Annotated in this window: 45 protein-coding genes and 1 tRNA gene (1 of these 46 only partly in view); 28 read left to right on the top strand and 18 right to left on the bottom strand. The window is 40.9% G+C overall.

The genetic code is table 11. The features are described from left to right. Positions 1 to 352, bottom strand: partial view of an MFS transporter gene (locus tag H6G76_RS14610; protein ID WP_190701563.1) — the 5' end (the start) only. It extends 1046 nt beyond the left edge of the window; only the first 352 of its 1398 coding nucleotides appear in the window; the start codon lies at positions 350 to 352; its stop codon lies off the left edge, out of view. A 217-nt stretch (positions 353 to 569) separates the two neighbouring features. Here H6G76_RS14610 and H6G76_RS14605 point away from each other — a divergent pair, with 217 nt between their 5' ends. Beyond that, positions 570 to 1790 (top strand): ABC transporter substrate-binding protein, encoded by a 1221-nt coding sequence (locus tag H6G76_RS14605; RefSeq protein ID WP_397333640.1) that lies wholly within the window; start codon positions 570 to 572, stop codon positions 1788 to 1790. Positions 1791 to 1931: 141 nt separating this feature from the next. On the opposite strand, the gene H6G76_RS14600 is transcribed toward H6G76_RS14605, so the two are convergent. Beyond that, positions 1932 to 4364 (bottom strand): 26S protease regulatory subunit, encoded by a 2433-nt coding sequence (locus tag H6G76_RS14600; protein ID WP_190701560.1) that lies wholly within the window; start codon positions 4362 to 4364, stop codon positions 1932 to 1934. A gap of 161 nt (positions 4365 to 4525) precedes the next feature. Here H6G76_RS14600 and H6G76_RS14595 point away from each other — a divergent pair, with 161 nt between their 5' ends. The 7 genes from H6G76_RS14595 (at position 4526) to H6G76_RS14565 (ending at position 9349) form a co-directional block, all read left to right on the top strand. Continuing rightward, positions 4526 to 5434: an ABC transporter permease subunit gene (locus tag H6G76_RS14595; RefSeq protein WP_190701558.1), complete on the top strand. Its 909-nt coding sequence runs from the start codon at positions 4526 to 4528 to the stop codon at positions 5432 to 5434. Then, the gene (locus tag H6G76_RS14590) at positions 5431 to 6267 is read left to right on the top strand and encodes a carbohydrate ABC transporter permease (protein ID WP_190701555.1); all 837 of its coding nucleotides are present in this window, start codon (positions 5431 to 5433) and stop codon (positions 6265 to 6267) included. The genes H6G76_RS14595 and H6G76_RS14590 overlap by 4 nt, the downstream gene beginning before the upstream one ends. A 164-nt stretch (positions 6268 to 6431) precedes the next feature. After that, positions 6432 to 6698 (top strand): hypothetical protein, encoded by a 267-nt coding sequence (locus tag H6G76_RS14585; RefSeq protein WP_190701552.1) that lies wholly within the window; start codon positions 6432 to 6434, stop codon positions 6696 to 6698. A gap of 64 nt (positions 6699 to 6762) precedes the next feature. Then, the gene (gene psbV, locus H6G76_RS14580) at positions 6763 to 7254 is read left to right on the top strand and encodes a photosystem II cytochrome c-550 (RefSeq protein WP_190701551.1); all 492 of its coding nucleotides are present in this window, start codon (positions 6763 to 6765) and stop codon (positions 7252 to 7254) included. Between the two features lie 371 nt (positions 7255 to 7625). Beyond that, on the top strand, positions 7626 to 8045 hold the full coding sequence (gene petE, locus H6G76_RS14575; protein WP_190701548.1) for a plastocyanin: 420 nt from the start codon (positions 7626 to 7628) through the stop codon (positions 8043 to 8045). A gap of 474 nt (positions 8046 to 8519) precedes the next feature. After that, positions 8520 to 8864, top strand: a complete 345-nt coding sequence (gene petJ / locus H6G76_RS14570; RefSeq protein WP_190701545.1) for a cytochrome c6 PetJ — start codon at positions 8520 to 8522, stop codon at positions 8862 to 8864. A 53-nt stretch (positions 8865 to 8917) separates the two neighbouring features. Then, entirely contained in the window at positions 8918 to 9349 is a 432-nt protein-coding gene (locus tag H6G76_RS14565; RefSeq protein WP_190701543.1) for an EamA family transporter, read from the top strand. Positions 9350 to 9552: 203 nt separating this feature from the next. On the opposite strand, the gene H6G76_RS37670 is transcribed toward H6G76_RS14565, so the two are convergent. Further along, positions 9553 to 10656, bottom strand: coding sequence for a calcium-binding protein (locus H6G76_RS37670; RefSeq protein ID WP_190701540.1), 1104 nt, complete (start codon positions 10654 to 10656; stop codon positions 9553 to 9555). Positions 10657 to 12249: 1593 nt separating this feature from the next. On the opposite strand from H6G76_RS37670, the gene H6G76_RS37005 reads away from it, so the two are divergent. Continuing rightward, complete coding sequence (locus H6G76_RS37005; protein WP_242056395.1) at positions 12250 to 17988, top strand: S-layer family protein; 5739 nt, start codon at positions 12250 to 12252, stop codon at positions 17986 to 17988. Between the two features lie 202 nt (positions 17989 to 18190). Here H6G76_RS37005 and H6G76_RS14515 read toward each other — a convergent pair whose 3' ends face one another. Then, positions 18191 to 19699 (bottom strand): UbiD family decarboxylase, encoded by a 1509-nt coding sequence (locus tag H6G76_RS14515; protein ID WP_190701537.1) that lies wholly within the window; start codon positions 19697 to 19699, stop codon positions 18191 to 18193. Positions 19700 to 20193: 494 nt separating this feature from the next. Here H6G76_RS14515 and clpS point away from each other — a divergent pair, with 494 nt between their 5' ends. After that, positions 20194 to 20520: an ATP-dependent Clp protease adapter ClpS gene (clpS, locus tag H6G76_RS14510; RefSeq protein WP_190701535.1), complete on the top strand. Its 327-nt coding sequence runs from the start codon at positions 20194 to 20196 to the stop codon at positions 20518 to 20520. A 4-nt stretch (positions 20521 to 20524) separates the two neighbouring features. Continuing rightward, positions 20525 to 20854 (top strand): DUF2103 domain-containing protein, encoded by a 330-nt coding sequence (locus tag H6G76_RS14505; protein ID WP_190701532.1) that lies wholly within the window; start codon positions 20525 to 20527, stop codon positions 20852 to 20854. Between the two features lie 220 nt (positions 20855 to 21074). On the opposite strand, the gene H6G76_RS14500 is transcribed toward H6G76_RS14505, so the two are convergent. Then, positions 21075 to 21386 carry a hypothetical protein gene (locus tag H6G76_RS14500; RefSeq protein WP_242056394.1) on the bottom strand — a complete coding sequence of 104 codons (312 nt, stop codon included), beginning with the start codon at positions 21384 to 21386 and terminating at the stop codon, positions 21075 to 21077. Positions 21387 to 22068: 682 nt separating this feature from the next. Here H6G76_RS14500 and H6G76_RS14495 point away from each other — a divergent pair. Both H6G76_RS14495 and H6G76_RS14490 read left to right on the top strand, forming a co-directional pair. After that, positions 22069 to 24264, top strand: coding sequence for an ATP-binding protein (locus H6G76_RS14495; RefSeq protein WP_190701526.1), 2196 nt, complete (start codon positions 22069 to 22071; stop codon positions 24262 to 24264). Between the two features lie 43 nt (positions 24265 to 24307). Continuing rightward, a complete protein-coding gene (locus H6G76_RS14490; protein WP_190701523.1) occupies positions 24308 to 25597 on the top strand; it encodes a sensor histidine kinase in 1290 nt (429 codons plus the stop codon). 118 nt (positions 25598 to 25715) lie between these two features. Here H6G76_RS14490 and H6G76_RS14485 read toward each other — a convergent pair whose 3' ends face one another. Beyond that, entirely contained in the window at positions 25716 to 28052 is a 2337-nt protein-coding gene (locus H6G76_RS14485; RefSeq protein WP_190701520.1) for an IMS domain-containing protein, read from the bottom strand. 993 nt (positions 28053 to 29045) lie between these two features. Here H6G76_RS14485 and pdhA point away from each other — a divergent pair. The 5 genes from pdhA to fba all read left to right on the top strand — a co-directional run bounded on the left by pdhA (position 29046) and on the right by fba (position 34812). Beyond that, positions 29046 to 30080 carry a pyruvate dehydrogenase (acetyl-transferring) E1 component subunit alpha gene (gene pdhA, locus H6G76_RS14480; protein ID WP_190701517.1) on the top strand — a complete coding sequence of 345 codons (1035 nt, stop codon included), beginning with the start codon at positions 29046 to 29048 and terminating at the stop codon, positions 30078 to 30080. A 149-nt stretch (positions 30081 to 30229) separates the two neighbouring features. Further along, entirely contained in the window at positions 30230 to 31099 is an 870-nt protein-coding gene (locus H6G76_RS14475; RefSeq protein ID WP_190701515.1) for an aldose epimerase, read from the top strand. A gap of 62 nt (positions 31100 to 31161) precedes the next feature. After that, positions 31162 to 31233, top strand: a tRNA-Lys gene (locus tag H6G76_RS14470). 1035 nt (positions 31234 to 32268) lie between these two features. Continuing rightward, positions 32269 to 32988, top strand: a complete 720-nt coding sequence (locus tag H6G76_RS14465) for a hypothetical protein (RefSeq protein WP_190701512.1) — start codon at positions 32269 to 32271, stop codon at positions 32986 to 32988. A gap of 744 nt (positions 32989 to 33732) precedes the next feature. Beyond that, a complete protein-coding gene (gene fba / locus H6G76_RS14460; RefSeq protein WP_190476624.1) occupies positions 33733 to 34812 on the top strand; it encodes a class II fructose-bisphosphate aldolase in 1080 nt (359 codons plus the stop codon). 225 nt (positions 34813 to 35037) lie between these two features. Here fba and H6G76_RS37000 read toward each other — a convergent pair whose 3' ends face one another. Next, positions 35038 to 35433, bottom strand: coding sequence for a hypothetical protein (locus H6G76_RS37000; RefSeq protein ID WP_242056393.1), 396 nt, complete (start codon positions 35431 to 35433; stop codon positions 35038 to 35040). Positions 35434 to 35446: 13 nt separating this feature from the next. On the opposite strand from H6G76_RS37000, the gene H6G76_RS14450 reads away from it, so the two are divergent. After that, positions 35447 to 35653 carry a helix-turn-helix transcriptional regulator gene (locus H6G76_RS14450; protein WP_313934779.1) on the top strand — a complete coding sequence of 69 codons (207 nt, stop codon included), beginning with the start codon at positions 35447 to 35449 and terminating at the stop codon, positions 35651 to 35653. A 52-nt stretch (positions 35654 to 35705) separates the two neighbouring features. Here the strand turns inward: H6G76_RS14450 and H6G76_RS14445 are convergent, their stop codons facing one another. Then, positions 35706 to 36335, bottom strand: a complete 630-nt coding sequence (locus H6G76_RS14445) for a hypothetical protein (protein WP_190701509.1) — start codon at positions 36333 to 36335, stop codon at positions 35706 to 35708. A 72-nt stretch (positions 36336 to 36407) separates the two neighbouring features. After that, on the bottom strand, positions 36408 to 36716 hold the full coding sequence (locus H6G76_RS14440; RefSeq protein ID WP_190701506.1) for a DUF433 domain-containing protein: 309 nt from the start codon (positions 36714 to 36716) through the stop codon (positions 36408 to 36410). A 265-nt stretch (positions 36717 to 36981) separates the two neighbouring features. Here H6G76_RS14440 and ptsP point away from each other — a divergent pair, with 265 nt between their 5' ends. After that, complete coding sequence (ptsP, locus tag H6G76_RS14435; protein ID WP_190701503.1) at positions 36982 to 39477, top strand: phosphoenolpyruvate--protein phosphotransferase; 2496 nt, start codon at positions 36982 to 36984, stop codon at positions 39475 to 39477. A 74-nt stretch (positions 39478 to 39551) separates the two neighbouring features. On the opposite strand, the gene H6G76_RS14430 is transcribed toward ptsP, so the two are convergent. After that, entirely contained in the window at positions 39552 to 40388 is an 837-nt protein-coding gene (locus H6G76_RS14430) for a DUF4351 domain-containing protein (protein ID WP_190701499.1), read from the bottom strand. Positions 40389 to 40391: 3 nt separating this feature from the next. Continuing rightward, entirely contained in the window at positions 40392 to 41633 is a 1242-nt protein-coding gene (gene glp / locus H6G76_RS14425) for a gephyrin-like molybdotransferase Glp (RefSeq protein ID WP_190701496.1), read from the bottom strand. 99 nt (positions 41634 to 41732) lie between these two features. On the opposite strand from glp, the gene H6G76_RS14420 reads away from it, so the two are divergent. The 4 genes from H6G76_RS14420 (at position 41733) to H6G76_RS14405 (ending at position 45182) form a co-directional block, all read left to right on the top strand. Beyond that, positions 41733 to 42290: an RDD family protein gene (locus H6G76_RS14420; RefSeq protein WP_190701493.1), complete on the top strand. Its 558-nt coding sequence runs from the start codon at positions 41733 to 41735 to the stop codon at positions 42288 to 42290. Between the two features lie 44 nt (positions 42291 to 42334). Beyond that, positions 42335 to 42529, top strand: a complete 195-nt coding sequence (gene rpmG / locus H6G76_RS14415; protein WP_083468823.1) for a 50S ribosomal protein L33 — start codon at positions 42335 to 42337, stop codon at positions 42527 to 42529. A 2-nt stretch (positions 42530 to 42531) separates the two neighbouring features. Beyond that, complete coding sequence (rpsR, locus tag H6G76_RS14410; RefSeq protein WP_062296148.1) at positions 42532 to 42747, top strand: 30S ribosomal protein S18; 216 nt, start codon at positions 42532 to 42534, stop codon at positions 42745 to 42747. A gap of 374 nt (positions 42748 to 43121) precedes the next feature. Next, complete coding sequence (locus H6G76_RS14405) at positions 43122 to 45182, top strand: ribonuclease catalytic domain-containing protein (protein WP_190701490.1); 2061 nt, start codon at positions 43122 to 43124, stop codon at positions 45180 to 45182. A gap of 464 nt (positions 45183 to 45646) precedes the next feature. Here the strand turns inward: H6G76_RS14405 and H6G76_RS14400 are convergent, their stop codons facing one another. Beyond that, a complete protein-coding gene (locus H6G76_RS14400) occupies positions 45647 to 46834 on the bottom strand; it encodes an NADH:flavin oxidoreductase/NADH oxidase (protein ID WP_190701487.1) in 1188 nt (395 codons plus the stop codon). A 570-nt stretch (positions 46835 to 47404) separates the two neighbouring features. On the opposite strand from H6G76_RS14400, the gene H6G76_RS14395 reads away from it, so the two are divergent. Beyond that, complete coding sequence (locus H6G76_RS14395) at positions 47405 to 47950, top strand: pentapeptide repeat-containing protein (protein WP_190701485.1); 546 nt, start codon at positions 47405 to 47407, stop codon at positions 47948 to 47950. 273 nt (positions 47951 to 48223) lie between these two features. Then, entirely contained in the window at positions 48224 to 48673 is a 450-nt protein-coding gene (locus tag H6G76_RS14390; RefSeq protein WP_190701482.1) for a DUF4332 domain-containing protein, read from the top strand. A 38-nt stretch (positions 48674 to 48711) separates the two neighbouring features. Here the strand turns inward: H6G76_RS14390 and H6G76_RS14385 are convergent, their stop codons facing one another. Continuing rightward, positions 48712 to 49326, bottom strand: coding sequence for a TetR/AcrR family transcriptional regulator (locus tag H6G76_RS14385; protein WP_190701479.1), 615 nt, complete (start codon positions 49324 to 49326; stop codon positions 48712 to 48714). Between the two features lie 225 nt (positions 49327 to 49551). Here H6G76_RS14385 and H6G76_RS14380 point away from each other — a divergent pair, with 225 nt between their 5' ends. After that, a complete protein-coding gene (locus H6G76_RS14380; protein WP_242056397.1) occupies positions 49552 to 51117 on the top strand; it encodes a pitrilysin family protein in 1566 nt (521 codons plus the stop codon). 49 nt (positions 51118 to 51166) lie between these two features. Beyond that, entirely contained in the window at positions 51167 to 52651 is a 1485-nt protein-coding gene (locus H6G76_RS14375) for a M16 family metallopeptidase (RefSeq protein WP_397333638.1), read from the top strand. Between the two features lie 364 nt (positions 52652 to 53015). Here the strand turns inward: H6G76_RS14375 and H6G76_RS14370 are convergent, their stop codons facing one another. From H6G76_RS14370 to H6G76_RS14350, 5 genes are all read right to left on the bottom strand, one after another. After that, complete coding sequence (locus H6G76_RS14370; RefSeq protein WP_190701470.1) at positions 53016 to 53156, bottom strand: hypothetical protein; 141 nt, start codon at positions 53154 to 53156, stop codon at positions 53016 to 53018. A 21-nt stretch (positions 53157 to 53177) separates the two neighbouring features. Further along, complete coding sequence (locus H6G76_RS14365) at positions 53178 to 53729, bottom strand: ISAs1 family transposase (RefSeq protein WP_190701467.1); 552 nt, start codon at positions 53727 to 53729, stop codon at positions 53178 to 53180. 306 nt (positions 53730 to 54035) lie between these two features. Further along, a complete protein-coding gene (gene speY, locus H6G76_RS14360) occupies positions 54036 to 55211 on the bottom strand; it encodes a homospermidine biosynthesis protein (protein WP_190701465.1) in 1176 nt (391 codons plus the stop codon). Between the two features lie 110 nt (positions 55212 to 55321). After that, on the bottom strand, positions 55322 to 55846 hold the full coding sequence (locus H6G76_RS14355; RefSeq protein ID WP_190701464.1) for an O-acetyl-ADP-ribose deacetylase: 525 nt from the start codon (positions 55844 to 55846) through the stop codon (positions 55322 to 55324). A gap of 210 nt (positions 55847 to 56056) precedes the next feature. Further along, entirely contained in the window at positions 56057 to 57436 is a 1380-nt protein-coding gene (locus H6G76_RS14350) for a serine/threonine-protein kinase (RefSeq protein ID WP_190701462.1), read from the bottom strand. Between the last annotated feature and the right edge of the window lie 235 nt (positions 57437 to 57671).

The following is a 57671-nucleotide window of genomic DNA, read 5'->3' as shown; positions in this document are numbered from 1 at the left end:
TTCCATATACCCCCATCGCATACCGAAAACGGCTAGTAGTGCGTTCTGACAAATAAGCACCCAAAGGCTGAATCAGATTCACCAGCATGGGTATAGAACATAACAACCCAAACACTACTGGGCTAGCCTTTAATTCCACCAGGAAATTACTGAGTAAAATACCGCTAGTTGTAATTGTAAAAACCGTTGCTAAAACAGCATCCATTGTGGAGGCTTGTAAACTAGTCCGAATACCATCCTTAGGAATGCTTAACTTGGGTTTTTCGCTACGAACTAGTGTGCTTGGCGGTGTAACAACCTGGGGTATTTCCAGAGTTAGAGAAGCAGCTGTTTCAACCTGAACAGAATCCATAGTGATTTTTGAAGTCATGCACCTGGGCGCAGTTGTAGTTACATTTGAGGAATAGAAATTTCCTCATCAGCTTTCGTTATAATTTTTAGTTATTTTATCTTGCGAATTCTCAACAAAAATTCAGATTAGTTAAACTTCTGTCTTTAGCTACAGACGATATAAGTGAAGAGAAAGCTATTGTCATCTTTCTGTGAAAAGAATCAGTTTGGGGAGATTTGTGGGTGTAATAATAGCGATCGCGATCGTTATTATTAGCTGTCATAGTTTACAACTACCAAAAGCAAACGCAGTCACCATCAAACTGAGTGGCTGGGCTGGTTCCCAGGTAGAACAAAAGCTTTTAAGACAAGTTCTACAAGACTTTGAAGCCCAACATTCCAACATCAAAGTTAAATACGAAGTCATCTCTGATCAATATATGGACGTAATCAAAACCCGTTTGGTTGGAGATGCAGCCCCTGATGTATTCTATCTGGATGCGTTGGAAGCACCTTTTTTGATGAGTCAAAATGTTTTGGAACCTTTAGATAACTATATTCAGCCAGAATTCAATATAGATGACTTTGAAGTTACCCTATTAGACAGTTTTAAATACCAAAACCATATTTATGGGCTTCCTAAAGACTATTCTACATTAGCTCTCTTTTATAACAAAGAATCTTTTGCTACCGCAAGCTTAAATAGTCCCCCCACTACTTGGTCAGAACTACTCACTTACTCCCAAAAATTAACAAGCAAGCTCAACAAATATGGATTTGGAGAAATCACAGAACTAGCAAGACAAGCATATAAAATTAAAGCCTTTGGCGGAAGAGTTATTGATGAGAACGGTTATGCTACTTTTGCTAGTGAACCAAGTTTAAAAGGATTGCAATTAGTTATCGACCAGTATCAAAAAGCTAAATCATCTGCCCAAAAATCTGATGTAGGTACAAACTCAGGTAGCGAAATGTTTGGACAAGGTAAAGTAGCGATGGTTATTGAAGGTAACTGGGCAATTCCTTACCTGCAAGAAACCTTTCCACAACTGCAATTTGCCACAGCAGAAGTACCCACAATTAATAATCAAAAAGGCACGATGGTGTTTACTGTAGCCTATGTAATGAACAAGCAATCTCAACATAAAGCAGCAGCTTGGGAATTAATTTCTTACCTTACAGGTAAAGCCGGAATGCAAAAATGGACAGCCACAGGATTTGCTTTACCAACAAGAAAATCAGTAGCCCAAAAATTAGGTTTTGACCAAGACCCCCTCAGAAAACCATTAGTTGCAGGCGTAAATTATGCAACACCTTGGCAAGTTGGTAAATATCCCGCAGCAATTATCAATAATTTTGATAATCAGTTTGTCAGTGCTTTGTTAGGACAACAACCATTAAATCAGGCAATATTAAGGGCGGAAAATGCAGCCAATCAACAAATTAAAATGATGGAGTAAAGTTAAATGTGGAACAGCTTATTAATCGAGTAGGGTGTGTTATGCGAACGCCATAACACACCATATTATGTGGAAGTAAGTTAGGCACTTTTTTGTAACAAACGCCTAAAACACTAAAGGAATTTATATTTTTGACTACGCCTAGTCAATACCCCACTCAACTCCCAATGTTTCCAGTTTAGAATTTTTTACACTCAGTCTCTTACACTCATCCAAAAATTCTTTCACCTGTTCTTGAGTCAGACTCAAACCGCCATCTTGGAGGTTATGAATATAGGTAATCACATCTGAAGTTGTCAAAGATGAACTTATCTCTTCAAGTAAAACAGCATTATTGACTTCTCTAGACACCAACTCAATATCAGAGGAGGTAAATCTGATACTCTGCTCTGCTAAAATTTCAAAATTAACTAACTGATTCATATTAATTTGTGATAAATAGTGCTTAAATATTTCCGCTCGTTCTTCTTGGTTTGGAGGGAAAATTGGGACTTTCCAATCTAATCTGCCAGAACGTTTCAATGCACTATCAATTCCACTCAAATAATTAGTAGCAGCGATAACTATAACATCACTATCTTTGATATTATTTAGTTCAATCAATAACTGATTGATTGTCGCTTTTTGGTCAGTATGGGCGTTATCTTCATTCCGATTAAATCCAATGCTATCTAACTCATCTATGAATAAAACAGAAGGTGCTTTTTTCTTAGCTTGAGCAAAAATATCTCGAATATTTTTCTGACTTTGCCCTATCCAAACACTAACAATATCAGCAGGCGAAAACTTAAAGAAATATCGCCCTGATTCATTAGCGAAAGCATTGGCGAGTAAGGTTTTACCACAGCCAGGTAAACCATAGAAAAGAATCCCGCCTATTGAACCTTTGTATCCTTTAGTTTGTAATTTTAGCAGTTTAGTTAATTTTTCTTTTTCTTCATGTAGACCTTTGACTTGGTTAAAGTCAAGTTTTACTTGCTTGATAATTGGACTGATTTGGATTTTTCCTCTTTTTTTAACTCTATATTCAAAAGTAGGGTAATTAATTTTTTCAAATGATACAGGAATTAATTGATGCTTTTCATAATCCGGAGTCATGACTATGATTTTGAAATTATCACCATAGTACTCTGCTAGCTTATATTCTAAAATTTCCTTAGTTTTTTTCAGTTGATAGTAGTTACGAGCAATTTCAAATCCAGGTACTACTAACCAAACACTTTCTAATTTATTTGGCCATACCTGAGATTTGCGTAAAATTCTCTTAATCATGTCAAAGAAGAGATTTTTATCGGAATGCTCTTGATATTTAAGGGTTTCTATTTCGACAACAATTTTATTTTTTACGTATACTTCAATTTTTTCATTTTGATATTCTTCATATTCATCATCATCTGTAGTTTCTTCATCTTGGGAAGTTAACTCTACCTCACAGCCTATATGAGATAATTCATATCCTAAACTTTCCAAGGTTTTGATAGCAAAATATTTTAGATAGATGTATTCGCTGCTTTCTTCTTGCCACTTTAGATGATAAAGATGTTCAGGTTTCATCCTCAGTAATAATTGTGATTCAGCCTGAATTTGGGCTTTTTGCAGTTCTAAAAAATAATTTAGTAAAGATACGTCATCTTCATCCGTTTCATAATAAGGTAGTTCTAATAATAGCCGAAAGTGAGCTAATATCTCGTCTTTTTGCTCAATCGCCGCTTCATGAGAATATTTACATCTAAGAGTAAATGTAAAAGGAATTTTACTAGCAACTCTGTCTACTAAATGTCCTAATGTATCTTCTTTTTGCTGGGCTTGGATTTCTGAGATTGGAGGACAATGAAATAAAATAAAGGATTGTGTAGAATTATATTTATTTAGAGCCAAAGATATCTGTTCAAATTGCTCATCAAATTTTTCAGAGTCTAGTAATTCTAAGCCAGTATTACCTAAGATAACACTAGTCATTGTTGAGCAATAAAAATGAAATATATTAGCTCCCTGAATTGGATTTTCTTTCTCATTTTCATTATCATCATCTGAGTCAATGATCTTAGTGGCAAATTGCCGTACAGAAGAACTGGTAACTTCACTAGTACCTTGATATTGAAATTTTCTGATTAATTCATAATTTAAAACTTTGACAACAATATCAGAAAAGAAATCTACGGTTTGGGGAATGAGAAAAATTCCCATAGGTTGATTTGAATCTAAACAAGATTGGAAGCGTTCATATTCTTCCTCAGATCCAAAGTCAAATAAATAGTAAAAGAAATCATGTTTGACTTGAATCGGTTCACTAAGTTTTTGCAAAATTGTTTTAGATGCACATATTTCCTCAGGAGGTTCTACGCCTTTGAGAGAAATATCTATTTTGGTATCTAAGGGAATATATAAATCAAAAACTGGCTCGGCACACAGCCCAAGATTATCTAAAGTAGTATTAAACTCATCAATGAATGCCTGACTTCTACGTTGATAGCCAAAATATTCCATAATGCTTTTAACGCGCAAGCTTTTTTTGGCTTTACCAGTTCTTTGGAGTTCATTTTTAATAGAGTTTAAGTAGGCTGTATATGACATTTTGTATCCTCATAGAAACTAAACTTATATTTCCCTAAACGAGATATGCAGCTAACTTAGATAAGCGATCGCTCTACTCTCCTCATCAAGCGATACCATAAATAATCATGCACTCCCTATCGCTTCAACTAGCTTATGCTGAATTAGGCGGAGGTTAAATTGTGTTACAAAATAGCAGACGACCCAGAAGCAGCAGGTGGAATATAACAGAAAATCTGGCTGGATATCTGTTTTTAGCACCGACTATCCTGGTTTTAGGAACTTTTGTCGTATTACCAATTCTCTACGCCGTCTTTCTTTCGCTACACAAAGTTCAACTTCTCGGCGGAATTAACTATCAGTTCATCGGCTTTCGCAATTTCAGTCGCTTAGTTGAAGATGAACGCGTCTGGATTGCTTTGAAAAATACGGCAGAATATGTTGCCATTGTAGTACCGTCTCAAACTATTTTGGCTTTAGTTTTGGCGGTAACTTTGAATTCAGGAATTCGCGGAAAAAATTGGTGGCGCATCCTCTACTTTTTGCCTACAGTAACTTCTTCCGCAGTGCTGACGCTCATTTTTATGTGGATTTATAACACTAATGGGCTACTAAATGATGTTCTGGCTTTCCTGGGTTTACCTACTTACAACTGGTTAGGAGATCCGGCTGTAGCACTTAAAGCCATCATGATTATGAATATTTGGTCAACTGCGCCATTTTATATGGTGATTTATCTCGCAGCATTGCAAGATATTCCACAAAAATTATATGAGGCGGCAGAACTTGATGGTGCAAATGCTTGGCAGCAGTTTATTTATATTACTATTCCGTTGCTGAAACCTGTCACTTTTTTTGTAGTAGCTATCGGCATAATTGGGACTTTTCAATTATTTGACCAGTCTTATATTTTCTCGGCTGGAACTGGCGGGCCAAATAACGCGACCTTGACCTTAGTTTTGTTAATTTACCAAGCCGTATTTCGTAATTTACAGATGGGTTATGCTGCTGCGATCGCATTTTTATTAGCAGTAGTCATCATCACCATGACTTTAATTCAGAGGCGTTTATTTGGAGGCGAAAATATTTGACTAAAATTTCTCGCATTTCTTGGCTGAAAGTATTGTTATATCTGGTGCTGACGGTTTATGCAGTTATTACCTTAGTACCATTTTTATGGGCATTGTCAGCATCATTCAAACCATTACCAGAAATAGTCAATGGCGGCAGTAATTTCATCCCCAAAAATTTTACCTTAGATAATTACAAGCAAATCTTTTTACAAGAACCTTTATTTTGGCGTTGGCTATTCAATAGTATATTTATTGCTGTCAGCGTGACGCTATTAAACTTAATATTTAACTCAATGGCGGGTTATGCCCTAGCTAGACTGCGCTTTGTGGGGAAAAACTTTTGGTTCTTTTTGATTTTGGCAGTGTTGGCAGTACCAGCACAAATTACCTTGATTCCCACATTTTTAATTTTAAAGGCGATCGGTTGGCTGAATTCTTATCAGGGCATGATTGTGCCTAGCATGGTTAATGCTACTTTTATCTTTATGATGCGGCAGTTTTTTGTTAATTTCCCCAGAGAATTAGAAGAAGCCGCGCAATTAGATGGTTTAAATACCTTAGGAATTTTTAGATATATCGTTTTACCTTTAGCAAAACCAGCACTAGCAGCCCAAGCCATTTTTGTCTTCATGGGTAGCTGGAATAATTTTTTATTACCTGTGGTTATCTTATTTGACCCGGAAATGTTCACCCTGCCCTTAGGCTTAAACACATTCAAAGGTCTATACATCAGCTATTGGAACTACATAATGGCAGCTTCTATGGTATTTACCTTACCTGCTTTAGGTATATATGCTTTCTTCAACCGCTACTTTATTCAAAGTGCCACCTTTACAGGCGGGAAAGGGTAGTCATTTGTCAATAGTTATTTGTTCTTTGTAACTCCCCCTGCACCCCTGCACCCCTGCTGCCCAACTTCCCCAGCCCCTGCTCGAAATTTGGGCGACAAATTGCACTCCTAACGTGATATTGGTATTACAGCGACTCAATCTCTATTTGTTAGTTAACAAACATTATGAATTTTGCAGGTCTACCGATCGCAGAGATAGCAACGGACTACAGTATGACTGTGGAGAAAGTTTTGTCTCTGTATCACCAATTGGGAATTGCTTATAAATACCAAAAAACTCATTGGGCGTTAGAAAATGCAAAAGCAATTATGGCGCAAATATCGTCTGAAATTTCCTATAAAGGTACCAGCGACTCGGTAAGTGACACCAGCGTCACCTTATGGGCGATTTCGGGCTTGAGCGAATCTTTAATAACATACAACCACCGTTAACGACACAGAGATTGAGCATCGCATTATTTAGCTGTGTTGAGCGTCAAAATTTTTAAGGGGAAATATGTTAAGAAGATTAATTGGCGTTGTTGTGGTTACTGTTTTGCTGGCATTTCAGTTGATGGTCGGTAGTGCTACAGCTGTGGAGCTAGACGCAGCTACCAGAACAGTGCCATTAAATGACAAGGGTGACAATATCACACTCAGCCTGAAGCAAGTGAAAGAAGGCAAACGTTTATTTCAATATGCTTGCGCTCAATGTCATGTTGGTGGCGTTACCAAAACAAACCAAAACGTTGGCCTTGAACCAGAAGCTCTAGCACTAGCTACACCAAACCGCAACAACATTGAAGGTTTGGTAGATTACATGAAAAATCCCACTACTTATGATGGCGAAGAGGAAATCTCTGAATTACACCCTAGCCTCAAGAGTGCAGATATTTTCACAGAAATGCGTAATCTCACAGAAGATGATTTAGTAGCGATCGCTGGTCATATCCTACTACAACCCAAAGTTGTCGGTAGCAAGTGGGGCGGTGGCAAAATCTATTACTAAACTTCAGTACTGATTGCTGAGTAGTGGGGAATTAGATACTGGGAAGAAATAAGTATGAAGTAAGAAGTATGAAAGTTGACTTTTCTCATCCTTCAGACTTCAGCCTTCTGTCTTAATACTTCTCAGTTCCTAGTTCCCAATCTTTAATATTTTTTTAGTAATTGAAATTTAGTGTTGAGCTTGCCGTAATTTTACCCATAAATTTTTAAGTGCAATGCAGTGTAGTAACTATTGCTGATTGCCAAATTTTTGGTTATTGATTTATAGCTGCAAAATAAAAAAAAATATATCTACGACATATTGTCATACTTTGGCGTTGATTTTATTTAAAATGAGATAGGGAAATAAAAACCATCTGTTAGGAGAAAATCATGAAATTGATTATGGCAAGCCTGCGGCGCTTGAGCCTAGCTGTTTTAACAGTTATTTTAGTTGTAAGTAGCTTTGCTGTTTTTGCACCTTCCGCATCTGCTGAAACCTATCAAGTCAAGCTGGGTAGCGATAAAGGACTGCTGGAATTCCAACCCAAAAAGTTAACAGTTAAGCCCGGCGATACAATTGAATGGGTAAACAACAAAGTTCCTCCCCATAACGTTGTATTTGATGCGGCTAACAACCCTGCTAAGAGTGCAGATTTGGCTAAATCTCTGTCTCACAAACAGTTGTTAATGAGTCCTGGTCAAAAACAAACAACTACCATTCCAGCAGATGCACCTGCGGGTGAATACACCTTCTACTGCGAACCTCACCGTGGTGCTGGCATGGTTGGTAAAATCACTGTTGAAGGCTAAAAAATTACTGTAGATACTAGAGATTTTTCTAGACTCTTCAGTAAAATTCACAAGCTAACAAATGCCATCTGGCACATACAAAAAAATCAAAAAATGGCGGTGACGAGTTTTATTTCCGCCCAGAATGCTCAACAGCTTATAGCTATGGAAGAGATGAACTCGTCACCGCTAATTTTATTCATAGTTTAAAGATGATAAAATAAACATCCTATCTGTCCTCAGAAATTATTTGTCAATCATTACCACAAATCTTAAATTGCAACAAAAACTACAATATATATAAATAAATTTTGAAAGTGAGATTTATTCTATAGGATTCATATTTGATTTTTTTCAAAAATCAGTACATTGTTATCAGCCTTAGAAACTGTTGCCTATTGCCTATTGCCTCCCTACACAAGTATATTCAGTAATCAAACCGGATTTCTATATAAGGTTATGTAATCGCTGGAACCTGTTTACAAGGAGAATAACTTGAGACGAATTTTATTAATATTATTTCTAGCGATCGCTCTGTTTAATTTTACATTTACTTATCCAGTACTAGCGGCTGAAACATCCAACGGTGCAAAAATCTTCAGTGACAATTGTGCTTCTTGCCACATAGGTGGTGGTAACATCTTAATTCCTGAGAAAACTTTACACAAAGAAGCTTTATCACAATATCTTGCAGATTATAATACCGACGCAATTCAAGCAATTATTCATCAGGTGCAGAATGGCAAAAATGCTATGCCTCCCTTCAAAAGTAAGTTAACGCCCCAAGAAATTTTGGAGGTAGCTGCATACGTTTTTCAAAAATCAGAACAGGGTTGGTAGTAAACTCATGTAAATGGTAGTGCGATCGCAACCCTGATTGCTTGGATACAACGATGAACAACAGCACAAATATATGGTGGATATATGGTTTACTCTCGGCTGGTTTTGCTGCCTTAACCACCATATTTGGCAAAATTGGCGTAGAAAATGTGAACTCTAATTTAGCAACCGCCATCCGCACAGTTGTAATTTTGGTAGTCGCTTGGGGAATTGTCTTTTATCAAGGTAATGCCGCTAGAGTTTTAGAAATTTCTCCCAAAACTTTGTTGTTCTTAATATTATCTGGTGTGGCTACTGGCTTGTCTTGGATTTTTTATTTTAGAGCTTTGCAAACAGGAAAAGCATCATTAGTTGCACCTATCGATAAATTTAGTTTGGTATTAGTTCTGTTATTTTCTGTAATGTTTCTTGGCGAGTCCTTAAGCTGGAAAGTTATATTAGGAAATTTATTAGTAGTTATCGGCACTTTAGTTTTAATACTTTGATAATTACAGCATTTTTCATCTGGATGAGATAAATTTTCTAGCCTCTAGCCTCTCTACCCTTGAAAGGTGTACTGCATAAAACTGGAAACGTTTTAATTAAGATTGGTGCAGTATCGAAATAAATCGAAATAAGGATGTGGTAGCTAGACTATTTCTGAGTCCAACCACCACACTCACTCTTAATTTAATTGCATAATTGCAACTTAGCCAAAGACGAGATCACCCGCACCTAATGTTGCGCCGCCTGCCAATTGGATTTCAAAGTCTGGGTTTGCATTGCCAGAGAGATTGGCTTGCACCAAACCACCGAGGAAGCGCACTTGACCAATTCCATTAAAAGCACTAGCACCGATAAATACGAGCGAACCGCCATAGATTTCTTTCAAATCGATTGTATCCACACCACTGGTAAAGTCTGTAATTGTATCACGCAAACTTGAACCAACTTGTGACTGAGCAGCAGTATTGTAGACAAAACTATCCGCCCCAGCACCACCCGTCAGAGTATCTTGGCCTAGTCCACCTACCAGCACATCAGCACCAGCCCCACCATTGAGCGTGTCAGCACCAGCCCCACCATTGAGCGTGTCAGCACCAGCCCCACCATCGAGACTGTCATCGCCAGACCCACCATTGAGGCTGTCAGCACCCTGATTACCAAAGGCAGTCAATGGTGTAGTTGTACCACTACCATCAAGCGTGTCACTTCCTGCACCGCCGGTAAAAGTAACCGCAGTTACGTCAGTATCTTCTAAGTTGCCAACTTCGAGACTATCATTGCCTCCAAGTCCATTGATCTCAAAACTTTCTACACCATTGACAGTTAGGGTAAATGGGACAAGGTTCAATCTGTCGAATATGGCGTTATCACTATCGTTACCCTCCAAGAGGAATTCATCGCCAGCAGGTGCGCCATTCACCTCAACCACGTCGCTACCACCATTGCCATTAATGAGGTCGCTGCCGTCACCGTTATTCCAAATTAGTCGGTCGTTACCGTTACCACCATTGAAAGTGTCATTCCCCGTATTTCCCGATATAACATCGTCGCCATTACCACCATTGAGAATGTCAGTGCCAGCACCACCATTAAGTGTATCAGCGCCATTACCGCCATTAATAATGTCATTCCCATCATCGCCATTGAGGATGTCAGCACCACCAGCACCGTTGAGAATGTCATTTCCAGTGCCACCATTGAGCGTATCATTTCCACCAAAGCCATTTAAGATATCAGCCGCAGCATTACTAGTCCCGATATCTGGGCCATTAGTTGGGCCTGGGCCTGGAGTCCAAGTTATTGCCATGATAGTTTCTCCTGATTTACTATTTTGCAGAGAATATCAAGCTAGTAGAGCTTCATTTCTAGAAATGAAGTTACTACTACCTCAAAAACTTGAAATTTGTTAATAAATGTCCGGCTGAGACTACCTGCTTTACTGATTCAAAAAGCAGCCATCTCAAAAAACTTTGGATGCTTGGTATTGGTCTAAAGGACACTATCCGTGTCAACTTAAACTTATAATTAGACTTGGAAAGCTTTGTACAAATATCTCATTTCCAGTTTGTAACTGGAGACAAGACGTGAAAAAAGATAGGGCTGAAATTGACAGATTCTGCGAATCATTATTTATCCTTATATAAGGATAAATAATCTTGAGTTTTAACCTTTATTTATCATTTTGATAAACTGGCTAACTCGCATATAGAAGACCTACTTGTAAGTCTATACAAGATGATAAAAAATGCTCAATCTAAATTGTAAAGTTTTATAACAACAAGCAAACCCAGCAGTAAATAATAAGCTTTTAGCAAGAATATATGCGAATATTTGCTAAATTAGGTTTTTTAGTATTTGCAGGCACTAATTTCCATTTTTTTACTTTGTGTAGTGTCTTTTTATTCTTAAATTCATTATCCCTAAGCGTCCATACAATAGAGTTTCACTAATCAGAAATGGTGCTTTTTTGTTCTGAATCACTACCAACGTCAAATGATGTTGTATCCTTATTACCTTCGAGCAACTGTTTTAAAACGCTTATTTGCTTGATAGTGTTTTGACTTTGTTGGTGTGTTTTACCTATAAAATTTAAAGATAATTTTATTAATAATCAGTAAAGCTATTTAATGCATTTATGAAATTAAAAATTGCATAAATAATTTTGAAAAAATCAATTTAGCTTTTAGACAAATATTTAAAATACTGTATTGATGTTTAACATAATCTTATTCAACTCAACATACAGTATTTATATATATTTAATGAATACAAAACACTTGATATTTAGTACAATTTAAGTGATTAATCTGAGTTTAATCTCTACTTTTTGAAAGCAAAAAATAAAGATTCAGTATACTTATAAATATAAATTCAAATTTAAAAATATTTTTGCTAAATTAAATTTTAACCAGTATAAACACAGTAAAAATGTTGGAAAGTGAAGGTTTTAACTTCATAGCAAACCAATACTAACTTTAAAAGTTAGAAGCTACTAAAGCAGATAAAGGATGCTTACTCAAATTGAGTTTTAACTATCAAGTTAATTATAGTCATTTAGTAGAGCGATCGCCAGCCTTAAAGCATTTAAAAACTGGCAAAACTCCATAATGACATTACAGAAGTTGCTCAAAGAAAACAAGCTTTCTAGTAACTCAAGCAGCTAGAGCTACTATTTTTTCACCAATGCTAATTTCTGAAATTCATCTGTCTATAGCCTTATACCAACAATTTTAAATATTGGCTTGCAAGTCTTGCTTCAGAGCCTATTGCAGAGTTTTGACACAAGACTACCTGTGCCAATTTGGTATTACTCAGGCTATGGATAATGCTGCTATTGACAGTTATTTAACAACTTGTAGTCCTTTTTTTACAACGTACTTATACCAAGAATAAACAGAAAATGAATAATGCTTACATCCTCCATAATAATTTAGTTGTAGAGTCTCCCTTGAACATTGACTCAAATATTTTAAGAACATTAGAACAAGCTTTATTTCTTACACAAGAAAGATTGCAAACTTTTGCTAATGACTCAGACTTTACTCAAAAAATGGCAGTAGCTTTTGGAGGAGAAGCTAAGGTTGATTTTTTAGGCACAGCTTGGTTGGCAAAAGATTTTAGTATTTTCCCTAATATAGAGATTCGCAATGCAGCAGATATTAATGGTGCGAATGGAGCTTATGGGGCATCTACTAATAAGATTTATCTGTCTTGGGAGTTTTTGCTGACAAATCAGGCGAACCCAGAAAATTTTGTTGGATTGTTATTAGAGGAAATTGGGCATCGAATTGATACTGTCCTCAATAATACTGATAGTGCTGGGGATGAGGGAGCGATTTTCTCCGCGTTGGTGCAAGGTGAAAGTCTTAGTAATGCCGCATTGACACAGTTAAAGGCAGAAAATGATTCAGCAGTAATTAATATTAATGGACAAGCGATCGCAGTTGAACAGCAAAATTTCACAGGTACTAACGGAAATAACACAATAACCGGAACCTCTGGCGAAGACAACATCAACTCAGGACTAGGAATTGACAACGTAGATGGAGGTGCAGGTAATGACCTGTTAATCGTAGATTACTCCAGCAACAGCTACACTGGCACATCACCACAAGCAGGTATTAATAGCTCTGTTGGGAGCAACGGTACAGGTGGATTCAGCGGTTCTTACTTTGCTTATCGGGAGGCTAATAACTTCTCTAATTACGACCAAGTATCCTTCTCCAACATCGAGCGATTTCAAATCACTGGCACAGCCGCTAATGACAACATTCGCACTGGTGATGGCAATGACACCATTGTTGGTGGTGCAGGTAATGACACCATTATTGCTGGGGGTGGAAACGACAGTATCACCGGTGGTGCCGGAAACGATATCATCACAGGTGGAACAGGCATCAATATCATTGATGGCGGCGAAGGAACCGATACTCTCATTGATGCTGACTTCAGTTCTGCGACCAGTAGTTTAAATATTGACGACACTACCAGCAAAACTATCAACATAGCAGACGGCACAAGTGTCACCAACGTTGAACTATTTACCAACCTGACCACAGGTAGTGGCAACGATGTCATCAGCTTTACCCAGCGCAACAACAACACTATCAATACTGGCAGTGGCGAAGACAACATCAACTCAGGACTAGGTTCCGACAACGTAGATGGAGGTGCAGGTAATGACCTGTTAATCGTAGATTACTCCAGCAACAGCTACACTGGCACATCAGCAGGGATAAGTAGCTCTGCTGGTAGCAACGGTACAGGTGGATTCAACGGTTCTTACTTTGCTTACAGAAACACTAGCTTTAATTACGACCAAGTATCCTTCTCCAACATCGAGCGCTTTCAAATTACTGGCACAGCCGCTAATGACAACATTCGTACTGGTGATGGCAATGACACCATTGTTGGTGGTGCAGGTAATGACACTATTATTGCTGGGAATGGAAACAATAACATTACAGCAGGTGAGGGTAACGACAATATCACTAGTGGTAGCGGCAACGACAGCATCACAGGTGGTTTGGGGAATGACACGATTACCGCAGGCGCAGGCATCAACATTATTGATGGCGGCGAAGGTACCGATACTTTAGTTGATGGCAACTTTAGTACACTGACCACGGCGATTACTTTTGATGACACTGGCACAACTCACGCACCCATCACCTTAGCAGACGGCACAAGTGTCACCAACATTGAACTATTTACCAACCTGACCACAGGTAGCGGCAACGATGTCATCAGCTTTACCCAGCGCAACAACAACACTATCAATACTGGCAGTGGCGACGACACGATTAATGCTGGGTTAGGTTCCGATAACGTAGATGGCGGTGCAGGTAACGACCTGTTAATTGTCGATTACTCCAGCAACAGCTACACTGGCACATCAGCAGGGATAAGTAGCTCTGCTGGTAGCAACGGTGCAGGTGGATTCAACGGTTCTTACTTTGCTTACAGAAACACTAGCTTCAATTACGACCAAGTATCCTTCTCTAACATCGAGCGCTTTCAAATTACTGGCACAGCCGCTAATGACAATATTCGTACTGGTGATGGCAATGACACCATTGTTGGTGGTGCAGGTAATGACACTATTATTGCTGGAGGTGGAAGCGATCGCCTCATCGGTGTCGCTCAAAACGCCGTCAACCCTGGATTAGGAGAAATTGATACCCTCCAAGGTGGTGCAGGTGGAGACATTTACATCATCGGTAATGCAGCTACTACCTTTTATGATGATGGCAACGCCACTACCTCTGGTACAGCAGATTACGCCCGGATTGTTGGCTTTAACGCCAGTGAAGATCTCATCCAACTGACAGGCCCAAAAACTAACTACATCCTGGGTACATCTCCAATCAATGGCATCACTGGCACAGCAATTTACATTAACAAACCCAATAGTGAACCAGATGAACTGATCGCCATCATTGAAGGAGTCACAGGATTAAACCTCAATTCCAACGTTTTTATCGAAGCACAAAACGAATCTGGTCTATTCTCCTTCAGCCAAGCTACCTTTAGTACTCCTGAAAGTAACAACGCCACCATTACAATTACCCGTGAACAGGGAACTATTGGTGCAGCTAATGTTACCTTGGCTTTAACTAACGGTACTGCCACTGCTTCTGGTGATTATGATAACAGTAGTATGACCGTTAACTTTGCTGATGGCGAAACTAGCAAAACCATTACTATTACCATTGTTAACGACAACATCTATGAATCTAATGAGACTGTCAATCTAACCCTGATTAACCCTACCAATGGCGCAGCTTTAGGAACTCAGAAGACAGCTACTTTAACCATTGTCGATAACGATGCTCTTCCTGGCGCGATCGCCTTTAGTGCAGCTAACTATAGCGTCAACGAAGATGGTACACCTGTTACAGTTGTCACCCTCACCCGTACTGGTGGTAGTGATGGGGCAGTCAGTGTGATTGTGACTCCTACCAACGGTACAGCAACAGCATCTAGTGACTTTATTAGTAACCCGATTACAGTTAACTTCGCTAACGGAGAAACTAGTAAAACAGTCGCAATCTCTGTCATTAATGACACAGTTTATGAAGGTAATGAAACCGTTAATTTAACCCTCAGCAATCCTACCGGTGGAGCAAGCATTGGTACACAAAATACCGCCATCTTAACCATTGTTGATAATGATGCGCTCCCTGGTACTCTGGCGTTTAGTAGTGCCAACTACAGTATCAATGAAGATGGTACAGCCAATACTGTAGTTACTATTACTCGCACAGGTGGTACTAACGGTGAAGTCAGCGTTACCTTAACACCTAGTAATGGTACAGCAACAGCACCCGATGACTATTCCAACACCCCTATCACTGTTACTTTTGCCAATGGCGAGACTTCTAAAACAGTTAGTATACCGATTGTCAATGACACAGTTTATGAACAGACAGAAACTATTAATTTAACGCTGTCTAACCCTACTAACGGTGCAGCATTAGGCACACAAACAACAGCAGCTATCAGTATTATTGACAATGATGCTGTTCCCGGTACTATAGCTTTCTCCCAAGCTACCTACAGTGTCAATGAAGACGGAACCCCCATTAGCCAAGTTACTCTAACTCGTACTGGTGGAAGTAATGGTGAAATTAGCGTTGTTGTAACGCCGAGTAATGGTACAGCAACAGCATCCGATGACTATAGCAATACCCCGATTACCGTTACCTTTGCCAATGGGGAAACTTCTAAAACTATCAGCATTCCTATTGTCAGTGACAGCCAATTTGAAGCCAATGAAACCATTAATTTAAGCCTCAGCAGTGCGACTGGTGGCGCAACTATTGGCAGTCAAAACACAGCAATTCTAACGATAGTTAATGACGATTCTTTCTTACCAGGAGCGATCGCGTTTAGTGGGGCTAACTATAGTGTCAATGAAAATGGAACACCTATCAATCAAATTACCCTGACTCGCACTGGTGGAAGTGATGGAGAAGTCAGTGTTACTCTTAATTTCAGTGATGGAACAGCAACAGCAGCCAGCGACTACAGCAATACACCGATTACAGTTACCTTTGCCAATGGAGATACAACATCTAAAACTGTTACCATCCCCATCAATAACGATACCCTAGCAGAAAGTACAGAAACCTTTAACCTCACCCTGACTAATGCCACTGGTGGTGCAACCATTGGTAGTCAAAACACAGCCGTTGTCAGTATCATCGATGATGACAATGAAGTAAATATTGTAGGAACTGCTGGCAATGACACCCTCATAGGCAATATTGCCAATAATGACAACATCCAAGCCTTAGAAGGCAATGATATCCTATCTGGTTTAGCTGGTAACGATACTCTAAATGGTGGTACTGGCAAAGACACCATGACTGGAGGATTGGGCAATGACATCTACATCGTTGATAACACTGCTGATAAGGTAGTTGAAAACCTCAATGAAGGAACAGATACAGTTCGCTCATCGATTAACTACACCTTGGGTGACAATGTAGAAAACCTGATTTTGACTGGCACAAGCAATCTCTTGGGAACAGGTAACTCACTCAACAACTCCATTACAGGTAATAGTGGCAATAATACCCTCAATGGCAAAGCTGGTGATGACACCTTAGATGGTGGTGCAGGAAACGACATCTTAGACGGCGGTGTTGGTAATGACGTAATGATTGGTGGTCTTGGTAACGATACCTACTACGTTGATAGCAGCAGCGACCAAATTATCGAAGCATTCAATGAGGGGACTGATACTGTTCGTGTCAGTGTTTCCTGGGTGCTAAGTAGTACCTTAGAAAACCTGATTCTGACTGGCACTAATGCCATTGATGGTACTGGTAATGCCTTGAACAACAGCATCACAGGAAACATTGCCAATAACAACCTATCGGGTAACGACGGCAATGACAACCTCAAAGGGAACGCTGGTAACGATACTCTGAATGGCGGTCTGGGCAATGACATCTTAGATGGTGGTCTTGGTGATGATGTAATGATTGGCGGTGCTGGTAACGATACCTATTACGTTGATAGCAACAGCGACCAAATTACCGAAGCGTTCAATGAGGGAACTGATACTGTCCGGGCTGCTGTTACCTTCACACTGGGAGATCATCTGGAAAATCTCATCCTGACTGGCACTAATGCCATTGATGGTACTGGTAATGCCTTGAAAAATACTATTACTGGTAACTCTGCAAACAATAACTTGTTTGGTGGTGGCGACAATGACACCCTCAACGGTGGTGATGGAAATGATAATCTCGAAGGCGGCAATGGCAATGACATTCTGACTGGTGGTACTGGTAACGATACACTATTTGGCGGTGTTGGTAGCGACAAGCTAACTGGTGGCACTGGTAATGATAGATTTGTCTTTAACAGCCTGGGTGAAGGTATTGATACAATTACCGACTTCAGCAGCACAGATGATGTTCTGGTAGTACAGACTCTCTTTACTAACTTAAATTACACAGGCACAAATCCAATTGCTGACGCTTACATCCGAGGTATCCAGTCGGGGTCAAATACTTTGATTCAAATTGATACTGATGGCGTTAGTAGCAACGCAAGTTTTAGCACTTTAGTCACGCTCAATAACTTTAATGCTAGTAACTTCAGCCAAAATAACTTGATTTTCTAACCCAATAACTTTGCTCAGAGATTGGGGTTGTAGCAATACAACCCTTTTTCTTTGATCACAGCTTGAAGCTAAGTATGTTCCAAAACACTGTATATCATGTCCGGCTAATCACTTGTAATTTGATACATCTGTGCAGAAACTGTAAAACCCTCTCCCCTGCCCCCCTGCGGCCTTAATGATAAGTCTTTCACCGGACACGATATTATTTCATGTCGTAGCCAAATAAGTTAGGGTTAACTTCTCCTAACTGTAAATCTGCTAAACCATACTCTGCCCAGCGTCTTTCTACCATTGCAGCTATATCAGGATCTGATTCTAATGGTGCGCCCCATTCATGTTCTGTTTCAGGGGGAATTTTGGTAGTTGCATCAATTCCCATACGTCCACCTAAACCAATTTTTTCACTGGCAAAGTCTAAAGTGTCAAAGGGTGTATTTGGCAGAATAAACACATCGCGCGTGGGGTCAACTTTAGAACTAATTGCCCAAACTACTTGGCGTGGGTCGCGGATATTTATATCTTTATCAACGACAATGACAAATTTGGTGTAAGTAAATTGCGGTAAAGCACTCCAAAATGCTAAAGCGGCTCGGCGTGCTTGTCCGGGATAGGCTTTATCAATGGAAATAATGGCGGCTTTGTAACTCAAGGCTTCCATTGGTAAAAAGAAATCCACAATTTCTGTTACTTGTTGTCGCAGAATTGGGGTATATATCCGATTGAGTGCGATCGCCATCATCGCTTCTTCTTTCGGTGGACGACCGCTAAATGTTGTTAAATAAATCGGATCTTTGCGGTGCGTCATACACCCAAAACGAATTAAAGGCGAATCTTCCACACCGCCGTAATAACCCATATGGTCGCCAAAAGGCCCATCTGGTAAAACTTCCCCTGGTGTAATTGTCCCTTCTAAAACAAATTCGGAATCGGCGGGAACTTCTAAATCTACTGTTTTACACTTTGCCAACTGCACACCAGAACCGCCATACAAACCTGCAAACAGCCATTCTGATAAATCTACAGGTATGGGTGTAGCGGCTGCCATGATAATTAGAGGATCTACACCAAGTGCGATCGCTATTTCTAACTTCTTCCCACGTTCTGCCGCTTTCCGCAAGTGTCTCGCCCCGCCTCGCACCGATAACCAATGCACAGTCATTGTATTTTTCGATTGCAATTGCAGGCGATAGACACCCACATTCGGCGTACCTGTCTCGCAATCTTTAGTAATTACCAACCCCAACGTGATAATCTTGCCAGCATCACCACAATAAGGGCGAATCAACGGTAAAGTGGTTAAATCCAAATCATCGCCTTGAATTACCACTTGCTGACAAGCCGGAAAAAAGTCTCTCCCTGGTTTGGCTTTAAGGACATCAAACAGCACCTTACCAAAATCTATCGCCTGAGAAATCTTTTTTGGCGGTTTCGGTTGTTGCAACATACTCAGCTTTTTACCCAAAGTTTCTAACTCCTGGGGATGCTGCATATTCATAGACCAGCAGATTCTTTCCACAGTCCCCAGCAAATTCACCGCCACCGGGAAAGAAGCACCTTTAACATTTTCAAACAACAACCCCGGCCCACCTTTTTGCAGCATCCGGTTAGAAATCTCAGCAATTTCTAAATCTGGGTCAACCAAGGCTGATATCCGCCTTAACTGACCTTTCTCTTCTAAAATTTTGATGAATCCGCGTAAATCTCTCGCCATTGTTCTAATAAAGCTAAATAGTTAAGAAGTATGAAGCGTCTTTTTAATATTATGAGCTATTGGGGAACAGGGAACAGAGAGTAAAGAATAAACAACCTATTGCCTATTGCCTATTGCCTATTGCCTGTTCCCTCTCCCCAAGAGTTAACTAATTGATTGACTTTTCTTAACCCTGCGGTACAAGCAATTTGGTTATTCTAACTAAGGATAGACATTATTGATTACAAATAAGCTCTACCCTTCAAACATGGCGAGTATACCTACGCCCTAGCAGGCAGTGTTGTGATGTGCTTCCTGCTAGGTTTATTTATTCTTGGTCAATAGTCATAGGTCATTTGTGCTTGGTCAAGGGTCAATAGCCCATAGTTATTATCTCCTACACTCTTAGCCTCATTCCCTACTCCCTACTCCCCACTCCCTATTTTCACGCTAGACTATGGACTAAACTATTCACTTATAATGTAGTTTTGTAAAATCTTGTTAGCCACTGTCTTATGATTACAAGACTTTCAGCAGCTGTTTACTGGATGGGTACAGCACCAACTGTTGCTCCTGAACGGTCTAGTCAAACTGTCCGCAAATCCTATCCCAATTACAAGGTTATTGTTTTAAACGATGACTTTAATACTTTTCAACACGTCGCTGAGTGCTTGTTGAAGTATATCCCTGATATGACCAGCGATCGCGCGTGGGATTTAACTAATCAAGTACATTATGAAGGGCAAGCGATCGTTTGGGTAGGGCCTCAAGAACCAGCAGAATTGTATCACCAACAGCTGCGGCGAGCCGGTTTAACAATGGCTCCGCTAGAAGCAGCTTAATATCATGGATAAATCTACCAAAGGCTCCCAAAAAGGCAACAACCGCAAAGATGGCAGACTCGTTTGGAATCACTCTACCCATCTTCCCGGACTTATCCCAATTTTAGAACTTCTGTGTCAGCAGGATGGAATTAATACCGTTACCCCAGGCGTAATTGGGCGGGTAAAAGGTCATTGTCCAAAGATGCAATTACGCATATCTGTACCAATTCGCGGGGGTTATAAAATCATTGCCAGACAAGGCAAAACAGTACAAGAAGTTTTCATCCTGACTAGTTTAGTACAGGATGAACTTCAAACAGCTATTGCGATCGCCATGAAACAATCAGCTTAATAGTTACTAGTGCATAGTCAAAAGTTCATAGTTGGTATTCGAGATTTGTTGACTAAAAAAGTTGGTACAAACCTCACTGATCCCCAATACCTTTATGGTTATTACTATTTCAGACTTTAGACTTCAGCCTAGCCTGCGGCAAACCGCTACTCTACCCTTCGGGAACGGCTTTGCCGAACGAGTTTCGCTTTAGCGGTACGCTTCTACATACTTCAGTTGATTATTCTTCAACGCGGCGGACTGCAAATTTATGTAGCGGTAAACTGAGAATGCAAGAAAAAGTTAAAAAATACGCTAATGCGGTCGTAATTCTCAAAGACATCACTACAGATTCCCAGTCAGGTAAGATGAGCTTCTCTAGACCAAAAGCAACACAATATACCAGCCAGTAAGAAAAGCTCATTCTAAATAAAATCTTCTCTGTTTCTTCCATATTATCTTTTGGTTGCTTACCGTCCCAAAGCATTACCAAACCCAGAATACAAGCACAAAAAGAGACTGCAACCACAAATTCATGACACAAAAAACTCATCGAATGCATTTGCCTCGATCCCAATACTTTTGCAATTGAGATTAAGTCTAAAGGAATATTCCTTCTAGTTACACAAAATATTTACAAACTGCAATAAGCAACCACATTAATGTTACAAACTGCAAATATTTGATTACAGTTTACTAAACTAAATATTTTTAATAAAAACTAAGTTAAAGATTTTATAAAAGTCATAGCAAAGCAGATTGAATTGATATTAATTTGCAGTCAGATATAGCAATTCTAAATCAGTTGCAAACAAATTTATTACTTATTGCCTGCTCCCATAAGCAGTTTGTAAATCAAATAGAATTACTATTAGGACTTACGTATGAAAACGAAAAATCAAGTATTTGGGGAAGGGTGCAAGGGTGTGTGAGTGAAGGGGTGTATCTATCCAAAACCCCTACACCCAGCTTCAACAGATTATCTTTGTGCGTCAGTCCTGACTATATAGCAATTTGTGCTGGGAGTGGGGATTAGAAATATTGTGTTTGAGCGCAACGTAGGAGTAAAAGTAAAGTTTGATTCAATTTAAAAATGGAATATCGGTATAAAAAGTTGTTAATACTGAAAAATATTAGGGAATTATCTTAAGTAAGGCAATTCACACTGATAACGGTGTGTATCAGTGTGCTTCAGATTGCCAAATTTACTGAGATGACCCAACCATGCGATCGCTATGAAAATTGCACACAAACTAGTTGGAAGTTTTATTGGTGTTTCCTTATTGACTGGCGTAGTTGGCGCGGTTGCCGTCGTCCAAAGTCAAAAAATTGCTGAAACTCTGGCGATCGCAGAAGCAGAAAACGTTGCTCAACTGATTGCTAGTTCTATCAATTACTATAGTCACAACAATAGAGAGTCCATTGCCCAAGAGCATTTAGGCAAACTGCAAGAATATATTATGCAGTTGCACAAATTACAAAACCGCGACATTGAGGTAATCAATCGGCAAAAGTTGATTTTGGCAGATGCCGTTCCTGAAGATATAGGAACCATTCTCGAACACGACCAAGAGAATGAAACTCAGCAAACTATGCAAGATGGAAAACCAAGAATATTTATAGAGAAGAGTGAAGATTATCCTCAAGGTATTAACCTCATTGTCGTACCACTAAAAACAGCGCAAAATCAAGTTAATGGTGCTGTTATTTTAGAGTGGTCATCGTTGTACAAAGAGGCACTAACCCAAGCTAGACCCACCATGATTGTGATTTTCATGACCAGTCTAGGCTGTGTGCTTCTAGCACTATTTGTAGGGTTGCAGATTTCCACTAGCATTGCCAGACCGTTAAAAGCAGTCACAGAGGTGGCATTGCAAGTTACACAAGCATCTAACTTTGATCTGCAAGTCCCAGTCACTACTAATGATGAAACAGGTACTCTAGCAACTGCTTTCAATAATCTCATTCAACGAGTCAAAGCACTTTTGAATGAAAAAGAGCAATATACATCTCAACTACAACAAGCTAAAGAAGACGCAATAGTAGCCAACCATGCTAAAAGCGAATTTCTCGCCAACATGAACCACGAACTCCGCACCCCGCTTAACGGGATTTTGGGATATGTTCAGATTCTTCAACGCGAGCCAGATACCACTCCCAAACAACATAAGGGATTAAACGTAATTCATCAATGTGGTTCTCACCTGCTGACGCTAATTAATGATATTCTCGACCTCTCCAAATTAGAAGTGCAGAAGATGGATCTTTATCCCCAAGATTTCCATCTAGCAAACTTCCTCACCACTACCGTAGAAATCTGCCGTATCAAAGCTGAACAAAAGGGTATCGTTTTCGATTATCGGCCGAGTGCTAATTTACCTACCGCAGTTCATGCCGATGATAAACGCCTACGCCAGGTTTTACTCAACCTTCTGAGTAATGCAGTAAAGTTTACCGACTTTGGTAATGTGACATTTACGGTGGAAGTAGTTGAAACAGGTGATCATCCATCGAATACAATTCGCTTCCGGGTGGAAGATACAGGTATTGGCATTCCATCGGATAAATTGCACATCATATTTTTACCTTTTGAGCAAGCAGGCAAGCGCGATCGCAATAGTGAAGGTACGGGATTAGGACTAGCCATCAGTCAGCAAATTGTACAGATGATGGGCAGTAATATCCAAGTTAACAGCACCCTTGGTAAAGGCAGCACTTTTTGCTTTGAAGTAAATTTGCCCATAGCTGCCGATTGGCTGACCCAGACTGCGACTGTCAATCAAAAAATCATCGGCTACCAAGGCGAACGACGCAAAATTTTAGTAATTGACGATCGCGTAGAAAACCGGGCTGTAATTGTCGGAATGCTGCAACCTCTGGGCTTCAAACTAACGGAGGCTGAGGATGGACAATTAGGATTAGATACAGCCCTCCAGCTGCGCCCCGACTTGATTATCACTGATGTCATCATGTCCAAAATGAATGGACTGGAAATGACACGTCGCCTGCGTCAATTACCAGATTTTGCCCACACGCCAATTATTGCCTCTCCAGCCAGCTTGTCTCAGGTAGATATGCAGCAAGCAATGGATGCAGGCTGCAATAGCTTTTTCCCCAAGCCAATTGAGTTCAACGGATTATTAGGCGAATTACAACGCCACCTCCAATTGCAGTGGATTTATGAAACAACAGCAGAATTTGAACCATCCTTGCTTGTTTCTCATGCAGCAGAATTGGTAATGCCACCATCAGAAGAACTGACAGCCCTTTATCAAGCCGCCCAGGATGGTTTCATGGCTGACATCCAGCAAGAGGCTAATCGCTTGAAGCAGCTAAATTCCGAATACACTACCTTTGCGAACAAACTACTGGAATTGAGCCAAAGCTTTGATGACGAAGCAATTCTCAATTTGCTCAAACCCCATATCTAACGTTTTGATTTATTAGCTGACTCACAGATTCAGGAGTTTACCAATGTCCGTTGAAACCGCAATCCCAGCCGCCACAGTTTTAGTAGTGGATGATAACCCAACCAATATTCAAGTTTTATTTGATGTTCTGACTGAAATAGGTTATCGAGTAGCGATCGCAAAAAGTGGAGAAGCCGCCCTGCAACGTCTCCAGTCCTATCATCCTGATATCATCTTGCTGGATGTGATGATGCCAGGGATTGACGGTTTTGAAACCTGTCAACGGTTAAAAGCAAACTCCGCTACCCGCGACATTCCCGTAATTTTTATGACTGCCCTCTCTGATTCATTAGATAAAGTCAAAGGGTTGAGCCTGGGTGCTGTAGATTACATTACTAAGCCAATTCAACACGAAGAAGCACTGGCGCGGATTCAGGTACATCTGCAACTCTACCATTCTCAAAAAGCACTTGCAAAACGCACTACCGAACTCTCTCAAGCTTTAGAAAACCTGAAACAAGCACAGGTGCATTTAGTCCAGAGCGAAAAAATGTCATCCCTCGGTCAAATGATGGCAGGTATCGCACACGAAATTAACAATCCCATGAATTTCATTTCTGGCAACCTCGCACCTGCTAAAGAATACATCCAGGATTTGATGAAATTTCTTGAGTTGTACCTAGAATGTCATCCTCAACCTCATCCAAAAATTGCCGCTTGGATGAAACAGGTAGATATAGCATATCTGAAAGAAGATTTACCAAAACTCGTCAATTCTTTAGAAATAGGTAGCGATCGCATCCGCCAACTCGTGCTTTCTTTGCGCAACTTCTCCCGCCTAGATGAAACAGAATTCAGGGCAGTTGATATCCACGAAGGTATCGAAAGTACCTTACTAATTTTGCAACACCGCCTGAAAGCCAGCCCTGAATATCCAGCAATTCAAGTCATCAGAGACTATGGACAGTTGCCATTGGTGGAATGTTACGCCAGCCAACTCAACCAAGTACTGATGAATATTCTCAGCAATGCGATCGATGCTTTAGAATCAAGCTGGGAAAATCGGGAACAAACTAGTACAGTCAATCCCACAATTACCATTCGCACCTCCCACAGCCAGGACAACTGGGTGAGTATTTCCATAGCCGACAATGGCACTGGAATACCTGAAGCAGTCCATTGTCAGCTTTTCGATCCCTTCTTTACCACCAAACCCATTGGCAAAGGTACTGGACTGGGGCTATCTATCAGTTATGAAATCATCACTAAAAAACATAACGGCAAGATTGATTGTTATTCCCATCCTGGCCAAGGAACAGAATTTGTCGTGCAGATTCCGGTGCAGATAGAATGAAGTGCTGATCCTATTTCACCCTATAAATGATCCAAATAATTTTTCCTCTGCTCCCCTGCACAAGAGCGGTCTATTTGCATCAAACTTAAAGTGAAATGGTATGCCCCTAGTCTCTTTCCTAAAAGTTACTACTTACTTGATTGACAACAGACATACTTTGAATTCGCCATTTACCTGCTTGCCGAATCAAATCATAACGAACGCGCAAACTTTCATCAGTAGGCTTTTTCCTCTGACCATTTTCATAAATTTGAGTGGCTTCCTTGACAGTAGCTAATACTGCTGCACGATTAGGGTCTAGGTCATTTTTACTGACAAATTCTATTTTGACGCTGTGGTCATACTTGCGATAGCGATTATCAGCCTTATCTTGCTGTACCCTTGATTGCCATAAAGATAAAGCTGAACCAGTTAAAATTTTCGATAAACTCTCAATATCATGGTTTGGCCCGAAAGCTGCTGCTTTGGTAGACAGCCAAGTGCGAATGACTTCTTCGGCTGTGGTAGTGTTTAGCGGGCCATCAGGTGGTAGTAACTCGCTGTTGCTATCAGGAATTTCTATTGGTGGTTGATTGAGTTGCACCGCTAACGGTTGACCTTCCACAGTTAGATTTGGGGAAAATACATTTTTTAACCAACCAAAGGTGGTAGAAACAAACACCCAGAGAACTAATATACCTGCCAATGAGGCAAATACTAGCCAAACTAGCCGCGTTTTCTTATCTAGGCTGCTTACCGTCCGGCGTTGCCGAGTCCGGCGATCGCGATTATGATCTAAGCCAACTTCTCTGTTTACAGGTTGACTAGGTTTGCGCCGTCTACGTTTCTTTGTAGGACGAGGCGGCGCAGTTACCTGAGTGTGGCCATTCAGATGATGATTATTGGTTTTTTCCGGCCGTTCTGCGGTAGATGGCATAGGTATTTCTGGCGGTTGGGTATGATTAGCCGCGACTGGTGTAGGCGGTGTATTCCACCTTGGTTGTGACGAGTTAGAATACTCAGTCCTTTTGTAGGGTTGTGGTTCTGGCAAATCTAAATCAGGCATTTTGGCATGATTTTGGCGAGAAACCCCAGGAGAATGGTTGTAAGAACGCTGATTATTTGGCTGTGGCGCGGAGGAAAAAGGTTGACGATTAATTACATTCCACTCATTGGTAGTTTCTGCGTCGGTGGGGAGTGCTTCTAGATATGCTTGCACTTGGGAACTGGCAAAGTAATCTTTGAGTAATGCTTGCTGTCGTGACAAGTCCCGAAAATGCGGAAACACTTCATGCTGTAACCACTGTTCGCCATACAGACAAAGCCCCGGTAATAAATCAGGCGAGTCTTGCGATTTTTCTCGAATAAAAGCTAGAGCTTCATACTCTTGGCTTAATTCTAAGACGCGGGTGGCTTCTTCAGTTTGTCCTAAAAGTAGCGCACAGAGTGACTGTTCTAGATGGACATCCTGACGCTTACCTAGGTGCATCAGCATTTGCCTAGCCTGACGAATTAAAGCTGGTTGACGCTGGGCAAATCCTCTGGCAATCAAAGCATAAACTGCTAAGTAAGTGGCTACAGCAGATGGACGCTTGCTTTCAGCTTCAAATAACTTGTGCTGTTCGGCAACCGTTAAATAGTTGCGTATTTGCTGGATGAATCGCAGAAAGTCATCTATACTTAAACCTGATAGATCGTTGTTTGTGCCATCAATCCCGCCGCGATCGTCCAGGATGCTCTGCAACAATTCCAACCCTTGGCGACGCTCCCCAGTTTTTTCTAAAGGTAACTCTAGTAATTCTAAAATCCGATAAGGACGTAATTTATATAAATCAGCTTGAATTTCCGCCTGCACGCTAGAAAATATCCCTTCACTAGCCAGCATATCTAGACCAGATTCTAGGGAAATTGCCGCATTTTCGTAGTAACCTTGTTGCCACTGTTCCCGCCCTAATTCTAGGCAAGCCAAAGCAACCGTCAGCACAATATCTGGATGGTCACTACTTTCGAGAAAGTCATCATCAGGCTGATGATTGCTAAATTTTGCAGAGGCGACACCTTGATGATTGGCTAGGTATGTACGACCTAACTTCAGAACCAGCTCGTATTCTCCTAGCTCTTGTAGGACTAATAACGCACCAACTAATTCCTGTTGGGGAATATCAATACTCAGACCTTGACTATCAAGGTCAACATTAACCTCTGTGCGTTTTCCTGTTGTGACTGCACCAGTAGCAGTACCATCAGGGTCATAGGCATGGGCCAAATAAAGCTGATCATAACTGCTACGTTCTTTAGGATTTGATAAAACCACGTAAGCTGTTTCTATAAGTTGTTTACGAGAAGAAATTGCTGCTTGAGAATACTCCCGTCGCGGCAACTGCACAATGCGATCGCTATATGCTTGCCGCAACTGTTCCTCACTTGCCGCTAACGGTAGTCCTAAAATTCGGTAGTAATCTAGCGGAATTCGCACAGCCTACTTCCCCTGCACCGTGATCAACATAATCCACCTAGAGCATTCCAGGCATGTAAAACCGTGCCATAATATTACGGTGAATAATACCGTGCCGGACTTACACTATCAGTGTATATTGCAACAATTAACTTTGTTACTTGTCAAAATGTGTGTCATATTTTAGTCCTAATATTTTGAATTCGCCTAGGAAACAGCGATACATTGTCTTAATTCTTAGTATTCCTTTTTATATAACTTTTCCCAATCTATGACATCTAAAGCATACATACCATTAATAACAGTGTGTATCCTTTAATCATCATGGTATCTGATTGATGTGCTTTCAGTAAATTTCTTTGTGATGTATTGAAAGCAAAATTTTTTCAACGGTAGATGTTAATAAAACAGGCAAAAATACTATCATGATGAAGTTTTAATTACAACTATCTAGGTATAGGAATCTGGATTGATGACGGCAAATACTTGTGTAGGCAGGGAAAAAGGTACAGCAAATAAAACAGATAGAAATGTACTGATTTTTTTCCCAAAATCATATACAAGCCTTATAGATAGATAGTGACAGCAATTTTCATCCCAATGAGGTAAATTCATCTATCCTCTAGCCTTAACTCATCTTCATGCAAGGCTGAGAAACTGGCTTCATCTAGTCTGTCTTTGTGAGGCAATTTTCTCTAAATTGTTCATGGATATGCAGAAACCAAGCTATCCTGATTGATAGCCTATGTACAGGAGCTGGGAGTGAACAAACATCAGAGGGCAGTATGAGAGGTCATTGATTGCATTTAGGGTGTGTAAATCTCAGTTAGCGGTTGAAAAAGTTCAAAATTTACCTACTAATTCCCTCTATTCCCAATACACCTGTTTTAGCGTCTAAAATTTTTAGTTCTGGTCTTCAGCACAACCTAGCTTAGACAAAGCAGATGATTTGTCAAAAAGCGGCCTATTTAACATGGTAAATTTCAGTTTTACAACAGGGATACTAAAAAAATAATGGTTCAAGAACGGACGTTACCTAAATTTGATACTGCCAGCGTTCAAATCACCAAAGAAGAAGGCTTAATGCTTTACGAAGACATGGTATTAGGACGCTTTTTTGAAGATAAATGCGCTGAAATGTACTATAGGGGCAAAATGTTCGGTTTTGTCCATCTATATAACGGTCAAGAAGCCGTTTCAACTGGCGTTATCAGGGCAATGCGTCCGGGAGAAGATTTCGTTAGCAGTACCTACCGCGACCACGTTCATGCCCTGAGTGCGGGAGTTCCAGCCAGAGAAGTTATGGCTGAATTATTTGGCAAAGAGACAGGTTGCAGCAAAGGACGCGGCGGTTCTATGCATATGTTCTCTGCGGAACATGGCTTGTTAGGTGGCTATGCGTTTGTCGCAGAAGGCATTCCTGTAGCGGCTGGTGCAGCTTTTCAAAGTAAATATCGCCGTGAAGTTTTAGGCGACCCCAAAGCCGACCAAGTAACAGCCTGCTTCTTTGGTGATGGTGCTGCTAACAACGGTCAGTTTTTTGAAACCTTGAATATGGCAGCTTTATGGAAACTGCCAATTATTTTTGTGGTAGAAAATAATAAATGGGCAATTGGGATGGCTCATGAACGGGCGACTTCCCAGCCGGAGATTTACAAAAAAGCCAGCGTATTTAACATGGTTGGTGTAGAAGTAGACGGAATGGACGTACTAGCAGTCCGGTCTGTAGCACAAGAAGCCGTCGCCCGCGCCCGTGCTGGAGAAGGCCCAACCTTAATTGAAGCTCTCACCTACCGCTTCCGTGGTCATTCTTTAGCAGACCCAGATGAATTGCGTAGCAAAGCCGAGAAAGAATTTTGGTTCTCTCGTGACCCAATTAAGAAGTTGGCTGCTTATATGGTGGAACATAATTTGACCAGTGAGGAAGAACTAAAAGCAATTGACAAAAAGATTCAGGACTTGATTGACGAAGCCGTAAAATTTGCCGAAAGCAGCCCTGAACCAGACCCCAGCGAGTTGTACCGCTTCATCTTTGCAGAAGACGAGTAAATCATATTGGGGAGTAGGGGTTAGGAGCTAGGGACTAGAGAGTAGAGATTAATAACATCTTTTTAGTCCCTCTAACCTCTAACCCCTAACCTCTAACCTCTAACCTCTAACCTCTAGCCCTTAACCTCTAGCCTCTGAGGAATAAAACCGTGTATACCGTTACACTTAAACAAGAGCAATACAAAACTTACATCCTTTCTGAACAAACCTCTGGTTCTGAATTAGAAGTTGTCCCAGAACGCGGTGGTATCATCATTGGTTGGCGCGTTCAAGGTCAGGAAATTTTTTATTTGGATAGAGAGCGTTTTGCTAACCCTGATTTGAGTGTCAGGGGTGGAGTGCCAATATTATTTCCTATCTGTGGCAACTTACCAGATAATTCCTACAATTACAACGAAAAGCAATATACTCTCAAACAGCATGGCTTTGCCCGTGATTTGCCGTGGGAACTTGAGGAAGTATCTGAGAACAATAAGACTTATCTCAAAATCTATCTTGTCAGCAACGAGCAAACAAAAGCCGTATATCCCTTTGATTTTCATTTAAGTTTCAGTTACAAAATCAACGGCAATACTCTAGAAATTCAGCAACATCTGCATAACTCTTCTACAACATCAATGCCCTTTTCTAGTGGGTTTCATCCTTACTTCCTCACACAGGATAAAACCCAACTAGAGTTTGCCATTCCTGCTGGGGAGTATCAAGACCAGAGAACTAAGGAAATTAAATTCTTCAACGGTAATTTTGATTTCAATGTAGATGAAATTGATGTTGCCTTTAAGCAGCTAACTGGTAAATCGGCTACAGTCACAGACAATAGCCGTAAATTAAAATTGACCATTAATTATGGCGATGACTATCCCATCGTGGTATTTTGGACGCTCAAAGGCAAAGACTTTTATTGTCTAGAACCTTGGAGCGCACCGCGCAACTCTCTAAACACAGGCGAAAACCTGACTGTGTTAGAGCCAGGGGACAGCTATCAAGCATCTATTAGATTGACAGCAAATTTTTTCTAGAAACCACTTTACAAATCTATAGATGTTCGTGCTATGATGGCAAAGTTGCGAACGAAGCGCAAGGGTCGCTAACTCAACGGTAGAGTACTCGGCTTTTAACCGATTAGTTCCGGGTTCGAATCCCGGGCGACCCATATAAAAACAAAAGAACTCGCTGAAGCTTTGGACATAAAGTAGCAGCGAGTTTAATTTTTAAGAGAAGAATTGCAAATGCGTAGAACTCAGGATTTAGGTAACGTGAGTTCGACGGGTTAAAAAACCTCACTTCCATTCCTCTCCTCCACGGTGGGAGAGGCTTTGAAAGCTTAATTTTCGTTCGTAATTAAGGATATTTAAGCCCCTCTCCGCATCGGAGCGAAAAGTCTGAGAGGAGGCTTCCTCTGTAGAGGCTTTGGGGCTTGCCGAAGGTAACAGAACTTTTCAAGACAGAGGGGTTGGGGAGAGGTTCATCGAACTCACATTATTTTTAATTCACATCAGGCGTAACCCATTAACCCCATAACCTTACTTTGCGTATAAGTCCTGGAGCGATCGCACTTGTCAGTTATGCAATAGAGAATCAAAATCCGATCTGTTTTGATATCAACGAGGTGAAGCGGTATTGCAATTCCCTTAACCTCTTACGAATCATGGATGTATTTGGTTGTTTCATGTGCTGTGCATTACCCTAATTTATTCGTATATTTTTACTTGCTAAGTACTCATATTGCTGAAATACCTATATTATCTAGAACCTAAATAGTATACATAAGACTTAAGTATGGTATTTGAATAAATCATAACCATAAATCGATAAAACGCTGTATGCGCCTCTGGTAAGACTTTGGAGAACTCTCGTTTAGGGTAAAAACTTAGGTTAATGAGTTTCTTAACTGGAATAAGTTTATACAATTGTTACAATCAAGCTTTTAGTATGCTAAAACATTGACATTAACAGTTTGAATATGTAGATTTAAGGCTAGCTGCTTTACTTTAGTCACAACGTGCTTCCTAAATAATACTGAAATACTTCATCACGTTGGACGATATTAAGTAGATTCTAACCGTATTAAGTCGGTAGTTCTGCTTTTTATGAGTAAAGAAATAAAGCTCTGACTAATTGTGATCACTCTGTGATCAAAGGAAAACCGTGATTCTGCGGAAAATGTTAGCAACAGGAGAAGCTTAATATGGCTAATTCACCATCAGGAAGACTGTGGGCTATTCAGGATAATGGAATTTGGACGCGTTGGGCACCAGAGTATAGTCGATGGGATATCTATAGTGAACCCCGTTTAGCAATTGCGGCTGACCCAACCACATCAAGTGCGAGTTACTACATTGATAGCGATGGCAGCGTTCACTGGCGTGATGTAGATAATAATGTCAACAAAAACTTGCCTGGGATCAAGGCTAAAGCCATCAGCGTAGGTGGTAATAACAGACTGTGGGCTATTCAGGACAATGGAATTTGGGCGCGTTGGGCGCCAGAGCATAGTCGGTGGGATATCTATAGTGAAACTCGCTTAGGAATTGCTGCTGACCCAACCACACCAAGTGCCTGCTACTACATTGATACGGATGGCAGCGTTCACTGGCGTGATGTAGATAATAATGTCAATAAAAACTTGCCTGGGATCAAGGCTAAGGCCATCAGCGTAGGTGGTGATAACAGACTGTGGGCTATCCAGGACAATGGAATTTGGGCGCGTTGGGCGCCAGAGTATAGCCGGTGGGATATCTATAGTGAACCCCGTTTAGCAATTGCGGCTGACCCAACCACATCAAGTGCGAGTTACTACATTGATACAGATGGCAGCGTTCACTGGCGTGATGTAGATAATAATGTCAATAAAAACTTGCCTGGGATCAAGGCTAAGGCTATCAGCGTAGGCGGGGCAGCTAAGTAACTGGTATTAACCAAACTAGTGGTTTGCTAAAATCTTTTTAACAGTTGGGGAAAGGGAAAAGGTTTTTCCTTTCCCTTTGTTTATATAGGAATCCGATTTGATTACTGAACATATCTGTGTAGCCAGGCAATAGGCAATAGCGTCTAAGGCAGATAACAATGTACTGATTTTTTTAACAGTTATCAGTTAACAGTTATCAGTAAAGAATGAGGTGTTTATATGAAGGTGAAACACCATAGCAATTGGTGGTAGGTGTTGGTGGCTGGTTTAAATCCCCCACCATACGCCGTGATCACTGTTTACTGTTCACTGTTTACTGTTCACTGTTCACTGTTCACTGTTTTAAATCAAATACTAGTCCTATATGATTCTGTTTATAACAATCTTTAAAGCTTTTGAATGACTAAAAACCCAACTCTCTAGCAATAATTGCCACAGGCAAGAACAGGGATCATTTTTACAGAAACTGGTAGTTTGAGCGATCGCTTGTCTCAATAGTTAGGAGTGGATTAATTACCTACCTGGAATACCACACTACTAAAGCAAATAACTGTAACGTAGCATACTTGACAGTAGTCTCAGTCAAGCATAAGGCATCTTGATGAGAGATGGCGTAAACTTTTTCAACATAAACACCCGACTCTAGTTATAATTTCCTATAAGTTGAAAAAACTCTTAAGATTAGCGTAGCTTTTACGCTCGTCTCACACCGACTAGCTGACAACCACATTAGGAGGACTATCTATGGCGCTGGTACCAATGCGGCTGCTGTTGGATCACGCGGCTGAGAACGGTTACGGCATCCCAGCTTTTAACGTTAACAACCTGGAGCAAATTCAAGCAATCATGAAGGCGGCTGAAGAGACAGATAGCCCCGTCATTTTGCAAGCTTCTCGTGGCGCTCGTAACTATGCAGGTGAAAACTTCCTGCGCCACCTGATTTTGGCTGCGGTAGAGACCTATCCTCACATTCCCATTGTGATGCACCAAGATCATGGTAATGCTCCTTCTACCTGCTACTCAGCTATCAAGAACAACTTCACCAGCGTAATGATGGATGGTTCCTTGGAAGCTGATGCTAAAACCCCTGCCAGCTTCGAGTACAACGTTAATGTTACCCGCGAAGTTGTAAATGTAGCTCATGCTTTGGGCGTAAGTGTAGAAGGTGAACTTGGTTGCTTGGGTTCTCTGGAAACCGGCGCGGGTGAAGCTGAAGATGGACACGGTTTTGAAGGTACTCTCGACCACTCCCAATTGCTAACTGACCCCGATGAAGCTGTTAGCTTTGTAGAAGCAACCCAAGTAGATGCTTTGGCTGTAGCTATCGGTACAAGCCACGGTGCTTACAAGTTTACTCGCAAACCTACTGGCGAAATTTTGGCTATCAGCCGTATTGAAGAAATTCACCGTCGTCTACCTAACACCCACTTGGTAATGCACGGTTCTTCTTCCGTACCTGAAGATTTAATCGCTTTGATTAACGAGTACGGCGGTGCAATTCCTGAAACCTACGGCGTACCTGTAGAAGAAATTCAAAAAGGTATCAAGAGTGGTGTTCGTAAAGTTAACATCGACACCGACAACCGTTTGGCTATTACCGCAGCTGTGCGCGAAGCTTTAGCAAAAAATCCTAAGGAATTTGACCCCCGTCACTTCCTCAAGCCTTCTATCAAATATATGCAGAAGGTTTGTGCTGAACGCTATCAACAATTTGGTACTGCTGGTAATGCTAGCAAGATTAAGCAAGTTACTTTAGAAGATTTTGCTGCTAAGTATGCTAAAGGTGAATTGAACGCTGTCACCAAGGCTGCTGCTAAAGTTTAATTTAGCTAAAGATTTATAGGGAACACAGTAGTGTTTCCTTTAACTGAGGGTTTTAATATTAAAAATAAACCGGGAAACATTAAAGTTTCTCGGTTTTTTATTTGAAATCTGGACTTATGCACAGGTTATAGAAAAACGAACCGCATAGACGCGCCAGCGGCTTCCCCCAGGGTAGGACACTAAGGACACTAAGGAATAAGAGTTGAGAAAGTTGTTACTTAAGTCCTAATACATTTGCTCAAGCAAGGTCTTTTCAACTTCTTCTGATATTTCTGTAACTGTTGAGTCAAATACAATTACGTGGCTGGCTGTGGGTAATAATCGCTGAAGAATTTGCCTGTAAGCATCTGCATCATGGCGACGATGAAACCTTGCGACTACCATCCGTTGCATATTGGGTAGTTGGCGAATAATACACCAAGGATGACTATTTGATTTTGACTTTGAGGTTGGTATCATAGGTAAATACTTTCCCACTTTGTGGGATGTGTTAGGAATAGCGATCGCTCTGTATGTTTTCCAGGCAAGACGAGCGATCGCTTTTGATGTGTTTACTTCAAAAATCGAGATTTCGATTTTTGAGGTTAAAACTATTAAAAATCGAAATCTCGATACTGTCAAGTCAGGATGATGTGTGTTTAAATTGCGAATTAAAGAACTTGCTGCGGCGCGAGGTTGGACACTCAAGGAAGTATCTGAGCGTTCTGGACTTCCCTACAGCACTGTTGCAACTTACGCAAACTCACCTGGAATGTCAATGGTTAATTTAATGTCTGTGCTAAAGCTGGCGCGTGTCTTTGGCGTGTCGATTGAAGATTTGATAGAAGTGGTGGAAGAGTAGGCAAGTATATTATGTGCTTATATAACTAATTAACCAAATAAATTAGTAACAGTTATTCAATAGAATAATCATTAAACATTTTTTCCCAGTTATCATAATGTTGTAATAGTGTTTTATGTAGAGTAACAATATCAACATCTGAATCTAAAAATGGTTTTAATTCTGGATTAGAGCGTAGAGATAAACAGTCATCCTTACTAATATCCTTAATATAGCCACCATACTGAAGCCTCGCTTCTAGTTTAATATTTTCTGGATCTCTAGTTTCTAGATGAGCAAATACTTTATCTCTCCACACTTTATATTTTCTAATTTCATCTTTTCTGCCTTGTATTAGTTTTTTTAAAAAATCTCGCTTATCCTCTTTAATATGATCATAGTTAGTCAATTGTTTAAAAATATCTTCGAGGTTTTCCTCTAATTGGCTAATCGTACTTAGATAAGCAGTCACTCTTGCATAAAATCTAACGTGTAACTGTCTTAGTTGGTTGTCTACTGCTTCAAATTTACTAGAAAAGCAATCTGCTGTAGAAGAGCTATATTCTAGAATCTTTGTCCTTAGTTCAGAATAATTGGAAGTCTGATAATCACGTTTTTCTTCTTCATACAAATAATCTAAAACATCTAAAGCCATAATTATAGAAGCACTACTTGTGCCGAATTTATAAGCAATATTTCTCATTTCTTTATATTAAATGAATTAGCAACGACAAAAGTTATATTTTCATCTAAATGAAATTTAATTTTAGCCATGCTAGAGATGCTTTATTTTTTGTTGCAATAATGATGGACTTTGCTCTTGTAGTTGACGAGCAAATTCTTCATCAGCAGCAATTTGTTGCCAAATTTCCTCTTGATTATCGTGATAATAGGCTAAGGCTACATAAACATCAGCTAGGCTAATACTTGGATAATGATGAAGAATTTCATCGGGTGACATTCCCATTTGTTCGTGCCAGATCACAATATCTTGAACTCTAATGCGGTGTCCAGCAATTCTTGGTTTGCCTCCACATATACCAGGAGTCATTTCGATGTGTTCTTTAATAATAGGGATAAACATAATATTTTTTAGAATTAGAGTTATTTTATATCATTGTATTTTATGCAATACTGTTAACTATTTCTAAATATCCACGGCGATGTATGTTTACCACAAACCGCTATGTGTCTACGCATCCTTGCCTTAGCTAAAACGCCTCATTCTAAATATTTTTGGATAATTGCAATAGCAATGAATTATTGATGCTATTTTGGTGGTGCGCCAGGGTAAATGCAACGGGTAGCTTGCTCAATCTCAGACTCTCAACAAAGTTGATGGTGTTGCAGTGGTCGGAATAGTTATCGTTTCTCATAGTAAACAATTGGCTCTAGGTGTGCAGGAACTAGCTGCACAAATGGTTCAGGGCAAAGTTGCCATTGCGGTGGCGGCTGGTATTGAAGATGCAGAAAATCCACTCGGTACAGATGCGCTGAAGATTTATGAGGCGATCGCATCTGTATTCAGCGATGATGGTGTATTAGTGCTGATGGATCTTGGTAGCGCAGTCATGAATGCAGAAATGGCTGTGGAGTTCCTACCAGAAGAACACCAGAAACAAGTCTATCTCTGTGAAGCACCACTGGTAGAAGGTGCGATCGCCGCAGCCGTAGCAGCTGGCATAGGTAAGAACATCCAAGAGGTAATAGCAGAAGCTAGGGGAGCATTAAACGCCAAAGCTACACAATTAGGAGTTACTAATCTAACAGCAGAGAATAGTAATAATACACAACCAACAACGAGCGCAGCTTATCCTGCTAAAGAAATTCGGCTGACTGTTAGCAATCGCTTAGGTTTACACGCTCGTCCAGCAGCGCAATTTGTCGCTACCGCAGCTAAATTTCAATCTCGAATTCATGTGCAGAATTTAACGAGAAATTCCGCAGTTGTCCGGGGTGACAGTATTAACCAAGTCACAACTTTAGGCGTACGTCAAGGACACGAAGTTTTAATTACTGCAACTGGTGTTGATGCGGATGCAGCACTCACCACATTACAAACGTTATTTACTAATAACTTTGGTGAAGATAATACTGCTGTTGTGTCTCCACCAAAAATACAGCAACAAGCAACTCCGGCAACACATGGCGAACTTTCAGGAATTGCGGCTTCTCCGGGAGTTGCGATCGCACCTGTAATTCATTATCAACCTGCTCCGGTGACGGTAACAGAATACCACGTCAATGACCCGGAAGCAGAATGGCAACGTTTACAATTGGCGATTCATACAGCGCAACAAGAAATTCAGACGATTTTTTCGCAAGCATCTTTGCAAATAGGTGACACCGAAGCCGCAATTTTTGATGCTCACTTACTATTTTTAGAAGATCCAGTGTTGCTAGAAACTGTGCAGCAACGCATCATGGAACACCATCTGAATGCAGAAGCAGCTTGGCAAGCCGCAGTTGATGAAGTTGCAACTTCCTACCGTATCTTAGATGATGTCTATTTGCGAGAACGAGTCGAAGATGTGGTAGATGTGGGGCAAAGAGTGCTGCGACTTTTAGCCGGAAATACTGTTACTAGCTTGCATCTTACAGAACCAGCGATTTTAGTAGCAACAGACTTGACACCTTCAGATACAGCAGGATTAGATCCTAGTAAGGTACTCGGTATTTGTACAGTTTCGGGAAGTGCCACATCTCACAGTGCGATTATTGCGCGGACATTGGGAATTCCCGCCGTTTTGGGTGTTAATCCAGAAGTGTTGCGGTTGGAAGATGGTACGTTGATGGGGCTGGATGGTGAAAGCGGTAAAGCTTGGGTAGAACCTGAAGCAGATATTCTCGGTGCGTTAGAAGCTAAACGGGAAGCTTGGCAAACTGCCAAACAAGAAGCACTTGCCAAGGCGCATCAACCAGCAATTACCCGTGATGGAAAACAGATAAATGTCCTTGCAAATATTGGCAGCATTGCAGATGTACAAGCGGCTGTAGCTGGTGGTGCTGAAGGAGTGGGACTGCTGCGGACTGAGTTTTTGTATTTAGATAGAACTACAGATCCGACAGAAGATGAACAACTGACAGTTTATCAAGCGATCGCCCAAGTTTTAGATAACCGTCCGTTAATTATCCGCACTCTAGATGTCGGCGGAGACAAGCCATTACCTTATTTGCGAGTTGGTTTTCACGAAGCTAACCCCTTCCTAGGCTGGCGTGGTATTCGTTTCTGTTTAGATCATCCAGAATTGTTTAAAACTCAATTGCGGGCAATTTTACGCGCTAGTGCGGAACACAATATTAAAGTCATGTTCCCGATGATTGCCACTGTGACGGAAGTACGCACAGCTAAGGCGATATTAGGTGAAGTACAGACCGAACTGCGGCAAGCTGGCATTTCCTTCGATGAAAATATGCAAGTGGGTGTGATGATTGAAGTCCCCGCAGCTGTCGCCATAGCTGACCATTTAGCCACAGAAGTCAACTTTTTCAGTATCGGGACTAATGATTTGAGTCAGTATGTCATGGCAGGCGATCGCAATAACCCCAGAGTAGCTTATTTAGCCGATGCCCTACATCCTGCCGTGTTGCGAATGATCCAACGAACTGTCAAAGTAGCCCACGCCGCCGGAATTTGGGTAGGATTGTGTGGAGAACTAGCAGCAGACCCGACCGCCGCACCCATTTTATTAGGTTTGGGATTAGATGAATTGAGCGTCAATCCCCAAGCTATCGGGATAGTTAAACAGGCGATCGCAAAATTAACTGTAGCTCAAGCCGAGGCGATCGTCGCCACAGCCTTGCAATTAGATTCTGCAAATGACGTTAGAGCTTTAGTGCAATAAAAAAATTAAACAAAACTCCGCGCACCTTCGCGTTTACCTCAGCGATACTCTGCGTTTCAATTGTTGCTACTTGCTTAACTATTTTCCTGCTGTTCTAATAAAGCAATCAAATCAGAGATTGTAGAAAAATCAACAAATTCCTCACCCAATACTTCCAATTGTTCAGTAGATAATACTCTGATACGCTCAATAATCGACGAGTCTATCTCACCAAAACGCCGAGTTAATTGACGCATCAAAAACCGAAAGGCTTCTTGTTGTTTTCCTCTTTCTTCTCCCTTCTGTAAAATATCTTGATATATTACTGACTCTTGCATAACATCCTCGCTTAAAAATTGACGAATTAATCCTTTATCAAACTTCAAACCAGCTAAAATCTCTATGTAAGCTACAATATCTTGCCTAGTCTTTCTATCAGAAATTCTAGCAGCACTCTGGGCCACCTGCGATAGCAAGCGTTGAGGTGAAGTTGTGCGTGTTAATGGTGCTAAAGGTAATAATGCAGGGTTATCGAGAAATATTGCTGAGTCTTGCTCCCACATACGTAGAACTCGATAACGGTGGGTGGTTGTCTCATTTACATATTCTTCGGTAAAAGCGATCTCATTATTTGTCTCTTGCAAAAAAATTACGACTTGTGTAACAGGAACATTATATTGACGTATTAACCGCACCGAATAATCGAGCATCCTGAATGGAAGTGGAGGATTTGATATAGTACGGGTTTGAAATTCGATATGCAAAATTCGATTGGACGTTTGCAAAAATATCACAGAATCAGCACGGATTGGTTCTAAAGTTAATTCTGTTTTCAATACCTTAACTTGTGTCGGTTCTTCAGCAAGTAACCAATTCACAAATTCTGCTGGATATTTTTCAGCTAATATTTTACAAACATTGTCAAAGCTCATAATTTACACTACAGCAATTAATAAAACTTGCACTTCTTCTCCTGGTGAAATTAATGTTTGACCTACTGGTAAAACTGCTAAGGCGTTGGTTTGAGCTAAATTAATTAAATTGCCGGAACTGTGACTACCGCCAGCTTTGTGAAATTCGTAAACGCCGTTAACTAAATTTAAGTGTCCCCAAATGTAAGTTTCGCGTTTACCATTGGCGCGTAATTCATCATGCGATCGCACTTTTAAAAATCTTGGCTCCCAACCTTCAGCAAGTCCAGCTAATTTCTTAATTGTTGGTTGTACAAATCGCCAAAAAGTTACTAAAGCAGAAACAGGATTTCCTGGTAAACCAAAGTAAATTGCTGAGTTTTGATTAGGAAAATTCGCCACAGTTAAAGGTTTCCCAGGTGTCATTTCAACAGCACGAATATGAATTTTCGCTGCTAAAGCTTCTAAAATTTTTTCAACGTAATCATATTCACCAACAGAAACGCCACCAGAAGAAAGCACAATATCAGCATTAGCTATGGCGTAGGCAATTGTTTCTTGTAAAGCAACCGGATTATCTTTAACAATGCCTAATAATAAAGGTTCTGCTCCACTTTCTTTGACTAGAGTTGCCAGAGCATAATTATTTGAATCGACAATTTGGCCTGGTTTTAGTGGTGTATTTGGTGTAACTAATTCATCGCCAGTTGAAAAAATTACAACTCTTGGACGGCGGTAAACTTTAACTTGGGGACACTGGGCTGCTGCTAATATAGCAATTTCCGCCGCCTTTAATTTAATTCCTGTTGGTAAAAGTTGGCTTCCGGCTTGGTAGTAAGATGCTTTGCGTCTGACAAATTCTTGTGGTTTAGGTGCGGCTTGAATAAAAACGCGATTTTCCTCGCGGCTTGTCCTCTCCTGCATCACTACTGTATCTGCGCCTGCTGGAATTACCGCACCAGTAAAAATTCGCGCTGCTTGTCCAGGTTGAATTGTGATTTTAGGTTGATATCCTGCTGGAATTTCCTCAACAATTTCTAAGATAGTTGGTTGTTCAGCATTAGCTTGCTGTACATCTTCATAACGCACTGCATAGCCATCCATTGCGGAGTTATCCCAATGAGGAAAATCTAGCTGGCTGCTGATAGGGTTTGCCAGAATGCGATCGCTTGCTGCCAATAAATCTACAATTTCTATATCCTGCTGATCATCTAACGGTTGCACCAAATTTAAAATAATTACTTCTGCATCGCTAACTGGCAACATAACGAAAGACTCCGGTACTGCACCTGCAAAATATCACCTTAATATTAAAAGCAGAAGCATAGATTATTTACCAACCTCTAAATAAAAATACCTATTGATATGACTATCGAAAGGATTCCGCAAAAACACTATCCCAAAGCTGAGATTTGGCGGCGCGGTTTGGCTTTGGGGCTGGATTTCTTGGGTGCTTGGTTAGTCAGTTCGCTATTTGGTAGTAATAGCCTTGGTATTCAATTAGTTCAAATTTTAGTTTTTATCTTTTGTTGGCTGATTTTCCGGGTAGTAGTGGTATTTAACAATCAAGGGCAAAGTTTAGGACGCTGGGCTTTTGATTTGAAAATCTTAGAAGTGGAAAATGGGCAAGTAGTGGGGAGAATTCCCCAGTTGCTGGCACTGGTGAAACGAGAAGCTATAATTGGCTTTGGTGCTTTGTTGGTGTCGATCGCCATCGGCAACATTAGAGCTAATCCCACTGCTATACTGCTATTACTTCCTCTGGCAATAGACTGCGGTGCAGCTTTCTCTGATACCCAGTTACGGCAGGCTTTGCATGACCGTTACGCTAGAACTTTTATAGTTTCGTCGCGTCGGGGCTACTCGCTCGATATAAAAATCAAGCGTCTAGTTGATACTTTGCAACGAAATGTGCGAAGATAGTCATTTGTGTAAATTTCTCTTCAGGCTTTACTGTTTGTAAGATTATGGCTAAGAGTAAAGGTGTCCGCATAATAGTGACACTAGAATGTACTGAGTGTCGTAGCAACCCTGACAAGCGTTCTCCTGGCGTGTCACGGTATACCACCATGAAAAACCGTCGTAATACGACTAACCGCTTAGAACTGAACAAGTTCTGTACCCACTGCAACAAACATACCGTTCACAAGGAAATCAAGTAAAGATGAGTTATTATCGTCGTCGTCTGTCTCCGATTAAGCCAGGAGAGCCAATCGATTACAAAGATGTTGATTTATTGCGTAAGTTCATTACCGAACGAGGCAAAATTTTACCTCGCCGGATTACTGGGCTGACTTGTCAGCAACAGCGAGACTTAACATTAGCAATTAAACGGGCGCGGATTGTAGCATTGTTGCCATTCATCAACGCAGAAGGCTAAATCAATTTTAAATTTAGGATTTTAGATTTTGGATTAACAGGAAAATGGCTTTCTGAGTCCAAAATCTCTAATCTGAATAATTAAAGTGTAAAATTGGTTCCTACATAAAAATTTTAGGATGTAAGACTTCATACTGAAATCCAAAATCCTTCTTGGAAAGTTTGCTCAAGTCGAGCCAGCACGTTGCGGTGAACCACTTGCGGTGGACGGGTTTCCCGACATAAGCTGCATTGATGTTAGCGCAGCGACAGCGAGGCAGGAGCGTCACCCGAAGGGAAGTCCCTCCGTTGTAGCGACTGGCGTGGAAAACCCGCCCAGGCAACTTTCCGCAAAATCTAAAATCTAAAATCTAAAATTAAAAGAGTGCGAGAGTAGTGGAGAAGGGGACGCTAGTTGAATTTAGGGTTCAAGGCGATCGCCGTCTGGGTGTCGTTGATCGTCCAGATGGGAAGACCCGTTGGTTTGTGGTAGATGAACGCGGTCAATCCCACAGCCTCGCGCCGAGACAATTTACTTATACAGTTAACGGACAAACCTACAAGTCCTCTGACATTCCTAAATTTCTGGAGGAAGTCAAGCCATATTTAGACCCATCTAGTTTAGAAGTGGCTTGGGAATTACTGGTGGAGGACGGAGAAGCAGTTACACCATCGCAAATGGCGAATCTGCTGTTTTCCGAATCAGAACCAGCCCCTTGTTATGCAGCACATTGCTTGTTATCAGATGACAAACTCTACTTCAAGCAAAAAGGTGATGCCTATGAACCGCGCACAACGGCGCAGGTAGCAGAGCGCAAACACCAAATAGAAGTAGAAACCCTCAAAGCGAAAGGACAGCAAGAATTTTTAGTGCGCGTAGAACAGGCACTCAAAGGTGAGGCTGTAGAGTGGCAACGGCACGATCGCCACCGTCTAGAAGCATTAGAAAAATACGCAGCTTTAATGGCCGATATTGTGCGGGAGGGAGTAAAATATGATGCCCTAGCTAGGGCATATCCTCCTCCAGCACCAGTCTTAGAAACGATGAATATGCTGGGGCGGCCTGCAACCCCCCAAGGAGCTTTTCAATTATTAGTAGACCTGGGCTGGTGGAGTCCATATGAAAACTTGTTCCTGCGTCGTTCGTCAATTCCAGTTCAGTTTCCTAGCAAGGTATTAGAAGTGGCGCAACAGCGTTTGGATTCTCCAACCACAGATTTGGATGCAAATCGCCTGGATTTGACCAATCTGAAGGTTTACACAATTGATGATGAAAGTACGACTGAGATAGATGATGGTCTGAGTTGGGAATCATTACCCGATGGTAGAGAAAGATTATGGGTACATATTGCTGACCCCACACGCTGGTTAGAGCCAGAAGATGACCTAGATTTAGAAGCTAGAAAGCGAGGCAGTACAGTTTATTTGCCCACAGGTATGGTTCCGATGTTCCCGGAAATATTGGCGACTGGGCCAATGAGTCTGGTACAGGGAAGAATTTGTTGCGCCCTGAGCTTTGGCATTATTTTAGATGGCAATGGAGCAGTAGAAGATTACAGCATTCATGCCAGTTTGATTAAACCGACATATCGCCTCACCTACGAAGATGTCGATGAGATGCTGGAATTAGGAGTGCAAGCAGAGCCAGAAATTGCAGCGATCGCTACTTGGGCAAAAAAGCGTAAGTCTTGGCGTTACAATCAAGGAGCCATCAGCATCAATATGCCAGAGGCGATGATTAAAGTCAAAGGCGACGTTATTAGTATCGACATCTTAGATGATTCTTCATCGCGCCAATTGGTAGCAGAAATGATGATTCTTGCGGGTGAAGTAGCCGCCCGTTACGGTCAAACCCACAATATACCGTTGCCTTTTCGCGGTCAGCCACAGCCAGAATTACCCCCAGAAGAAGAATTAATTCAGCTACCAGCAGGATTCGTGCGTGCTTGTGCGATGCGGCGCTGTATGCCCAAAAGCGAAATGAGCATTACCCCGTTACGTCATGCAGGTTTGGGTTTAGATACTTATACCCAAGCAACTTCTCCTATCCGCCGCTACAGTGATTTGCTCACCCATTTTCAACTAAAAGCCCACTTGCGGGGTGAAATGTTGCCATTTTCCGCAGACCAACTCAAAGAAGTCATGATGACTGTGTCTACCATTACCCAAGAGGTCACAATGGTAGAACGGCAAACTAATAGATATTGGGCTTTAGAATATCTCCGTCGTCATCCAGAGCAAATTTGGTCAGTGACAGTTTTAATGTGGCTACGCGAAGACAGTAACTTAGCACTAATTCTATTAGAAGATTTGGGCTTGCAGTTACCAATGATTTTTAAACGTTCTGTAACATTAGGTGAACAATTATTAGTAAAAGTTAGCATTGCAGACCCCCAAAAAGATATGATCCAATTTCAGGAAATTATGTATCAAGAAGCTCAGTCTGCTGCTAATTAATTGATAATTGTTGATATAACCATGTGCGATAGGAAACTAATATCTTTTGTAAAAATCAATTTATAAAAATAACTACTTAGTAAATATTTACAGATGATATTTTTGGTTGGCGATCGCTATTATTCAAACAAGCATAAGCGTCTTGTGGATAATAATTTTGAGATAAATCACTAAATATAAAGAATAGGAACGACTGAGGAATTTAAGCCGTTCCTAAAATCATCGTGTCATTGGTGTGTTATTTGCAGCTTAATAAATAAATGAGTATATACCTACCTTCTTAAGAGGTATTAGCTGAGTGTGTTGCCTAATACAAATACTCCTCAACAATTGTTGAGAATAAGTAAAACGGCGTAAATATTTGTAGTTGGGATAAGGTAAAAAAAGCTAATCAAAAACTCTTTCCCTTTAACCTTTCCCCTTTTTCCCCTCTTGCAAAACTATTTTTGCAAGAGGTCTAATAGCTATCTACGTTTTTGTCGTTTTACGGCATAACCATAGGCTACAGGCCAGTCCGTTTCTTCATCTAAGCTACACTGGGCATGAATAGGCCAGTATGGGTCGCGCAGCAATTCTCGACCAACAAGAACCAAGTCTGCACAGCCACGAGTAATGATTTGATTGGCATACTCAGCTTCAGTAATTAGCCCTACAGCTGCCGTATAGATTTGAGCTTCTTGCCGGATTTTGGCAGCAAAAGGCACTTGATAACCCTTATCTACAGGAATTTTGGCGTGAGGCACTAACCCGCCTGTGGAAACATCAATCAAATCAACGCCTAAAACCTTTAATTCACGAGATAGAATTACAGACTGCTCAATATCCCAACCTCCTTCTACCCAATCAGTAGCAGAGATGCGGACAAAAAGCGGCATTCCTTCAGGGATAGTCGCTCGTATACGTCTGGCTACTTCCAGTAATAGACGCATTCTATTTTCTAACGACCCTCCGAAATTGTCAGTGCGCTGATTACTAAGCGGTGAGAGAAAAGAATGCAGTAAGTATCCATGAGCCGCGTGAATTTCAATCATCTGAAAACCAGCTTGCAGCGCACGTTCTGTTGCTGTAACAAATGCTGTGATGACTTCTTCAATACCACGCTCATCCAGGGCAATTGGCACAGGACTATTTTCATTAAATCCAATTGAGCTTGGTGCAACCGTCTCCCAAGCCCCTTGTTCAGGTGTTAAAGGTTTACCACCTAACCAAGGAAGATTACTACTGGCCTTGCGCCCAGCATGAGCCAGTTGAATACCTACAACTGCTCCCTGTTGGCGAACAAAACGCGCAATGCGCGCTAATGGTTCAATATGAGCATCATCCCAAATACCAAGATCACCAGGCGTAATTCGCCCTTGGGATGTGACTGCTGTGGCTTCTACCATAATTAAACCAGCACCACCAACAGCCCTACTACCAAGGTGAACAAAGTGCCAATCATTAGCTACGCCATTTTCTGCGGAATATTGGCACATAGGTGACATTGCCACGCGATTTCGCAAGGTTAAATCTCGAATTTTTAGTGGGCTAAATAAGTCTAATTCAGGTATTTCTTGGTCATGTAAACAAGCGGATTGAACTCCATAAGTATTGCTGGATTCTAATTTTTGCTGGGCTACGGATGGTAAATTTGTCAAGTTTTCTGTACTCATAATTTTCCAAGTTTCTCTGCTTTTTGAGCTTTGTATTTATCTACTAAAACTACTATGAGGTAAATGGTTTTGCAAAATTAATTTACATGATTTTTTGAATAGATTTTTTTGAATATGTTGCCATCAATAATCATCTCTTAGTGAAAAGCTCTATAAACTTAATTATGCTAATTCTAAATTTTGTTAATAATTCTTAACTTTTACTTGTACATATCAACTAGCAGACCAAACCTCAAAATATAAAACATCTTTCTAGAGAGGAACCTATAATATATGGTTTTAATCCTTTAGAAATAACTGTCTTTGGTTAGTTTTTTATCTTGCGATAGAAGTAGTTGTGAGAAAGATAATTTATCTTTTTATAAAGACTATTCATTAATCAGTATCAAGAAAATATTTTCCATAAAATCCTCATGTTAGATTATTTTGCTTTCTTCCTGATACTCTTGTCTTTACTCGGCTGGTCACTTTCTGAATGCGTGCTATTTTTGAACTAAATAAGTGCTTTTATACTCTGAATTTTACAATAATTAATCATTTTAAATATAAGAAAAATGGAGTTTTAGTTTCATGAATGTAGAAGAACTCAGACAACGATATGCCGCAGGCGAGAGAGACTTTAGCATTGCTAACCTGAGCGATGCAGTGATGGAAGATATTAATCTCAGTGGGATAATCTTTCATGGAGCAATACTAGATGGCGCAAATTTGCAACGAGCTAACCTGAGTGGGGCTGATTTAAGCGGTGCCACCCTCAACGGTGCGAATTTAACAGGTGCTAATTTGAGTGGAGCTAATTTAAGTGATGCAATTCTTGATTGTGCAATCTTAGAAGGTGCAATTCTTGATGAAGCTGTTTTAGATCAGGCGGATCTAAGAGAGGCTAATTTGGAGCAGGCTAATCTGAGCAAGGCTGATATTCGTGAAGCTGATTTAACAGGAGCTAATCTCGAAGCAGCAGATTTGAGTGGGGCGGATTTAGCGATCGCGGATTTGCATGAGGCCAATCTCAGCCAAGCTGCATTAGAAAGAGCCAATCTCACCGGGGCTAATCTCAAAGATGCCAATTTGGAAGGAACTATTCTCGAAGGCGGTGATAGTAGCCTTGCGACTTGAGCAGATAGGGGACAGGTGATAGGTGACAGGTTACAGGTTACAGGTTACAGGTGATAGGTGATAGGTGATAGGTGATAGGTGACAGGTTACAGGTGAAAGATTTGTTTTACTGAGAACCTCATGACCTTGGCTATTTTGGCAGATATTCTTTTTGAAGAATTAACTAAACAAAGCGCGATCGCCTAATTGACCTAATTATCTTTTTGTGATATTGTCTTTGCCTTCTGGCTGACAAGCCACAATATAATTAGTGTCCATATTTTCTTGAGTAAAATGTCTGCTAAACCTATTCCTATAAAAACTAAAAGTTTGCGTCAATCTTGTGATTGGCCGATTGAACAATTACCGGGATTGAGCCATGAGCAACAATCTCAACTTCAAAGTTGCGGAATTGAAACTACAGAAAAACTATTTAATCAAGGAAAAACACCTGAAGCTAAGGTAGCTTTAGCGAGTAAATTACAAGTTCATCTGCAATATGTAAATAAATGGGTGGCTTTAGCTGATTTATCGCGGATTCCTAGTGTTGGTACGCAATATTGTGGTTTATTGCTCCATGCAGGTATCGGTTCCGTAGCGCAGTTAGCTCAAACGCCGACTCATAGGTTGCATAGACAAATTATGCGTTTGCAAGTAGCAACTTTACAACGCCGAGATTTGTGTCCATCAGTTGAGTTAGTTCAACAATGGAGTCAACAGGCAAAGATAGTCATTGGTCAATAGTTAATAGTCAATGGTCATTTGTCATTGGTTATTGGTGATTATTCTTTCGCTAAAACTCCGTTAAGAAATATGTCAGCGAGTCCTTCGGCCATTTGCTGCATTTCTTGGGGAGAAGCGTCGGGTTCCATGAGGGTGTTGTTAGAAAAACCAGCGATCGCAAACATTCCGAGGAATACTTTAGCGACAAGTTTGGCATCTGTTTGGCGATAAATGCCTCTATCCATTGCCGTTTGGAAGAATGCTTCAGCGACATCAGTCATTTTATTAATGACTTCTATTTGAATGCGATCGCGTAAATCGGGGTGAAACTGCACCTCCATAAAACACACCCGCATCAAATCAGCATTTTTTTGAAAATTCCACATCCGCCGGCGCATCACTTGAGCAACAGCTTTATAGCTGCCCATTTCGCTTAATTCTGTGAGTAAATCTGTGAGAATCTCCACCCAGCCACTTGTCGCCACTTCCACCAAAATTGCTTTTTTATTAGGAAAATGGCGGAATAATGTACCCTCTGCTACCCCAGCCGCTTGTGCTAAGTCGCGGGTAGTAGTACCGTCAAATCCTTGCGAGGCAAACAACCGCCTTGCCGCTTGTAAAATACGGGTACGTGTTTGTGCTTCTGAGGGAGGAGGAGAATTAAAAACTCGCATAACATTTACTGCCAGATATCCGGAACAGGATTTGTAGCATTATTGTCTACCGTCGAGTACAAAAAGCATAAAAAGCTTAATACAAGATTAACGCCCTGTTGATTTATTCACCTGTTTCTCAGGTAAGGGAATTTTACCTAGTTATTGCTTATGAATCATTTCAGTAGCCTACGAGCAGTTTTAAATTGGTCAAATGCCGCATCTGCAAAACTGTCTCGGCTGTTTATGACGTTTTTTCTGATTACAAGCCTAGTGTGGGGAACGCTGCCAGAAATGGCTTTAGCGCAAACCCAAACTGCACCTCCGCCCACCAGAACAATACAACCGGGCAAAACGCCGTCACCAGCACCTAAAAATTCGATTCAGCCTTATTTGGATCGGGTTGTTAAGGAGTTAAGCGAGTTTCGCCTAGACAATGGCATGAAGTTCATTGTTTTAGAACGCCATCAAGCACCTGTAGTTTCTTTTCTTACCTATGCAGATGTCGGTGGTGTAGATGAGCCAGACGGGAAAACTGGTGTAGCCCATTTTCTGGAACATTTGGCTTTTAAAGGCACAACCCGGATTGGTACGAAAAATTACAAAGCCGAAAAACCTTTACTTGATCGCTTAGAGCAGTTGGACGCTCAAATCAGAACTGCGAAAGCCGATGGTAAAAATGATGAAGTTGCGCGGTTAGAAGCTGAATTTAAACAACTGGAAGCGCAAGCAGGTAACCTTGTCGAGCAGAACAAGATGGGGCAAATTGTCGAACAAGCGGGAGGGGTAGGTTTAAATGCTACTACTTCCACAGAAGCGACTCGTTATTTTTATAGCTTTCCATCAAATAAGTTAGAACTTTGGATGTCTTTGGAGTCTGAGCGATTTTTGGAACCTGTACTCAGCCGGGAGTTTTATAAAGAAAAAGATGTAATTTTGGAGGAACGCCGTTTACGGGTAGAAAATTCACCTATTGGCCAAATGGTGGAGAAATTTATCGATACGGCTTACAAAGTTCATCCATACAGACGGCCAGTAATTGGTTATGACCAAGATATTCGCGGTCTGACACCAGAGGATGTGCAGAAGTTTTTTGATACTTACTATGCACCTAATAATATTGCGATCGCAGTTGTTGGTGATGTCAACCCCAAGGAAGTACAACGACTGGCGCAAATTTACTTTGGACGCTTTCAACCCAAAGCCAAACCCCAATCAAAACTTCCGGTTGAACCCAAGCAAACCGAAACACGAGAAGTGTCTTTAGAACTACCTTCTCAACCTTGGTATTTAGAAGGTTATCACCGTCCAGCAATTACCCATCCAGATAATGCTGTTTATGAAATTATCAGCAGACTGTTGAGTGATGGGCGCACATCCCGACTGTATAAATCTTTGGTCGAAAAACAGCGTTTGGCACTGAATGCTCAAGGTCAAAGTGGATTTCCCGGAGATAAATATCCTAATCTTATGCTATTTTATGCGCTGACGGCTCCCGGCCGGACTGTTGATGAATTAGCAACAGGTTTACGTCAGGAAATTGAGAACTTAAGAAATCAACCAGTCACAGCAGTTGAATTACAGCGTGTAAAAACCCAAGCTAGGGCAGATTTATTACGTAGCCTCGATTCAAATGCGGGTATGGCTCAGTTGTTGTTGGAATATGAAGTCAAAACCGGCTCTTGGCAGAACTTGTTTAAGCAGTTAGATGAAATTGCGGCGGTGACTCCTGCGGACGTTCAGCGAGTGGCAAAGGCAACATTTACGCCAGAAAATCGCACCATTGGCAAGCTGTTGTCTAAAAAAGGATGAGGAGATAAATACAGATATGCACAGGTACACGGTGAAGGGTAAAAGGCAGATGAAATTCTCAATTTTTCATAGCAAGAGGTTGATATATGCCTTAATGATGGCTATTGCCTTTTTCCTTTCTACTTTTAACTTTTCTCTAGCGGCGAAAGCAGAAGCCAAGCATTACACCGAATTGCAATTACCACCACTACCTACGGTCAAGATACCGAAGTATGAGCGGTTTGTGTTACGCAACGGTATGGTTGTGTATTTAATGGAGGATCATGAACTACCGTTAGTTAGTGGTACAGCGTTGGTGCGTACAGGTAGCCGTTGGGAACCAGCCGAAAAAGTTGGGTTAGCTGGTTTGACAGGCACAGTGATGCGGACTGGCGGTACTATAAAGCATTCGCCAGATGAACTCAATGAAATTCTAGAACAGCGAGCTGCATCTGTAGAAACTAGCATTGGTGAAGCTTCAGGTAGTGCCAGCTTTGAAGCATTGACTGAAGATGTAGAAACGGTGTTTGGTCTGTTTGCCAAAGTGCTACGAGAGCCAGTTTTTGCCCAAGAAAAACTCGACTTAGCGAAAACGCAGGTAAAAGGCGGCATTGCGCGGCGGAATGATGATCCTGACAGTATTGCAAATCGAGAATTCAAGAAATTGATTTATGGCAAAGAAAGCCCTTACGCCCGGACAGTAGAATATGCCACTTTGGATAAAATTAACCGGGATGATTTGGTACAGTTTTACCAGCGATATTTTCACCCCAATAATATGATTTTGGGGGTTGTTGGGGATTTTGACTCCAAAAAAATGCGATCGCTCATTCAAGCGAATTTGGGTAATTGGCAACGCAACCCCAAAATCACTAAGTCGCAGTTACCAGAAGTACAAGCAGCTAATAAAGGTGGAGTATTCTTTGTCAACCAGCCGCAACTTACTCAAAGCAGTGTACTGATAGGGCATTTAGGCGGTCAATTTAACAATCCCGACTATGCCGCATTAGATGTGTTGAGTGGAGTGTGGAATGGGTTTGGCGGACGCTTATTTAATGAAGTGCGATCGCGTCAAGGTTTAGCTTACTCTGTATATGGTTACTGGAGTCCTCGCTTTGACTACCCTGGCATTTTCTTAGCTGGTGGACAAACCCGTTCTGATGCTACCGTGCTGTTTGTCAAATCTATACAAGACCAAATTAAACGCATCCAAGAACAACCAGTATCAGCCCAAGAACTTGCTTATGCGAAAGACTCTACTCTCAACTCTTTCGTGTTCAACTTTCAAGATCCCAGCCAAACCTTATCACGGCTGATGCGATATGAATATTACGGCTACCCCTCAGACTTTTTGTTTCGCTATCAAAAAGCTGTCGCAGCCACCACAGCAGCTGATGTACAACGGGTAGCCAAAAAATATCTCAAACCAGAAAATCTGGTAACTCTGGTTGTGGGGAATCAAACCACAATTAAACCACCATTAACAGGGTTAGCAACACAGGTCACGCCAATAGACGTAACAATTCCCGGCGTACAACCACAAGCCAAGAATTAATCTTTGTAGAGATGTTGCAATGCAACGTCTCTATAGAAATTGATGATCTTTCAAATCATGAATTAATCCTGTATTCTTACTCCCCACTCTCCAATACGGTACGGATAAGCATTTTGAACTAAGAATTTGGTTTGGGGAAAAGGTGAGCCAGCGACGGGTACGAAGAGGGTTTCCCCTTTCCCCCTTAACCGAAAGGTAAGCTTTTGTGCTTACAAGTTGCACAATTGGAATTTTAGGGAAAAACTTCAAACCTTCTCCCCGGCTCCTCTGCTCCCCTGCCACGCCAGTCGCTTCAAGTCGGGAAACCCGCCCAACGCGCTGGCTCCCCTTGCGGTCTCAACAAGCAAATTAAGTGATTATTAGCTTATTGGTTGACCATTAAAGTTACAACATTAAGGCTTAAAGTGATGACGTTAACTCTTAAAGCTACAACGTTAACCATTAAAGTTACAACATTAAGGCTTAAAGTTATAACGTTGACTCTTAAAGCTACAACGTTAACCATTAAAGTCGTCACATTAAGCCTTTAAGTGACAATGTTGACGATTAAAGCGATAACATTAATGGTTAAAGTTGCAATATTCAAGCTTAAGATTGAAGCAAACATCATTAGTATTGATCCCCCTAAATCCACGCCAGTCGCCTCAAGTCGGGAAACCCGCCTACGGCGCTGGCTCCCCTTAAAAAGCAGGGTGGTTTCATACAAAGAGAGAAAAAACCAGATCGAGTTGATTAGACAAAGCACGTTGAGCTTGGGGAATAGTACGGAAACCAAAAAACGAGCGCTCGTAATCAAGAAGTTGTGCAGAATAGCCCAATTGACGGGTGCATTCCCGCCACGTCGTAGCGGGAAGTCTTCTTTAAATGGTACCTCTCTCACCCAATGCAATCGATTTTCAATTCCCCAATGCCCCACAGTGTCAGCCAGTAACTGCTGTGCATCTTCAATTAAACTACCAATATAAAACTGTTGTTCATGGCAAGGTTGACCATTACGGATAGCAGTTCTTTCCACGACTACAAAAGCCTTAAGTCCAGCCCATTGTTGTGAAATATGGTCACGGCAAAGACCTTGCATTGGCGTTGAACAGTTCGGGAATGATGATTCTAAATCAAAAAAATTGTAACTTGGGAAGAAGAAGGGGAATAGGAATTAAAAGTTAACGTGAGTTCGATGAACCTCTCCCCAACCCCTCTCCGAGACGGAGAGGGGCTTTAATATCTTGGTTAGGAACAAAAAATTAAGCTTTCTAAGCCTCTCCCTGCTTCGGGGAGAGGTTTGGAGAGGGGTTCTTTATCATCGGTCGAACTCACGTTAAAAGTTAGATAAATTCTTCTCTAGCCCCTAGCCTCTAACCCCTAACCCCTAACCCCTAGCCTCTACTTAAGAATTATTAGGAATCAATCGACCACAGGGATAAGTTGCAACACCTTGGGCTGCATCTTCAACCATCACGGCTGGTACTTTATCTGATGATTGCGTTTTAGCTGCGAGATAATCTTTTTGTAAGGTGGCTAACATTGCTTCTCTTTGATCGTACAACCGCTTTAAGGGACGAGGTGAACATTGATTCATCACGTAGGCTGTCACTAATGGTAAAGCGATCGTGCTATCGGTATAACAAACAATTGTGCTAGGCAATTCTTCTGGGTCAATCTTACCCCAGCTAACTGCTTCTGATGGAGTCGCCCCAGACAAACCGCCAGTATCAGGACGTGCATCCGTAAACTGGACAAAGAAATCATGTCCGCGTTCTTCTAATCCTAGTACCTCATGAATTTGCGGTTGAGTTTGCAGTAAGAAATTTTTAGGACTACCACCGCCCAGAATCACGGCTGCACTTTTACCGTCTCCTTCTCTTGCATTGTAGGCGATCGCAGCTGTCTCATTCACATCAATTGACGGATCTAAGATTAATTGCGAACCTTCTAACGCCAAAGCTGCAACGTTCATCCCAATCGAACTATCCCCAGGAGAAGAAGTGTAAATTGGTACGCCATATTCATAAGCTGTCGCCAACAAGCAAGAATGCTGCACTCCCAACTGCTTTTCTACTTCCCGGACATACTTACCTAAAAGATAATGAAATTCTGCTGTTCCCATCCGCTTTTGGAAAGGTTCAGCTTGCAAAATTTTGCGAATGAAAGCATCGGTTTCTAACAATACATCGTAGCCAAAAACAATGTCATAAATTCGGATAGTACCTTCTTCACGCAGTTTGACATCATCCACAAATGGATTACCAGCGAATAGTTCAAAGCCCAACCCATAATGCATATCATGGTAAAGGTTTGCCCCGGTGCTAATCATCCAGTCAATAAAACCGTTGCGAATTAAGGGTGCTAGTGCTGAAACCCCAAATCCTGCTGGTGTCATCGCACCAGAAAGACTAACACCCACAGTCACGCCATCCTGAAGTACATCTTTACTCAGGAGTTGGCAAGCTTCCCGCAAACGTGCTGAGTTGTAAGCTGTGAAGTAATTATTAATTAAATCCACTACCCCAATATCAGATGTTATGGGTGTAGGTGCGATTTTTTGACCACGCTGTTTTGACATTTTGCACTCCCGAACAGTAACACGCCGAATCTTATGTTATAGCAACAATCACGGCGGCAAGACAGCCACAAGACTTTTAACTCTATTCCCTCTCACCTGTCCCCTGTCACCTATCCCCTATTTTCAGTAACTTCTTGCATTGCCTTGGTGTACGAATCATAGGCAGTTTGCCCAAAACATACAAAAATCACTTGTTGTAGGGAGCTTGGCTGGGCAAAAAACTTTTTAACTTCTGCGATCGCAATTTTACTGGCGCGTTCCATCGGGAATCGATAAACACCCGTGCTAATAGCAGGAAAAGCAATAGTTTTAATTTGATATTGTGCTGCTAAAGCTAAACTATGGCGGTAGCAATTAGCTAGTAACTCATCCTCTCCATCATTGCCACCTTCCCACACTGGCCCAACAGTATGAATTACCCATTTTGCAGGCAGGTTGTAACCTTTTGTAATCTTTGCTTCACCAGTGGCACAACCTCTTAACTGCCGACATTCTGCCAGTAGTTCTGACCCTGCTGCACGGTGAATTGCACCATCCACACCGCCACCACCCAATAAAGAACTATTAGCAGCGTTCACAATTGCATCTACAGCTAACTGAGTAATATCACCTTGAATGATTTCTATTTGCTTCATAATATTTAGATTTATAGGCTGTTTTTCAAATTGTCATACCTATTCTCTGTAAAGATGCACATTAAGTAGAACGGCGTAAATATTTGTAGTTGGGAAAAGGCAGGAGGCAGGAGGAAAGAGGGTTTCTGCCTGATTAACCTTTCTTAACATAGTTTTGGTTTTTCCCACCTACTTACTTACATTAAATTGGTATCAACATTCAAAATTTATCTAAGAAAGTAGACGCTGCTGGAACTGTATAGCTTTTTGAGTATCTGGAACGTGTGCAGCTAAAATTTTCACCAATTCCTCACGAGAAATTGTCAGATTAGAAGTTTTTATAGCTTTTTGAATTAACAAACGAGCAATTGGCCCAATTAAATCTATTAATTCTCGTTCACATTGCAGCACAAAGGCATCGTCAATATCTGAGGTGATTACTTGTTGCACCTTTTGTGGCAACTTCTGAGTAGGAGTTTTAGTAGTAGGAATAGTTGATTGCTCAAGTAGCAACATTGCTTCTTGTTTAAATTGAGTTTGTTGAGACTGTGCTACATGAACTATCAAATTATCTATTAACTCTTGATAACTCTGTGCTGAAGCGGCGCGTCGCAACAAAGTTTGGGCTATAGGCCCAACAAATCTTAAAAATAGATGTTCTATAGCTTTATACTTTTCTTTAGAAAGAATAGAGCTATTATTTATTTGTGTTACTTCTTGTTGAGCTAGTAAAATTTCAGGCGGCAGGGTCGGAGTTGATGTTATGGTGCTTTGAGTATGTGCTTGATGATGAAAATTTTGTTGTAAATCCTCTAAAACTTCTATTGCAGTCTGATAGCGTTCTTTGCAGTTATTTAACACCATCTTAGACAATAAATTTGCTAACTCTGGACTTACTTTTGCTTTGTGTTGCCAAACAATCTCTCCTGGATATGCGTTAACTTCTAGTTCTCTAGGATGTAAACCAGTGAGTGCTTGAATAGCAACAATACCCAAAGAATAAATATCACTGTTAGGATGTGGTTTACCCATTACCTGTTCTATGGGCATATATCCAGGTGTACCAATAGCAACAGTTATCTCTGTTTGTTCAGCAAGAGTCACCATTTTAGTTTGCACTTGCTTGACTGAGCCAAAGTCAATTAGCACTAACTTACTATCTTGCAGTCTTCTAATAATATTGTCTGGTTTGATATCTCGATGGATAACATGATGAAGGTGAATAAATTTTAAAATATCTAAGACTTGGTGCAGAAATAGTATAACTTTGCCTTCTGTCCAAGGTTGATCTGGTAGCATTTCTAGTTTCAGAGAATGCCCTTCAATAAACTCTTGCACCAAGAAAAACTCTCGGTTTTCTTCAAAGTATGCTAAAAGCCGGGGGATTTGATCATGGTAGCCAAGTTTTTCTAGTATTTCTGCTTCACTATTGAAGAGTCGTCTAGCAGTTTCCATAAACCCAGGGTTATAGGTGACAGGGTGAAAGTGCTTAACGACACATTTAGGATCACCAGGGCGGTGGGTATCTAGGGCAATATAAGTTTGACCAAATCCGCCTCTACCCAATATTTGGCGGACTTGATAACGCCCGGCTAATAGAGTTCCTAACATTGTATGACTTGTCCAAGCCTTAACTTAATCTTGACACAACTACTAAAATTGACACAAAAAAGATACTTAAATTGTTTTTACTACCCCATACTCACTAATATCATGTCCTGCTGATCAGTTATTATGGGGCGCATCTGTGCAGAAAGGTAAAACCCTCTCTCCTGCGGCCTGAATGAATAACTATCCGGCAATGGCTAAAATAGTAATCTACGTGTAAATTGGTTGAAATTTAGCA

Source organism: Nostoc sp. FACHB-152, from assembly GCF_014697475.1.
In the GTDB taxonomy this organism is placed as follows: domain Bacteria; phylum Cyanobacteriota; class Cyanobacteriia; order Cyanobacteriales; family Nostocaceae; genus Nostoc_B.
This window is presented reverse-complemented; position numbering and strand designations above follow the sequence as displayed.

Excerpts from the sequence above, each read along its gene's own strand:
- H6G76_RS14600 (WP_190701560.1), bottom strand. The coding sequence starts at position 4,364 with ATGTCATATACAGCCTACTTAAACTCTATTAAAAATGAACTCCAAAGA.
- H6G76_RS14585 (WP_190701552.1), top strand. The coding sequence starts at position 6,432 with ATGAATTTTGCAGGTCTACCGATCGCAGAGATAGCAACGGACTACAGT.
- psbV (WP_190701551.1), top strand. The coding sequence starts at position 6,763 with ATGTTAAGAAGATTAATTGGCGTTGTTGTGGTTACTGTTTTGCTGGCA.
- petE (WP_190701548.1), top strand. The coding sequence starts at position 7,626 with ATGAAATTGATTATGGCAAGCCTGCGGCGCTTGAGCCTAGCTGTTTTA.
- H6G76_RS14565 (WP_190701543.1), top strand. The coding sequence starts at position 8,918 with ATGAACAACAGCACAAATATATGGTGGATATATGGTTTACTCTCGGCT.
- H6G76_RS37670 (WP_190701540.1), bottom strand. The coding sequence starts at position 10,656 with ATGGCAATAACTTGGACTCCAGGCCCAGGCCCAACTAATGGCCCAGAT.
- H6G76_RS37005 (WP_242056395.1), top strand. The coding sequence starts at position 12,250 with ATGAATAATGCTTACATCCTCCATAATAATTTAGTTGTAGAGTCTCCC.
- H6G76_RS14515 (WP_190701537.1), bottom strand. The coding sequence starts at position 19,699 with ATGGCGAGAGATTTACGCGGATTCATCAAAATTTTAGAAGAGAAAGGT.
- clpS (WP_190701535.1), top strand. The coding sequence starts at position 20,194 with ATGATTACAAGACTTTCAGCAGCTGTTTACTGGATGGGTACAGCACCA.
- H6G76_RS14505 (WP_190701532.1), top strand. The coding sequence starts at position 20,525 with ATGGATAAATCTACCAAAGGCTCCCAAAAAGGCAACAACCGCAAAGAT.
- H6G76_RS14500 (WP_242056394.1), bottom strand. The coding sequence starts at position 21,386 with ATGAGTTTTTTGTGTCATGAATTTGTGGTTGCAGTCTCTTTTTGTGCT.
- H6G76_RS14495 (WP_190701526.1), top strand. The coding sequence starts at position 22,069 with ATGAAAATTGCACACAAACTAGTTGGAAGTTTTATTGGTGTTTCCTTA.
- H6G76_RS14490 (WP_190701523.1), top strand. The coding sequence starts at position 24,308 with ATGTCCGTTGAAACCGCAATCCCAGCCGCCACAGTTTTAGTAGTGGAT.
- pdhA (WP_190701517.1), top strand. The coding sequence starts at position 29,046 with ATGGTTCAAGAACGGACGTTACCTAAATTTGATACTGCCAGCGTTCAA.
- H6G76_RS14465 (WP_190701512.1), top strand. The coding sequence starts at position 32,269 with ATGGCTAATTCACCATCAGGAAGACTGTGGGCTATTCAGGATAATGGA.
- fba (WP_190476624.1), top strand. The coding sequence starts at position 33,733 with ATGGCGCTGGTACCAATGCGGCTGCTGTTGGATCACGCGGCTGAGAAC.
- H6G76_RS14445 (WP_190701509.1), bottom strand. The coding sequence starts at position 36,335 with ATGAGAAATATTGCTTATAAATTCGGCACAAGTAGTGCTTCTATAATT.
- H6G76_RS14440 (WP_190701506.1), bottom strand. The coding sequence starts at position 36,716 with ATGTTTATCCCTATTATTAAAGAACACATCGAAATGACTCCTGGTATA.
- H6G76_RS14430 (WP_190701499.1), bottom strand. The coding sequence starts at position 40,388 with ATGAGCTTTGACAATGTTTGTAAAATATTAGCTGAAAAATATCCAGCA.
- glp (WP_190701496.1), bottom strand. The coding sequence starts at position 41,633 with ATGTTGCCAGTTAGCGATGCAGAAGTAATTATTTTAAATTTGGTGCAA.
- H6G76_RS14420 (WP_190701493.1), top strand. The coding sequence starts at position 41,733 with ATGACTATCGAAAGGATTCCGCAAAAACACTATCCCAAAGCTGAGATT.
- rpmG (WP_083468823.1), top strand. The coding sequence starts at position 42,335 with ATGGCTAAGAGTAAAGGTGTCCGCATAATAGTGACACTAGAATGTACT.
- rpsR (WP_062296148.1), top strand. The coding sequence starts at position 42,532 with ATGAGTTATTATCGTCGTCGTCTGTCTCCGATTAAGCCAGGAGAGCCA.
- H6G76_RS14400 (WP_190701487.1), bottom strand. The coding sequence starts at position 46,834 with ATGAGTACAGAAAACTTGACAAATTTACCATCCGTAGCCCAGCAAAAA.
- H6G76_RS14395 (WP_190701485.1), top strand. The coding sequence starts at position 47,405 with ATGAATGTAGAAGAACTCAGACAACGATATGCCGCAGGCGAGAGAGAC.
- H6G76_RS14390 (WP_190701482.1), top strand. The coding sequence starts at position 48,224 with ATGTCTGCTAAACCTATTCCTATAAAAACTAAAAGTTTGCGTCAATCT.
- H6G76_RS14385 (WP_190701479.1), bottom strand. The coding sequence starts at position 49,326 with ATGCGAGTTTTTAATTCTCCTCCTCCCTCAGAAGCACAAACACGTACC.
- H6G76_RS14380 (WP_242056397.1), top strand. The coding sequence starts at position 49,552 with ATGACGTTTTTTCTGATTACAAGCCTAGTGTGGGGAACGCTGCCAGAA.
- H6G76_RS14375 (WP_397333638.1), top strand. The coding sequence starts at position 51,167 with ATGAAATTCTCAATTTTTCATAGCAAGAGGTTGATATATGCCTTAATG.
- H6G76_RS14370 (WP_190701470.1), bottom strand. The coding sequence starts at position 53,156 with ATGGTTAACGTTGTAGCTTTAAGAGTCAACGTTATAACTTTAAGCCTT.
- H6G76_RS14365 (WP_190701467.1), bottom strand. The coding sequence starts at position 53,729 with ATGCAAGGTCTTTGCCGTGACCATATTTCACAACAATGGGCTGGACTT.
- speY (WP_190701465.1), bottom strand. The coding sequence starts at position 55,211 with ATGTCAAAACAGCGTGGTCAAAAAATCGCACCTACACCCATAACATCT.
- H6G76_RS14355 (WP_190701464.1), bottom strand. The coding sequence starts at position 55,846 with ATGAAGCAAATAGAAATCATTCAAGGTGATATTACTCAGTTAGCTGTA.
- H6G76_RS14350 (WP_190701462.1), bottom strand. The coding sequence starts at position 57,436 with ATGTTAGGAACTCTATTAGCCGGGCGTTATCAAGTCCGCCAAATATTG.